Genomic DNA, 57,056 nt, shown 5'->3' on the forward strand with positions numbered 1-57,056 from the left:
TATTGTTAAAGAACGTTTGAGTTGCCTTAGCGACTCAAGGGAAGCGAATCTTACGCTTTCCTGTATTTTTGTCAACACTTAATTTTAAACTTTATAAAAATCTAAACTCAAGTTTTACTCGACTCACTAAGTGGTTTGCTTGCAGCTTAAGCGTTGCCTGCTCTGCCGTCTCAGTGGGGTCGCATTATAGGGAGCCGCGAATTTAACGCAAGCCTTTTTTAACTAAAAAAGTGATTTAAATTGCACCCAAAGCAAGCGCACACCCTAAACACAAGTTACCCACAAACACCTGTTGATAACTCTATTTTTATGGTCGTTTATTCTAAACACTTGGCCATTCCTATGGTAAGTTGCGGTCACTTTTTTAACGCATGTCTTTAGGTAGTATTTATGGCAGATATAATAAATAGTATAAGTGGTCTCTTATGGGGGCACGTCCTCGTATACTTATTAATAGCAGCGGGTTTATTTTTTACCTTTAAATTAGGTTTTATTCAATTTGTACAATTTCCACATATGTTCAAGGTTATGTTTGGATCTCGAAAATGTGGGAATAACGAAATCTCTTCTTTTCAAGCTTTTTGTACTTCATTAGCAGCTCGAGTTGGTACTGGAAATATGGCAGGTGTCGCTGTTGCATTGTATCTGGGTGGCCCGGGAGCTATTTTTTGGATGTGGTTAATTGCATTAATTGGTATGGCGACAAGCTTTGCCGAAAGTACACTTGCACAAGCTTATAAAACAAAAGATGCTGAAGGCAATTTTAGAGGTGGTCCAGCTTACTATATGCAAACCGGCCTAGGTAAGCGTTGGATGGGGGTTTTATTCTCACTGTGTTTAATTTTAGCTTTTGGTCTGGTATTTAATGCTGTACAGTCAAACTCTATTGCTGCCGCTTTTGAAGTAGCATTTGATATCCCAAAATATATTGTAGGTATTTGTTTAGTTATTGGTTCTGGGATCATCATATTTGGGGGCCTTAAAACAATATCTCGATTTGCTGAAATGGTTGTGCCTTTTATGGCTCTGGCCTATTTATGTGTTGCGCTTTATGTTTGTGCTATTAACTTTTCTGCACTTCCTGATGTATTCATGTTAGTAATTAACAGTGCTTTTGGAATAGAGCAAGCCGGTGCTGGCGCTATAGGTTATGGTGTAATACAAGCGATGATCCAAGGAATTAAACGTGGTTTGTTCTCTAACGAAGCAGGTATGGGTAGCGCCGCTAATGCTGCAGCAACAGCAACACCTTACCCTCCTCACCCTGCTTCACAGGGTTATGTGCAAATGCTTGGGGTTTTTATTGACACAATTGTAATTTGTACTGCGACTGCATCACTTATCCTTCTATCTCAGCAATTAATTCCTGAATCAGGAGTATTAGGTATAGAATTGACTCAAGCAGCATTATCAGAACATGTTGGTAGTTGGGGCACTTATTTTATCGCTATTGCAATTTTATTCTTTGCCTTTACCTCTATTGTTGCTAATTACTCGTATGCAGAAACTAATCTTATGTTTTTAGAACATAACTCCCAAAAAGGGATGTTTATATTCCGCTTGATTGTTTTAGGAATGGTTATGTTTGGGGCCGTAGGTGAGCTCGGATTAATTTGGACATTAGCCGATATATCTATGGGTTTAATGGCTATTGTTAATGTAATCGCGTTATTTATGCTTTCAGGTGTCGTTGTATGGCTTTCAAAAGACTATAACGAACAACGTAAAAAAGGCCTAATCCCCTCGTTTGATAAAAGTAAACATCCAAAACTAGATAAAGAAGTAGACCCTCTAGCTTGGAAATAAAAATAAAAAAGCGAGCTCCGGCTCGCTTTTTTAGTTCTAAAGTTTATTTACCCAACATTAAAACTTAGATTAATTTTTACCACTACTTTATATTTACTACGTATAGGAACAAAAAGAGATATCTAAAAAGGAGAGCAGATGAATGACATGACAAAAAAATACAGTATCGATACCACTGATTATCAAGTTGGACAAGATAATATTCAAAAATGGGGGTTTGATATACATAATCCTGTATTTGGAATAAGCGCTTTTTTAGTTGTTTTATTTGTATTGCTTAGCTTGGTTTTTGACCCTACCGTTACCCGCGACGCACTAACCTCCACTAAAGACGCTATCATAAATCAATTCGATAGTTACTTTATGTTACTTGCTAACGCCTTTGTAATTTTTTGTATTATCTTGGCATTCTCTCCCTTAGGTAAAATTCGTTTAGGCGGTGTCAAAGCTCGTCCAGATCATGGTTACATATCGTGGCTTGCCATGTTATTTGCTGCAGGAATGGGCATTGGATTACTATTTTGGGGTGTTGCAGAACCAACGGCTTATTATACAGGTTGGTATCATATGCCTATGGGGGTTGAACCAAATTCACCACAAGCACATTCATTAGCTTTAGGTGCGACTATGTACCACTGGGGTTTGCACGGATGGGCAATTTACGCAGTAGTTGGCTTAAGCTTGGCTTTTTTTGCATTTAATAAAGGCCTACCTTTATCTATACGTTCTGTTTTCTATCCCTTATTTGGTGATCGCGCATGGGGGTGGATGGGGCATATCATAGATATACTCGCGGTATTGTCGACTTTATTTGGTTTAGCAACATCACTTGGGCTTGGCGCACAACAAGCGACCAGTGGTATAAATTACCTATTAGGCACCGATTATGGCACTGCTTTTCAAATATCTGTTATTGGCTTAGTAACGTGTATTGCTATTTTCTCTGTTATTAGAGGTATTGAGGGCGGTGTAAAAGTACTAAGCAACGTTAATTTAATTTGTGCGTTTTTTTTGCTGTTAGTTGTTATCGTACTTACATTCTCTGATTCAATCCCTGCTGTTTGGTTTACCCTGGGAGCATACGTAGAACATTTTGTACCATTGAGTAATCCTTTTAATAGGCCCGATGAAGATTGGATGCATTCTTGGACTGTATTTTATTGGGCGTGGTGGATATCTTGGTCACCGTTTGTTGGTATGTTTATAGCGCGTGTTTCAAAAGGGCGCACTGTACGAGAGTTCTTACTTGTTGTTATAGGCCTACCAACTCTGCTTAGCCTTGTGTGGATGGGTGTATTTGGCAATATGGCAATAACACAAGTTATAGATAAAGTCGGGCCACTTGGACAAAATGGTTTGACTGATATTTCAGTTACTTTATTTCAGGTATATGAACAGCTACCGTTTTCTAGCTTTATTTCTATTATTTCTATTGCTTTAGTTTTAGTCTTTTTTATCACTTCATCTGATTCAGGATCACTGGTGATAGACGGCATAACTGCTGGCGGTAAAATTGATGCACCAGTGCCACAGCGTATATTTTGGGCTACTGTCGAAGGTATGATAGCAGCAGTGTTACTCTGGGTTGGCGGCTCGCAAGCCTTACAAGCACTTCAATCGGGTGTAGTAACTACTGCACTCCCATTTTCAATCATACTTATTTTAATGTGTGTTGCGCTTATACAAGGCTTGCTAAGCGAATACCCTACTTATAAGGTTCAAAGCAAACTGCACTAACAATTCATCCGGTATAAGTGGCTCTTAAGAGTCGCTTATACAAATCATATAAAACTTATTATAGCCACGTCACATTTTTCCTCAATCTAGCTCTAGTTACTACTTTTTTATTTTAAAAGCGCAAACCTTACTCTCATCGTGTTGAAAATACCCTGATTGACTAAAACATAGATAAAGGCGTAATTGAATTACTAATGTTCTGATTTGTTTATTTTGTTATGGACAAGTGCGTTACTCATACAGATTCACATAATTAAGTACTATTTCGGATTGGTATTAACTGAGCTGAGTGAAATAAAGTAATGACGATAAAATTAGGCCTTGCAAAGGCTACGTAATAAAATCTTTAAATAGTAAAGTTAAGGAGATATCAAAAATAGATTAGGTAAATGAGATTTGAATGTATATTAAAAAATTTGTGGTGTGAGTTTTTGTGATTTCGGATTTGGGATTTATATAGAGATGGTGCCCGAGGCCGGACTTGAACCGGCACGACTTGTTAGTCGAGGGATTTTAAATCCCTTGTGTCTACCAATTCCACCACTCGGGCATCGAGTTTGCTAATTAAAGCGCGTGGAGTAAATTATGTGGAGGCGGAACCCGGAGTCGAACCGGGGTAAACGGATTTGCAATCCGGTGCATGGCCACTCTGCCATTCCGCCTTAACGCTTCCATATAATTTGGAGCGGCACACGAGGCTCGAACTCGTGACCTCGACCTTGGCAAGGTCGCGCTCTACCAACTGAGCTAGTGCCGCATAAAACATTATCAGTAATTTGTTCGTTGGTGCGCGACCATGTCGCGGCAAAACGTTCTGGCAACTAAACTAACGCCAAAAATACTAATTTATCAACTTCAAATTACCTTGGTATGATAATTTAAAGTGGTGCCCGAGGCCGGACTTGAACCGGCACGACTTGTTAGTCGAGGGATTTTAAATCCCTTGTGTCTACCAATTCCACCACTCGGGCATCGAGTTTGCTACTTAAAGCAAGTGGATAAAACTAATATGGAGCGGCACACGAGGCTCGAACTCGTGACCTCGACCTTGGCAAGGTCGCGCTCTACCAACTGAGCTAGTGCCGCATCATATTAATTCTACTATTACATTTTAAAAGTTATATGTTGGTGCATATAACTAAACCACAAAGTGGTGCCCGAGGCCGGACTTGAACCGGCACACTCTAAGAGCGAGGGATTTTAAATCCCTTGTGTCTACCAATTCCACCACTCGGGCATCGAGTTTGCTATTTAAAGCGCGTGGAGTGTTGATTGGAGGCGGAACCCGGAGTCGAACCGGGGTAAACGGATTTGCAATCCGGTGCATGGCCACTCTGCCATTCCGCCCCAGCACTGGGGTTATAACCTTAGATAACTTGGAGCGGCACACGAGGCTCGAACTCGTGACCTCGACCTTGGCAAGGTCGCGCTCTACCAACTGAGCTAGTGCCGCATTTCGTTATCTTGGGGGCTATGCCCTCTCAACACGGACGCATTCTACAGAGATTATTAAACGCGTCAATACAAAAAATGCTAGTTTTGAACTGTTTGCTTGTTTTTTATCTAAAACGGTGCGTTATTATACATTTACAGTTAATTTTTGGTCAATTCACTCCATGCAGCGTTCAAATATTGCAGCATAGAACTCAGGGTCAAAAAGGTTGCTATATAGAGTAGCCCAAAACTTAAATAATTCATCCAGGTGTCATATTGCCAAATCAAACCAATGATGGCTAACATTTGCGCAGCAGTTTTAATTTTTCCCATATTAGATACAGCTACATTGCCACGCTTGCCCTGCTCAGCCATCCATTCCCTTAATGCTGATATAACTATTTCTCGACTAATAATAATAAGCGCAGGAATGGTCATATACATTGACTGATATTGATCAGAGAGAGCAACAAGTGCAGCACACACCATTACCTTGTCTGCAACAGGATCTAAAAAGGCTCCAAATGGCGTTGATTGTTCTAACTTTCTTGCAAGGTAGCCATCAAGTATATCGGTAATTGATGCTAGCCAAAAAATAAAAGCGGCAGCAAAAAAAGCCCAGCTATAAGGCAAATAAAATATCACCAAAAAAATGGGGATAAGAAAAAGTCTAAATGTTGTGAGTGTGTTTGGAATATTCCACATAACTACTTGGATATGTCTTTTCTTTTATATTCGCATGAAGGGCTAGCCCTTGTCATGTAAATGGTTAAATATCTTCTCAGCCATATCAGGGCTGATCCCGGGAACTTTCTTTAATTGTTCTATATTAGCAGCTTTTACCCCCTGCATGCCCCCTAAATATTTTAATAATGTTTGGCGACGCTTAGAACCTACTCCATTAATTTCTTCCAACAATGATTGTGTTCGCTGTTTTTGACGCTTATTACGATGCCCAGCTATTGCAAAACGGTGAGATTCATCTCGTATATGTTGTATTAGGTGAAGTGCAGGCGCATCAGAATCCATCGGAATTGTTTTACGCCCACCATCTATGAGCAATGTTTCTAGGCCAGGTTTACGGCTCGTCCCTTTTGCAACCCCGACTAGCAGAGGCTTTTTAGAATGAGACCAATTAGAAAAATATTGCTCTGCACGCCCTAACTGTCCTTTACCGCCATCTATAAATATTACATCGGGGATTTTGTCTTCATCCACTAATTTGTTGTAACGCTTATTTAAAGCAAACTCCATGGCTGCATAATCATCACCACCGGTTATACCGGTTACATTATAGCGCCTGTATTCTTTTGTATTTGGGCCTTGTGAATCGAAAACAACGCAACTTGCTACCGTGTTTTCTCCCATAGTATGGCTTATATCAAAACATTCCATTCGCGCTATATCATCTAGGCGTAATGTTGCTTTTAATTGGGCATAGCGTTTATTAATAGAGTCTTGTGTACTTTGTTTGACAGCAATACTGTTTAACGCATTTTTATTTGCTAGTTGAAGGTATTGCGCACGCTCTCCACGTGTAACCACTTTAAGCGCCACTTTACGATCGCTTATTTGCGTCAGTGCTTCGCTTAACGCACTGCTCTCTTCTATTTCAAACGGTAGAATAATTTCTTTAGCAATGCGTCCTGTTGCACCTGGTGCTAAATAATATTGACCTAAGAATGAAGTTAAAATTTCTTGCTCGCTTGAATCTTTAGGTACTTTTGGAAAGTACGTTTTACTGCCGAGCACTTTATGATCGCGGATCATTAATAAATGTATGCCGTTTAATCCATTTAAATGAGCAAAACCCACCACATCCATTTCTGCAAAGTTACCCGAAATAGATTGTTGTTCCTGCATTTTACGCAGTAGCATTATTTGATCACGTACTTTTGCGGCAAGCTCAAAGTTGAGCTCCGCACTGGCCGCTTCCATTTTTTTTATTAGTTCGGCAATCACTTCATCCGATTTACCCGTCAAAAATTTGCGAACATAGTCAACTTGTTCACTGTAGTCTTGCTCGGTAACTTTGTTAACGCATGGCGCAGAGCAACGCTTGAGCTGATACTGCAAACAAGGGCGACTTCGGGCACGATAATAAGCATCTTCGCATTGACGAACGGGAAATATTTTTTGCATTAAACGCAAACTTTCCGAGACCGCGCCTGCACTCGGAAATGGACCAAAATACTCACCTTTTATTTTGCGGCTACCTCTATGGAACGCTAACCGCGGATGCTTATGGTTCGTTAATAAAATATAGGGGTACGACTTATCATCTCGCAGTAGAATATTATAACGAGGCTGATATTTTTTTATGAGGTTATTTTCAAGCAGTAGCGCTTCGGTTTCGGTGTTGGTCAGTGTGACTTCTATATCATTAATGTTACTGACTAAAACACGGGTTTTGCTGTCGGTAATGTTGGATCTAAAGTAACTGCTTACGCGTTTTTTTAATTGTTTAGCTTTACCAACATAAATAACTTGGTTGTCACTATCAAGCATGCGGTAAACACCGGGCTCGCTTGATAGCGTTTTTAAAAAATGTACGTGATCAAATTCAGACATATAAAAGGGTTAGTACGATACGTCTATGTCAATCATCTTATGACGAATAGCTAAATGTGTAAGTTCAACATCGCCACCTACATTCAATTTTTCAAACATTCGGTAACGATAGCTATTAACTGTTTTAGAACTGAGGTTTAAGCGCTCTGCAATATCTTGTGCTTTTTCACCTTTGGTGATCATAAGCATTATTTGGAGTTCGCGCTCTGATAAGCTCTGGAACGGATTTTCGTCTGTACGACCAGTAACCTGTGCCAGTGCTATTTGTTGTGCAATTTCAGGCGCGATGTAGCGTTGACCTGCATGGACTGAACGAATGGCACGAACCATTTCATCAGAGCCAGCTCCTTTGGTAAGAAAGCCGTGTGCACCAATTTGCATTACTTTAGACGGAAATGGGTCTTCGCAATTAACAGTAAGAACGATAATTTTTACATCTGGGCAATAGCGACAGATCTTTTTAGTTGCCTCTAATCCACCCATGCCAGGCATATTCATATCCATAAGTACAATATTAGGTGTGTGCTGTCGGCAAAACTGAACAGCGGCTTCACCGTCTTTTGCTTCACCTACAACTTTAAACCCACGCACATCATCTAATATGCGTCTGATCCCAGTTCGTACTAGTTCATGATCATCAACTAAAAGTACATTAATCAATGCAATACCCTCATTAACTCAACTACACACGTCTAAATAATTCAATTTGTCACATTAACACAGTTAAAGCGAAACAATAACTAATATTATCGCTCTCACTCAGGCACGTTAACTAAAGTTAAAAGTACTGAAATCAATGTGCCCAGCGATTTAAGAGGCTGACTTTTCACTAAAACGGTCAACCCATAATGCAATAATACCATCACCGGTAACATTACATGCCGTACCAAAGCTGTCTTGTGCTAAGTACAGTGCAATCATTAATGCCACAGCCCCTTCATTAAAGCCAAGCATGCTTGTTAAAAGCCCAAGCGCCGACATTACCGCACCACCCGGTGCGCCTGGCGCTGCAATCATCACAACACCGAGCATAAATATAAATGGCAACATGCCCATTAACGATGGCACTTCCATACCTGGCGATAAAAACATAACGGCCATGGCACACGTAACAATAGTAATCGTTGAACCCGACAAATGAATGGTGGCACATAAAGGTACAGTAAAGTTTGCTACGTCTTCTTTAACATTATTTGCTTTACTTGATTGCAACGAAACAGGAATAGTTGCTGCACTCGACATAGTACCTAATGCAGTAAAATAAGCCGGTAGCATATTTTTAACTAACTCAAGTGGATTACGCTTCAATAAAATGCCTGTTGCAATATACAGAACACTTAACCATAGCCAATGCATTACAAGGGCTGCAATGAGCACCACGCCAAATGTTTGCAGCGTATCAACCACTGTGCCTGCTACAGTCATTTCAGCAAATACACCGGCAATATAAAACGGTAATGCCGGAATAATCACTTTTGACAATAACGCATCTATTACATCACGACCCTGATCCGATACTTTTTTTAATGTGTCTAATTCAAGCTGGCTCATACCAATACCAAATATGAAAGCCGTAGCAAGCGCAGTCATCACCCCCATTAATGGTGGGATTTCTATATCAATAAAACTGCCTATTTCAGTGGCTACTTCAGCTTCGAACGTAATACCCCCACTTAAAAATGGGATAACAGCACTGACTAATAAAAAAGCAAGCGTGCCGGCGATAATGGTAGAGCTATACGCAAATCCAACCGTTTTACCAAGTAAGTGGCCAGAACCTTTAGGAAGCCCTGCAATACCAGAAGCAATAAAAAATAGAATAATAAGAGGAATAGTGAAGGAAATAATTTGACCAATTAACTCTTTAACCGTAAATAAGAGTTCAACACCTGTCAAAGGCACATAAAAGCCTACCAATATACCAGCCACAATGCCGGCAATTAACTTCAAAATTAACTTCATTTTTATTACTCAATTATTGTTAGATAAACGTTTTTATCATGTTTTGATTGGCTTGTGTCATAAAACCGCTGAACTAAAGTTTGTTTGCATAAATAATCATCAATAAAAAGTACATTTGGTCTCGATAAAGTACCATATTCAAAAATCAGTCAATTTATTAGTCATTGGGCCGCATGAGCGTCTGCGCCTATTTAAATATTTAAGCGTCTCTTTAGTTTATTTACAGGTAAAAAGCCGACATAACAAACAAAAGCGTCTTATCATTAAATTTAATGTGCCAACCTAATAACAAAAGGCACAGCTAATATAGATTTTTATTTCACTTAGTTATAAGCTCAATAGATATATCTTATAGCCAAACTTTACTTTTATTTTTTTAAACTCTCAGTAAAGTGTCAACATATAGTTAGTAGCAAAGGCTATTAGCACGTTGATCAGATTGTATCCAAAGGAACATTATGTCTACTATTTTTGAAGATAACTCACTTAGTATCGGTAATACACCACTGGTAAAACTTAAACGTGTTACAGGTGGGAATGTATTCGCTAAAGTGGAAGCGCGTAACCCAAGCTTTAGTATAAAATGCCGCATTGGTGCATCGATGATTTGGGAGGCTGAAAAAGCAGGTCAGCTAACTGAGGGTAAAGAACTTATCGAGCCTACATCTGGTAATACAGGTATTGCATTGGCCTTCGTTGCCGCAGCACGTGGTTACAAACTAACGCTTACCATGCCTAACACTATGAGCTTAGAGCGTCGTAAACTTCTAAAAGCACTGGGCGCTAACCTTGTGCTTACAGACGGTGCTAAAGGTATGAATGGTGCAATCCAAAAAGCAAAAGAGATTCAAGCCACCGATCCTGAAAAGTATATCTTGCTACAGCAGTTTGAGAATCCAGCAAACCCAAAAATACACTTTGAGACTACAGGCCCAGAAATTTTTGATGCTCTTGACGGAAAAGTGGATTACTTTGTAGCAGGCGTAGGTACTGGCGGGACTATAACAGGTGTCAGTCGCTACCTTAAAACAGAAAAAGGTCTAAATGTTAAGTCTATTGCTGTTGAGCCAACTAACTCGCCAGTAATCAGCCAAACACTTGCCGGTGAAGAAGTAAAACCAGGGCCTCATAAAATTCAAGGTATTGGCGCAGGATTTATCCCTGGAAACCTAGACATGAGCCTAATAGATGCTGCAGAGCAAGTATCTAACGAAGATGCAATTGCAATGGCACATGAGCTAATGAAAAAAGAAGGTATACTAGTGGGTATTTCATCGGGCGCTGCTGTAGTGGCAGCAAAACGTATTGCTGAAAAACCAGAAAATGCCGACAAAAATATTGTTGTTATTTTACCAAGTGCCACTGAACGTTACTTATCAAGCCCGCTATTTGATGAGGAATTTAGTGACCAAGAGCTTGTTCAATAATCATAGCTAACCATTTTTTGAAAGGATGCCTAGGCATCCTTTTTTATTATTTACTCTGCAATATCTTTTTATTTACCTTCCATGTCTTTACATATTAGCTAATTCACCACACACTTAAATAAAACTAACCAACAAAAATTAACATGAAAAAAATAACCTATTTAGTCAGCCTTATTCTGTGTTTGTTTTTAGTTGCCTGTGGCGATGATGTAAAAAAACTTGGCGATTCACCCGGTGACACTGCAACAGCCTACTTTGATGCCTTGTACAATCAGCAAGACCTTCAAAAAGCAACAACCATGGCAACACCCAACCTTACGCGAATCATGAAGTCGTACGGTACAGCTAAACAATTTACTCGTAACTTAGTTAACATGCAGTACGATGAGGTTATTATTGAAGTTGATATGACCAATATGAGTGTACGCGAACAGTATGGTGACAATGCTAAAATAAATCTTATTTTCACCGGTTATTTAAACGGTAACAAAATAGATGACATGCGTAGCGTAAAAATGCTACGTAAAAAAGGTAAATGGTATATCGACAAAATAGTTGCAGACCCATACGCACGTTAATCATTATATTAAAAAAAGGCCTTACACATGTAAGGCCTTTTTTATTTACGGTTCAAATAATTAGCTACAACTCGCCTTGCTGAAAGTTATCAACCGCTATTGCTTGCTTACGTAGCTTATTAGCATGGTGCATAGCATCGGCATCGGTTTGCGTTACTAAATCATTGTCTAATGCAAAGTTAATCGCACCTTCAATATCGAGCGTTGCAGGAATATTACCCTTGCGCTGCCATTGTTTTAAATCTTTGAATTGAGCCTGCATATCGTGCATAGCTAAAAATGCATTTTCCATTACCCCTGTACCTGCGTTTTCATCTACATAACACAAATGAGTTAAGCGATTTCTAAACACACCTGGTTGTGTCATATGCTCGCAAATACGTTGTGCAATTTCATCGCTTGGTTTTTCGTAATGATTACCAATTGGAAATACAATACGCTTAAGCACAAAATTAATAATCGGGTTTGAGAAATTTTTGAAAAAACCATCAAACGCTTGGCCAATTTCAAATAACGATGTTTCTATCGCATATTTAACAAAAGGTAAGTCTGCTTGTTGACGACCTTCGTCTTCGTAGCGTTTTAAAACCGTAGAAGCTAAATACAACTGACTTAATACATCACCTAATCGGGCAGATATCATCTCTTTGCGTTTGAGCTCACCACCTAACATTAACATGGCTACGTCAGTACAAATAGCCAAGCCTCTGCTCATTCTGCTTAGGTGCTTGTAGTAAACTGCGGTTTCGCCGCCAACAGGCGCTTTTGCAAAGTAACTACGTGTTAAACCATGTATAAATGCCATGCTGGCATTACTTACAGCAAATAATATATGGTTCATTAATAAACCATCAAATTGATTCAAAGCAGCATCGTCGTCTTCAAGTGCAGCGGCCTCCATTTCTTTTAGAACAAAGGGATGACAACGGGTCGCTCCTTGGCCAAATATCATTAAATTTCGAGTTAAAATATTTGCGCCTTCTACCGTAATAGATACCGGTATTCCCATATAACCATGTGCCAAATAGTTATTTGGCCCCACCTGAATGCCTTTGCCTGAATGAATATCCATCGCATCATTCATTACTGTACGACCCATTTCAGTCATATGGTATTTGGCAATAGCGGTGACAACCGAAGGGCTAAGTTTTAAATCGATTGCGCCAGCCGTCATTAACCGACATGACTCTAGCGTGTAAGTCAAGCCACCAATGCGAGCAAGCGCTTCTTGCACACCTTCAAATTGCCCAATAGATACACCAAATTGCTGGCGAACTACGGCATATGCTGAAGTCATTTTAGCCGCTAAGTGACCGGTTGCAGCACTTAAAGCCGGCAGCGAAATACCACGCCCTGCACTTAAACACTCCACCAGCATGCGCCAGCCACGCCCCGCACACTCTTGCCCACCAATAATCCAGTCAAGCGGAATAAACACGTCTTTACCATAAGTTGTACCGTTCATAAATGCCATATTAAGTGGGTAATGACGCTCACCTGTTTTAACTCCTGGGTGATCGGTTGGAATAAGTGCGCACGTAATACCAAGCTCTTTTTCGTCTCCTAATAAACCATCGGGGTCATACATTTTAAAAGCAAGGCCTAATACTGTGGCAACGGGTGCAAGGGTAATGTAACGTTTTGACCAGTTTAAACGCAGGCCAATTACTTCTTCACCATTGTGCTCTCCTTTACATACAACGCCAGAGTCTGGAATGCTACCGGCATCAGAGCCTGCTTCTGGGCCTGTAAGTGCAAAGCATGGAACATCTTCACCATTGGCAAGCGTTGGTAACCAGCGGTCTTGTTGCTCTTTAGTACCGTAATGCAGCAATAGCTCACCCGGCCCTAAACTATTTGGCACCATTACGGTAACCGCCGCAGTTAAACTCTTGGTCGAAATTTTTGAAACAATGGTTGAATTAGCAATCGCCGAAAACTCTCGTCCACCAAACTTTTCAGGAATGATTAATGCAAAAAAACCTTCTTTTTTTAAGTAATCCCACACTTCTTTTGGCAAGTCTTTGTCTTTTTGCACTATTTGGTAATCATCTAGCATCGCCATTAGGGTCTCAACCTGATTAGCCATAAATGCGTTTTCTTTTTCGCTCAATTCTGGCTTTGGAAAATTGTGTAATTTTTTCCAATCAGGGTTACCACTAAATAGTTCTCCATCCCACCAAACATCGCCTGCTTCCATAGCCTCTCGCTCTGTTTGCGAAAGCGGTGGAAGTACTTTTTTAAACATTTTAAACGTGGGTCTACTGATCAGGTTTAAACGGATATCTTTAACGGCAAAAATAACCACTATAACAACCAGTAAAATGATAAATACCGACATGCCTACATTCCTTTAACATTAGAAATTAATAACCTAAGTATGACCCATCTTAGTTTAAATACAATCATTGCAAATACGCTGCCTACTAAGCCTGTAAATTGGGTAATAAAGAATAAACTAGTCTGTAATTATTAATTTTGATATGGGTAAAGCAACTAACAAATAAAACGTATAGGCCTTAATAATACAAAAGCCCGCTGCATGAGCGGGCTTATATTTTAATTAAGCTGAAAACTTAAATTGCGTTATTAATTAAAACTGAAAACGCATGTTTGCAAAGTAAGCATCATTATCAGAGTCATCGGCATTGTTCTCGTAACCTACTTTAAGGCCAATATTTTTGTTAATGAAGTGCTGAGCACCAAAGCTGTAGGTATCTTGTTTATCGTAGCTTGCAAATACAGAAGTCGCTTTTGAGAAATAGTAATTCGTTTCTGCCACCCATTGGTTTTCAGCATCATCAATGCTTTCGTATTTACCTTCAAATGTTAAGTAGTTACCTTGCTGTAAATCAATAAAGTATTTAGCAGCAACGGCGCGGTAATCAAAATCATCATCCGCAGTAACAGTTACACCAATGTAATCGGTACTGTTAAGCATATGGTTATACGCTAAATCGAATAAAGCGAAGTCTTCGCCATCTTTATTTTCAACTAGAGTCACTTTTGCAAGCAAATCTGGGTTAAAAAAGTAACCGCCTGAAATTGTATATGCTTCGTTATGATTGCCAACATCAAGGTTTGTGTATGATGCACCAATAACAAATTCATTAATAAAGTACTCACCACCAACTAACGTTGCATCGCTAAAGTCGTCATCAGCGTATGCGCCGTAAATGTTGCTTTGTTTATTAATGTATTCAAATTGGTCGTACGGGCCTAATGTTTTTTTAGGTGATAGGTAATAAATAGAATCTACAGCAACGGTATCGTTATTGTCGCTGTCTTTGTAACTTAAGTTACTGATTGAGTTATAGCTGTCTGCAGCAGCCGCAGTGCTAGATAATAAAATGCTTGAAATAATAACTGCTAATTTTTTCATTGTAAGACTTCCCTATGTACATTGCGTTTTATGCTTTAGCTAAATTACTAAAGTGGGCACATGCTAACGCCGGGAAACTGAATGAAAACTTAATTAAACCATTGTATTTGTTGAGTTAATTGTAAGGAGGTGTAAGAAACTGTAAAATTAAAGTAGTTGCAACATTTAGTCAACAACTACTTAAAGTAGTTGTACAATTATAGAGCGTGTTGGCTAATTACTCTATAAACCTCATTAATGTTATCGCCTGCTTTAAACTCTTTTGTAAGTGGCGTTGGGTCAGAGCCAATCCAAATTTTAAGTTCAGCATCCAAATCAAAGTGCCCTGCACTCTCTTTGCTAAACTTGGTAATTTTAGAGTAAGCAATACTCACCATTTCCATTTTAGAACCAGTTACACCTTGCTTATCAATTAAAATTAAGCGCTTATTAGTAAAAATGAACATATCGCGAATAACTTTATAGGCTTTTTCGACGTGCTCACCCTCAATTAATGTATTAGCGAGTACTTTTTCTAAATCAGAATCATCAACTTCGCTTGCGTTACCCATTAATCCGCTTAATAAACCCATTATACTTTCTCCTGTTTAAAAATTTGATTTTCTAATGTATGGCCATTAACCAATTGCCTGTATTGCCAATTATGTTGGTGGCAAAACTGTAATAGTGCAATATCAAGTGCCTGCTCAGATTGTGTGTATTCAATAACATACTCTTTGTGTTGGCTCATATAAACAGAGCTTACACCATTGAGTAACTGTAACTGTTGCTCAACGTTTTCATACATCTCGTTTAGCATTAATGTGTAAAAGTGTTTGTCGGTTTGATTTACTTTTGTTTGGTGCTCACTCAATACGCCTTTATCTAAATGCAGCACTTGGGAACATAACCGCTCAAGCTCAGTTAAATCGTGCGAACTTAAAATAAAGGTTGCTTCAGAGCTCAACGTTGACACCAACTCACGTACTTCTCTGGCATGAATAGGATCAAGTCCTGCGGTTGCCTCATCTAGCATAACAATTTGCGGCGAACCAATAAGAGCCTGAGCTATAGTTACACGTTTGCGCATACCATGAGATAAATCACCTGCACGGTTTTTAGCAATTTCACGCAGCCCAACTAAATCAAGCACGCGTAATGCTTCTGTTTGGCTTTGCTTGGTACTCATACCTTGTAATTTGGCATAAAAAGCAAGTTGTTTATCTATATTAAAACGCGGATCGAGCTGCGCATCTTGTGGTAAAGCACTGACCTTATTAAATAATGCGGCACTGCCGGGTTTATGGCCGAGTATTTCAAGCTCACCATTGCTGGGCGCTATATAGCCGCATAACAAACTAAATAATGTCGTTTTACCCGCACCATTTGGGCCAACTAGAGCAACAGGAGCACCTTGCTCAATTTCAAAGTTCACATTATTAAGCGCAAGTTTAGACCCATACGACTTACTTAAATTACGCCCTGTAATTAATGGATTCATAGTGAGCTCCTTGCAAAAATACGTTGAGCCACTGCCAGTAACACAGCAGTTTGTACAAGTGGTATTCCCACGGCACTTAATAATGGCAGGTTTTGACCGGCGAGTTGCTCTATTTGTACACCCGGGAATAAATAATCTAGCGCGCTTAATGCAGGTATTTGCCACTGTAGTAAACCCACTACAATTCCACCCGCTGTAAAATATAAAATAGCGAGTACAATTGATAACCGCGATGAACGTGCAAAAGTATTAATTAAAGTCATTAACGCCACAAACGGTGCAAATGTAACTATAAGAATTGAAAATATTGACACAGCGCGGCCAACACCCCCTACCAACAAACTCGGATCGCGATACCCTAATACCGCTAATGTGGCCACAAGAGTAATTGCGACCAAACACGTTAATACAGCTAATTGCCCTATAAACCGGCCAAACAAAATTTCAAATCGGGTTGAACGCAATGATAAAAACCTAAGTGTACCGCGCTCTCTGTCACCCACTGTTTGGTCACTACAAATAAATAAACTAAACACAGGAAAACTGTACAAAGCAATTAACCAATACATAGCAAACTCGGCTTCAGGCCAATCAAGAAGTTTACTCAAGCCAATTGAGCCTGAAATATCGCGGGCTATTTGCTCAAAGTTTGGGGAGCTAATAATGCTCACCGCTTGCCCTATCGGGTAGCGTAAAATAATTAACCAAACAAGTGCAAATGCCGCCAGGGCTATAAGCCCACGTTTAGTTAAAAACATACGTACAAGCTCAAATCCCGCTATTTGCGTTAATCGCCCTACGTTTATTGGTAATGGTGTTGCCATTGACTATCCTTAATGACGTTGCTAATGCTTTAGTTCAAAGCCTAATATAACTACCCTAAGTGTAAACACCTTGAATTACCAGCAAAAAAAAGCCCACTAAGAGTGAGCTTTGTAACAAACCATTTAAATGTAACAAGCGCAGAGTTATAAATGCTGCTTGTATACCTCAAGCGCTTGGCTTAAATCAGCTAATAAGTCGTCGATATCTTCAAGGCCAATATGCAATCTAATAACCGGTCCTAAATCCCACCCGGTGGTTGAACGCAGTCCTTTCATTGTTAAGTTAGCGGTAACTAAACTTTCAAAGCCACCCCACGAAAAACCCATTTTAAAATGCTGAAGGCTATCTAAAAATGCATCTATCGCTTTTTGATTCCCTGTTTTCATAACTATTGAAAACAACCCATTACTGCCATCAAAGTCGCGCTTAAAAAACGCATGCCCAGGGCAGCTTTCAAATGCAGGATGGCGAATATGATCAACTAACTCATGTTGCTCAAGCCATTTTGCCACCTCTATCGCCGCCTTTTCATGCTGATTTAAACGCACGCTCATCGTGCGTAAACCGCGCAGTGCTAAGTATGCATCGTCAGCACTTGTACACTGGCCTAATAAGTAAGAATGCTCGCGCAGCGTTGGCCAATATTTTTTATTAGCCACTGCAACCCCCATCATTACATCCGAATGACCAACAATGTACTTTGTTGCCGCCTGAATACTAATATCGACGCCATGCTCAAGCGGTCGGTAATGAAGACCGTTTCCATAGGTGTTATCCAGCATGGTCATCACATTATGTTCTTTGGCTACGTTTACCATGGCTGGGACGTCTTGAATTTCCATCGTTATGGAGCCAGGAGATTCTAAAAATAACACCTTGGTATTTGGCTTAATATAATCTTTTATACGTGCACCAATTGTTGGCGGATAATAAGTAGTGGTAATACCTAGGCCTGCTAAAATTTTATCGCAAAAATCGCGAGTAGGCTCATATGCATTATCAACCATTAAAATATGGTCGCCACTTTTTAAAAACGACAATAACGCTTGGCTAATTGCAGCAGCCCCACACGGATAAAGTGCACACCCTTCACCGCCTTCTAAATCGGTAATGGCTTCTTGTAATGCAAAGTGGGTGGTAGTGCCACGACGCCCATAAAAGAGGGTTTTATCGCCACGCTTCTTCGCTGCTTCTTTAAGTTCTGCAACCGAATCAAATACCACCGTTGATGCGCGCTGCACAACGGGGTTTACTACACCATGGGTGTAAGCTTTTTTGCGCCCAGATGACACAAGCTGAGTATTTTTATTACTGTTACTCGACATGGTTATTCCTTATGGATTAGTACGCCAATGTTCAATTAAATAGCGAGAAATAGAATCAGTACGAGGTAGTTTTAAATGCTCGCCTTCGTCATGCCAATTACCAAAGTTTGCCAAATCTTCACGGCTAAACCACTTAGCATCGTCAAGTTCGTCCTTATCTACGTTAATTTGCTCAGACGTTGCTTTAGCAAAAAAGCCAAGCATGATAGATGAAGGAAATGGCCATGGCTGAGACGCCACATAGGTTACGTCATCAACGTCAATCCCTGCCTCTTCTTTTACCTCACGGGCAACAGCTTGCTCTAAAGTTTCACCTGGGTCTACAAAGCCGGCTAATGACGAATACATTCCTGTAGGCCACACTGCTTGGCGGCCAAGCAAACATCGCTCAATGCCATCGGCAAACGTTTTAGTTACAACCATAATTACCGCAGGGTCGGTACGAGGAAAGGTGGGGTGTTTACAGCGCTCGTTTTCACATAAACGAGAATGTCCCGCTTCAACTAAGTGGTTTTTACTGCCGCAACGTCCACAAAAACGATGCGTTGCATGCCAATAGCACAACCCGCGTGCAAGCGCAGCAATAGACCCCTCTTTTATATCAACAAGCGGCCCCTGTTTACGAATATCCATAAACTCTGCGCCACTTATTATGGGGGTAAGTGTTGTGTCATCAATAGTAGATACATCGAGGGCAAACACCCCCTGCTGTGTGGTGTTGAAGCCTAAAAATAGCGCATTGGTTAAGTTTAGCTGTGCAATTTTCTCGTACGGTAAAAACTTTATTTGAGGCGTATTTTTAATAAATAATGTCTCGTTGTTTTTTACCAAAAGCCACACGCTTTGCGACGACAATTGACCTTTTAGCCATATTGGGTCTTTTCGCACATTGGAGCATCTATCAAGCGGCATATCACTGTAGTTGAGCATGTAAATCCTTAATTACTCGTCATCGCTTAAAATTAACATAACCACATAGTAAACCCAATTGATTACAACAATAAAAAAAGCCTATATTAGGTTTAAATGAACTATATGGGCTTTGTATTAAAAACTCTCATGTTGCAGGCACTTAGCCTCTGTTTTTTAAGCTTTAAAGTAATAAACTATCATCAATCAAATGAAACTGTTCTGCACTTTGCTTAAGTACTTCGGCGGTTAACTTATCTGCCCCGTATACATCACACGGCACATTATATTGATTTTTTAAATGAGCAAGTAACAGTGCAAAATCGCCATCGCCCGATAGCAAAATTACTTTGTCGAGATTTTTTCCATGCTCTAACATATCTATCGTTATGCCTACATCCCAGTCGCCTTTTGCACTGCCATCTCGGCGCTGAATAAACGGCTTTAGTTTTACCTCAAACCCAATCGCTCTCAAAATATTCTGAAACTGATTTTGCTTTTCATCTCCACGATAAATAGCGTAAGCAAACGCACAATCTATTTCGTACTGCTCCTGGATAACTCGCCAAAAAGCATTGTAATCAAAGTTTTTGCTATAGCTTTCTCTACACGTGTAATAAATATTTTGTACGTCAACAAATATACCTACACGCGGTTTGATGTTTTGCTGCGAGTTAAATGAAGTCATGTAATGCCCTAGTTAGAATAATAGCCATAGCCAAATAATTTAAACTCAGTGTACCTTGCTATTTGCTTTTAAGTAACCTAAATTAGTTACATAACGCTATGTAACCATTTTTGGTTACATTTTAAAAAGTAACTAATTTGGATTGTTATGATTGGTGTGATCAGCGGCGATATTATTAAATCGCAAACTATTCCTAAACAGCAATACGATGCCATGCTTTATGAGCTAGAGCAAAGTTTACGTTGTGTATCGGGCGAGAGTACACTTTGGAATATTTATCGAGGCGACTCTTTTCAATTACAAATAAATAACCCTGAGTATTTGTTTAAGCATGCCGTTTTAATTTATTTATATTTGAAGGCATCAGGGTACGAAGTCAGACAAAGTATGGCTATTGGGGAAATAGATAACCCGCGCAATGATATAAAAACAGCTACAGGTTCAGCATTTACTCTTTCGGGTCATGGCCTTGATAAAATAGCCAATCAACGGTTTTTATTTAATACGCCTCCTCAAAACATCCATGAAAGTTTAAACCTTAATTTAGCCTTTGCTGATGTACTCCTTACTAAAATAACACAAAAACAAGCCAATGCTTTGTACGCCTATTTAACCAGTACAGATAATAGCCATGCAGCTTTAGCAAAAGATCTTAAAACCAGCAGAGAAAACGTAACTAAGCTACTTAATTTAGCCCATTACCAACTTATCGAACGATTTTTAGAGCATGCGAGCAACATTATAAAAAATATAAATCAAGGGAGATGCTAATGGCTTTTTCGCTTTTACTCGTAGCCCTAATTATTGGCCATTTATTGGCTGATTTTTACTGGCAACCCATGAGCTGGGTTAACGACAGAAACTCCCGCCACTTCAAGGCAACTAAACTGTATTTTCATGTATTGGTTCATGGGGTCACTAGCGCAATAATTATTAGCGCGTGGGAATACACTTATGGCTGGCAACAAATTAGCAGTATTGTAATAGCAACCGCCGTTATTATGCTTAGTCATTACGCAATTGATATAGCCAAATCTTACTCAAGCAAAGGTGTCGTGCCCTTTTTAATGGATCAACTTGCCCACATAGCCGTAATAATCTACTTAAGCGTATGGCTGAGCGATAATACACACTTTTTAGACACCCTATATTCACTTGTCACTAACCCAAATGTGTTGTGGGTTGTGTGCGGTTATTTAATTATTTTAAGCCCAAGTGCAGTATTTATTAGAATGATGCTAGAGCGTTTAACGGGTAACTTTAGCAGTAAAGGCAGCTTAGTACTTGCAGGGCAAAGTATTGGCATGTTGGAGCGCGTGTTAATGCTGAGCTTTATTTTACTCGATCAATTTGCGGGTGTTGGATTTTTATTAGCGGCTAAGTCGGTCTTTAGGTTTGGCGATTTAAGCGCCAGTAAAGATAAAAAGCTCACCGAATACGTAATGTTAGGCACACTACTTAGCGTAAGTGTAACTTTGTTTGTAGGTTTAATGGTAAAGTATTTAATACATTAAAAAACGCGCTACCGTTTAAAGTAAGCGCGTTTTTATTAAAACTAACTAAACCTAGTTAGTCATTATTATTTGGACGGCGACGGCGCTGACCGTTTCCGCCTACCGACTGACGCTTTGCCCAAGGGTTTTGTGCGTTATCATCTTTTTTAGCGGCAGGCTTTTTAGAGCCACCACGGCGAGGGCCAGTACCGTTGCCGCCATTATTTGGCTTTTTACTATTTGGTTTACTGCTATCAGATTTAGGTTTGTTAAAAGGTTGCTTTTTCTTTGGCTTTTTAGCAGGTAATGGGCGTGCATCTAATGCGCGTTCTGCTACTGGGTTTACTGGTTCAAAGCCCTCTTCTTCAGCACGAGGAATAAGCTCACCAATAAAGCGTTCAATACCGTATAAATCGACTGCATCATCAACTGTAACAAACGAAATTGCATGGCCCGATGCACCCGCACGTCCTGTACGGCCAATACGGTGAACATAATCTTCATACACATTTGGTAAGTCGTAGTTAACAACATGCGGAAGCTCAACAATATCAAGGCCACGTGCCACAATATCAGTGGCTACAAGTACACGTACTTCGCCACTTTTAAAACCATCTAACGCTTTAACACGTGCGCCTTGTGATTTATTACCATGAATAGCTGCGCCTACGATATCGTCGCGCTCAAGTTGCTTAACCAAACGGTTTGCACCGTGTTTAGTGCGGCTAAATACTAAAACTTGCTGCCAATCGTTACTACGAATTAAATGACTTAGTAAAGCTGTTTTACGGCCTTTATCTACCGCGTAAACGCTTTGCGTTACACTTTTAGCTGTGGTGTTTTTTGCAGCGACTGAAATTTCAACCGGATCGTTTATTAATCCTTTAGCTAACGCTCGGATATCATCTGAAAACGTTGCCGAAAACATGAGGTTTTGGCGCTTAGCAGGCATTTTAGCAATAATGCGTTTAATGTCGTGAATAAACCCCATGTCGAGCATGCGGTCGGCTTCATCTAAAACGAGCACTTCTACGCTATCAAACTTAACGGCATTTTGATTATGTAAATCAATTAAACGCCCAGGCGTTGCCACTAAAATATCGACACCTTTACGAAGGCGCTGCATTTGCGGGTTAATTTTAACCCCACCATACACAACAAACGAACTCACGTTTGAATGCTTAGCGTACTCTTCAACGTTTTCGCTTACCTGAAGTGCAAGTTCACGTGTAGGCGCTAAAATAAGCGCACGTACATGGTTACTTTTTGCTTTTGGGCCCGTAGATAAACGTTCGATAAGTGGAAGCGTAAAACCCGCTGTTTTACCTGTGCCAGTTTGTGCTGCCGCCATTACATCGCGACGCTCTATAATTGCAGGAATTGCTTGAGCCTGAATTGGCGTTGGCGTTTCATAGCCCTTTTCTAAAACCGCATTAACTAAAGACTGTGATAAACCTAGACCTTCAAAACTCATATAAACTCTCTTTTAAATAAGGCCAAAGTGGCCAGTTGCGCGCATTATACCTGTCGTGGGCTAGAATGCATGCCATTATTTACTTTGCACTCAATTGAAGCCATGTATTACTAAGCTTAAAACGCAAAAAACGGCTAAAAGCCGTTTTTTGTTAATGCTTAAAAACCTAGAAGTAAGGCTTAATTAAGCTTAGGCATTACTTAACACCTAGCTCGCGTAAACGTTCTTGCAAGTAGCTATCTGCGGTGTAACGCTCTGAAAGTACAACATCTGGCCGCGGGTGTAAAAACAGCGGTAATGAAATACGCGACTTAGTAGACGCTTTGCCCGTTGGATTAATAACTCGGTGAATAGTAGACGGGAAATAACCGCCTGATGCTTCTTGCAGCATATCGCCAATGTTAATAATTAAGCTACCAAAATCACATGGTACATCTAACCAACCGCCGTCTGTTTTTTGAACTTGTAAGCCCGGCTCGTTTGACGCTGGTAATACAGTTAGTAAGTTGATGTCGCCATGTGCAGCTGCGCGAATTGCGCCTGGCTCTTCATCACCTGTCATTGGTGGGTAATGTAGAATACGTAGCAATGTTTGATCAGAGTCTGCAATCATGTCTTTTAGATCAATCGAAAACTTAGCACGCACATCGGCAGGCGCCTCAGCTTGAACCCAGCTTAAAAGTGTTGCAGCAAACTCGTTTGCTAAGCGGTAGTACTCACGCACGTCAGCTTCAAGTTCGGCAGGTACACGCCCTTTTGGATAAACATGAAAGTACTCTTTTATGTCTTTAACGGTAAAGCCTTTAGCTACTTCAGACACTGAAGGCGGAAAGTAACCGTCTTGTGTTTCTTTAGAGTATAAAAAGTCGTGCTTTTGCTCTGAGTTAAAAAAGTCTTGCCAGTTTTTGTAAATAGACTCAACTAAAGACTGTGGAATTGGGTGATTTTTTAAAACACCAAATCCAGTATTTCTTAACGATTCAACAAATTGTGCAGCCGCATCGGGAGCTTTATAATCAACAGTAGGTAATTGCATTGTACGTTCCAGTGAATAGGTTATTTGAAGTTAGGTACTTCAAGTACTTTTATGTATATAAAGTAGCAAGGACTTCATTATAGCGCCATGCGAGGATAGACAAACAGCCCCAAAAACATAAGGACATATGTCCGCAAAGCGCCCCCATCAAAGGGTGCGTTGATCAAGATCAATAAATAAAAGCGATTGAATTTGCACACATTGATGCATATGTATGGTCTAGTATTACAACGTATTTTATTTGTTCAAAAAGGCGACCCATGCGACAAAAAGTATCTTTTAAAAGTGGTAATTTAGAACTTGCCGGACAACTTGAATTCCCCGATGGTGAAGTAAAATTTTATGCCCTCTTTGCCCATTGTTTTACCTGCGGTAAAGACATTGCAGCAGCAACACGTATTAGTCGTGCTTTAACACAGCAAGGAATCTCTGTACTTCGTTTCGATTTTACCGGCCTAGGCAACAGCGATGGCGACTTTGCAAACAGTAACTTTTCATCGAACATTCAAGACTTAGTATCTGCTGCTGATCATTTGCGAGCGCACTTTAAAGCACCGCAATTACTCATTGGTCACAGTTTAGGGGGTGCCGCAGTGCTTGCTGCTGCACAATATATTCCTGAGGTGACAGCTATTACAACCATTGGCGCACCGTCAGATGCACAACATGTAGCACATAATTTTGAAGCCCATTTAGATGAAATAAACGCAGCTGGCGAAGCAAAAGTGAGTTTAGCTGGCCGTGAATTTACCATTAAAAAGCAATTTATAGACGATATAGCTAAATACGATAAAAGCCACATAAGTAAACTTAAACGCGCTTTATTAGTCATGCACTCACCGGTTGATACAACCGTAAATATTACTGAAGCTGAAAAAATTTACGCATCCGCTAAGCATCCAAAAAGCTTTATAAGTCTAGATAACGCTGATCATTTACTTACTAATAAAAACGATGCCAACTACGCGGCAACAATTATTGCACATTGGGCAAACCGCTACGTAAATTACGCATAAGGAAAACTTACCATTACGCGCTGCTAAAACGGCGCGTTAACCTGCTAATTTATAAACTTAGCAACTTCTTTACTCATTCTATCAACCAACCAGTTAGGACCACTATCATACATATCGTTATGGCGCGATTTTTCTATACGTAATTGAGTAACCGGAAACTCACTCAACTCTTTTTCGCTTAAGAGCACACCGGCATCTGCCGGGTAATCACTACCTCTAAGGGTAAGTACACGAATATCTTTATTACGAGGCAGTAACATGCGGCGATGATCAAGCGTAATTAAATCACTGACTTCATCAGGATACATTGCAGCATACAAGGCTGAAATATCTCCACCATTAGAATGACCAAATAAAGTGAGCTTTGAAAAATCATACTCTGTGTATTTGGCTGCTAATTTATTGACTAAAAACTTAAGGGTGACCACACCGCGGTGCCAGTTCTCCATGCGAGTTGCCATATAAGGTGGATGCACATTTAACATAGGATCTGTTTTTAATTCATGGCCCACTGCAATGGCTACATAGCCTTGTTTGTTAAATTCATCACTGGCAAAAGTATAGCTATTGTGACCCATACCATACCCTGCATTAATAAAGGCAACTGGGCATTTATTTTGTTTGCTGCATTTAACGTTATTTGTTGGCAACGAAATGCTAACTGGGATCTCACGATCACGGCTAATGTCTGTAATATATGTTTCGCTGGCATAGGAGCTTACACTTGTGAAAAGAAGTGTGAGGTAAAAAAGTGTTTTATGCATATTACTTAACGTATTGTTTATTATAATTAATGCGGGTTAGTTTAGGCGTTTTATACTATTAATGACAGCCTTAAAAGTAATAGTAGTCTGTGTGGTTATACCAAATTTATTTACATTTAAATTGCAGGTTAATAAATGTTGAAAAAGACTAACAGCCGCAAACGCAAAATTGTGCGATAATAGAGGCAATTGTTCCAATATACTCAGTAAAAGATCCAATACATGAAATCATACAGCACCATTGAACAGCGCATTGAAATTCTAGAAGAAAAGTTAGCCTTAATTAATGATGAAATTAGCACATTAAAGACACCCGCTAAAAACAACAATGAACGCATTATATTTAAGTTTATTGAAACCGGCAGTACAGGTAAAACAAAGGACTTTGTTCGTGAATTAGGAATTAAATCGCCGCGTGATGGACTGTTTTCATCAGGTGATGTTACTGCTTTAATTAAAAATGGCGCTGACGATATTTCGCCGGCGTTACTAGCAATTGCTAGGCAACTAGCCAGTGCACGCAATAAAAATGGCCCTAGCCGATAATTAAACAACGCATGTAACGTTTAGAAGCTTAGGCATCGTCTTTGCTTCTAATGTTTTAGTTACACTTTTTACTTAACGCTTTCCTCTTCACAATTATCAATGGCTGTAGTCGCCTCTCTCTGGCAAATCTTTTCTTAGCGCAAGCACTGCAATATAAATAAGCCCAAATAATGGAAATAATGCTAAGCACCCGCCTACAAAAGCTAAAACACCTGGGCTGGTGCTTTTTCGCTTGCCAATTTTGTAGCTAATAAGCGCAAAAATAGGAATACAAAATAAGATGAAAAATGTTAAAAACTCGCCAAATAAAGTGAGATTAATTGACATGGGAATTCCTTTTCATAGTGGTTAAATTATAGTCTGCGCTAAATTTAACCACAAAAAAACCCTTAAGCAAACAACTTAAGGGTTTTAAATTCAATGCTGTAAACTCAGCTCAAATTACTCTTCGCTAGCGGCTGATTTTTCTACCACACTTATTGCAAGCTCAGTTAACGAATCATTATTCGCTTTGCTTGGTGCGTCGGTTAATAAACAAGATGCTTGTGTAGTTTTAGGGAAAGCAATAACGTCACGAATGTTATCTGTTCCGCATAAAAGCATAACTAAACGGTCTAGACCAAATGCTAAACCTGCATGTGGCGGTGTACCGTATTTAAGGGCATCAAGTAAAAAGCCAAATTTGTCTTGTTGCTCTTGTTCATCAATTCCTAAAATTCTAAATGCTGCTTCTTGCATATCTGCATTATGTATACGTACCGAGCCACCGCCCACTTCGTAGCCGTTTAATACCATATCGTAGGCATCTGAGATAGCCGCTGCAGGGTTTGCTTCAAGTTCACTTGCACTAATATCTTTTGGTGCAGTGAACGGATGGTGCACAGCATGTAATGTGCCTTCGTCATCTTCTTCAAACATTGGGAAGTCTACAACCCAAAGTGGTGCCCAGCTATCTAAATTAGTGATTTCTAGATCTACACCAATTTTAAGGCGTAGTGCACCCATAGCTTCATTTACTGTGTTGCGCTTATCTGCACCAAATAAAATGATATCGCCCGTTTGTGCATTAGTACGCTCAAGTAACTGTGTGATCACATCTTCGTTTAAGAATTTAGCGATTGGCGATTGCACGCCTTCAACGCCTGCATCACGGTCGTTTACTTTCATCCATGCTAAGCCTTTAGCACCGTAAATACCAATAAACTTAGTGTAATCATCAAGTTGCTTACGCGAAAGCTTAGCGCCACCCGGTACTGTTAATACAGCAACACGGCCTTTTTCGTCGTTTGCAGGGCCTGAGAATACTTTAAACTCAACATCTTTCACTAAATCAGCAACGTCTACTAATTTCATTGGGTTACGTAAGTCTGGCTTATCAGAACCGTATAAACTCATCGCTTCGCTGTAAGGCATAATTGGGAAGTCGCCTAAGTCAACGTTGAGTAACGATTGCCACATTTCACGGATCATTTTTTCAGTCATACCACGTACTTGATCCGAGCTCATGAACGAGGTTTCTAAATCTATTTGAGTAAATTCAGGTTGGCGATCGGCACGTAAATCTTCATCACGGAAACATTTAACAATTTGGTAGTAACGATCAAAGCCTGACATCATCAACAATTGTTTAAATAATTGTGGCGATTGCGGTAATGCGTAAAAGCTGCCTTTATGCACACGGCTTGGTACTAAGTAATCGCGTGCACCTTCTGGCGTTGCTTTTGTAAGTACCGGTGTTTCGATGTCTAAAAAGCCGTTTTCATCTAAAAAGCGACGAACAAAGCTGCTTGCTTTAGCGCGTAATTTAATGCGGTCGCTCATTTCTAAGCGACGAAGGTCTAAGTAGCGGTACTTTAAGCGGCGCTCTTCAGAGTTTGTTTGGTTAAAATCAAGCGGCAATGGCTCTGAGCGGTTGATAATTGTAAGCTCGGTGCCTAAAATTTCCACTTCGCCTGTTGCCATATCTTTATTTACTTGGCTTTCTGGGCGAGCACGTACAACCCCTTTTAACTGAACACAAAATTCTTGGCGAAGCTTGTTCGCTGTATCCATAAGTCCTTCAACTTCTGGATCGAATACAACTTGTACTAAACCTTCTCTATCGCGTAAATCGACAAAGATAAGTCCACCAAGGTCACGTCGTTTGTTGATCCAGCCACATAGTTCAACTTCTTGATCTACGTGAGTTTTATTTAGCTGTCCGCAGTATATAGAGCGCATAGTTTTCCTGTCAGATAAAAGGCTTCAACGGTAAAAATTATTTGTTTTTATAGGCGCATAATTTAAAAAAGAGCTACCACACTTCAAATAAAGCCGTAAGCAATCTAAAAATATTCAAATTAAGCCCTGCATTATACCCAAGTAGGTTGAAGATGCTAGGCGTGTTTGGTGTGTTGGTGTTAATTTAAAGCAGGCGCTGTTGGTATTTGCTACACTGGCGCCACGATGTAATTTATCAGCTATTTCTTATGTTATATATTGGATGCCCTCAGTGGTCTAGCAGTGCATGGAAAGGCAATTTATTTTCAAGCCAATGTAAAAACGCCGACATGCTAAGCCAATACGCACAGCATTTTAATTCGGTAGAAGGTAACACCAGTTTTTACGCCGACCCATCACCTAGTACTGTTTTGCGCTGGGCACAAAGCGTACCTGACGATTTTAGATTTACCTTTAAATTTCATCGCCGTTTTAGCCATGAGCTAGCGCTTAGCAACGTACAAATAGAGCTTACCGACTGGCTTACATTATTTGCCCCTTTACTCGAAAAAACAGGGCAAATAATGCTGCAACTACCCAAAGCATTTGGCCCAAACGATTTACCCAAATTGGCGCAATTTATTAGCTTGCTCCCCAAAGAGCTTACTTACGGTGTAGAGGTTCGTCATATTGAATTTTTCAAAAAAGGCGAAGCCGAGGTAGCACTTAATCAGTTATTAATAGCAAATAACATAAATCGTATTTCAATGGATACACGGGCGCTTTTTGCAGTAAAGCCAACCACCGAAGCGCTAATAGACGCCCAACAAAAAAAACCTCACTTACCAGTACATGCAATAGCTACTGGCTCGCAGCCTATGGCGCGGTTTGTAATCGCTGATTTACAAAACGACTATCAAGCCTTTTATAAACCGTGGCTGAGTAAAGTAAAACAATGGCTTGATGAGGGTAAATCCCCTTATGTGTTTTTTCATACAGCCGATAATCGTGAGTCGCCACTACTTGCACGTCAATTTTGTAAAGATCTTGGGTATAATCACCCAGTACTCAACCCGTTCAGCGGCGAAAAAGAAGCGCAGCAGCACGCCCTGTTTTAAAAATTAAAACAAAAATATAGAGACATAAAAATGAGTGAATACGCCCGTTACTTTACAGGCTACCCTGCAAACATTGTTGAGCAAGTATTAAGCCTAATTAGTAACAACAAGGTTTGTGACTACTTACTTAAAAAGTACCCGCACGCGCACACCATAACCACCGATAAACTACTTTATAGCTACGCCACCGAGCTTAAAAAGCAGTATTTAAAAAACGCTCCACCATTTGGCCGTGCGGCGTTTAAAAAACAAGGTGATATGGTTACCAACGCATTGGGTACGCACACCTATCGTATGCAAGGCAAAACCCGTAAACACGATTTAGCCATAAACAGCGATTTACTGCGCGCCCCCGAGCCTTTATTAAAAGCGCTGGTTGTGCACGAGCTCGCCCATTTTAAAGAAAAAGACCACAACAAAAGCTTTTATAAGCTGTGTTGCCACATGGAGCCACAATACCACCAGCTAGAGTTAGATTTAAGAATTTTTTGTGTGGTGGTGGCGATGGGAGAGAATCCGTACATATAAGCTTTTTTGCACAGAACCTCTTATTAGTAAATAAAACCCCATAAACAATAAAAACGCGATCTAAATCGCGCTTTTATTGTTAATACTTTTTCAATTCTGAAAGCTTTAGACTGACAACTTTGGGTGTTAAAGCCCTAACTCAGCCATAAAGTCGTCATCGGCATCATCTTGCACGGGCTCTTTTTTAGCCTGCGCTTTTTCAGCTTTTTGCTTTGCTTCGTTTTCAATAATGTCGTCAGGGTCAATGGCTTCAATAATGTCAAAATCGTGTAGTTTAATAAACTCTGTTTTATCCATTGCCAGTTCTAGGTAAAAAATATTTTGATTACGTGTAGTAAAAGTAACACGTCGTGCTTGTGGGCGATCCATTGTGGTATCTACCGAAATTTGCACTTGTTTATTAATCGCCATCATTTTTGGCTGATTTTGCGTAATAGAGGTATGTAATTGCTCGCGAACCTTAGAAGTAAAGTCACCTACTATTTGGTTCATTAACTCGCCCATTACGTTTGAAACATCGTCTGACAAGTGACTATGTGCAATTTCTTCTTCTGGCATACCCATGTTGCGCATGTAGTCGCCGTAGATTTCCATTGCAGCCTGCGATGTAAAGTTGGTTACAACAAGCCCTGTAAAGCCGCCATCAAACAATACAAAGCAACCAATGTCTGGTCGCATGCAGGTGCGTGTTATTTTTTGAACCATGGCCGAGTAACTTATTTCGTTACCGCTTGCTGATGAAAGTACCCCTGTCACAGAGTGACAAAGCGTTGCTAGTATATCGTCGGTGCTAATAACTTTACTTTTGCTCATTTAACGTTCTCTTTTGTACTTATTATTCATAATTCTAGCCAACCTACTGAATTTATCACTGACTATCCAGCATAAAATGTTAAAATAACCTTATTATTTTTAAAGAGACTGCCTTCGTGACCATAAAAGACAGTATTTACGCCTCTGAGCAACAAGTAAAAGATTTCAGCTTTGACCAAAATGTGGTTGAAGTATTCCCTGATATGATTCAGCGATCAGTGCCTGGTTATGCCACCATTGTAAGCACTATGGGTAAATTAGCGGGCCAATACGCTCAAAGTAATTCTAACTTGTATGACCTAGGCTGCTCATTGGGCGCGGTTACGCTGAGCATGCGCCGTAATATTCGCACCGATAATTGCAACATTATTGCAGTAGATAACTCACAAGCCATGGTTGAGCGTTGTAAGGTGCATTTACATGGGTTTAAATCGGACGTGCCGGTTACTGTTACCCTTGGCGATATTAACGAGCTTGAAATTCAAAGCGCATCGGTTGTAGCAATGAACTTTACACTGCAGTTTATACCCCATGCACAGCGCCAAGCCGTGCTTGAAAAAATTTACGCTAACTTAAAGCCCGGTGGTGTATTACTACTTAGTGAAAAAATTAAAGCCGAAAACGAGCAGTGCGATAATTTACTGATTGACTTGCATCATGATTTTAAGCGTCATAATGGCTACTCTGAGCTTGAAATAAGCCAAAAGCGCACAGCAATAGAAAACGTTATGCGCCCCGATACACTCAGCACACATATTAATAGGTTAAGTGATATTGGCTTTAGCCAAACACAAGTGTGGTATCAATGTTTTAATTTTTGCTCAATGGTAGCAATTAAATAAAAAGAGTAATTTATGTCTCAATGGTTTAACCAATTTTACGCTGCAATTGCACAAAGCCCACTTAGCCACTGGCTAGAAACGCTACCTGCCCAATTAAAACATTGGCAGTTAGAGGCAAGCCATGGTGATTTACCACAATGGCAAAAAGTGCTTAAAAATTTACCTGAAATAAACACAACTCACGTTGATATAGCCACTAAAGTAGAAATTGGCGCACCAGGGGAAATGAGTGAAGGCCAACAAAAGCAAACTACACACTTATTAAAGCGCATGATGCCTTGGCGAAAAGGCCCATTCAGTGTGCACGGTATTGAAATAAACACCGAATGGCGCAGTGATTGGAAATGGGATCGCCTCCTTCCACATATTGAGCCATTAAAAGGCCGTACAGTGTTAGATATTGGTTGTGGCTCTGGCTATCATTTATGGCGCATGCGCGGAGAAGGCGCCGAGTTTGTAGTGGGTATTGATCCTTCTGACTTATTTTTGTGCCAGTTTCAGGCAATTAAACACTTCAACCCCGACGAAAACGTGCATTTATTACCATTAGGTGTAGAAGCCCTGCCAGAGCTTAAAGCCTTTGATACGGTATTTTCAATGGGGGTGCTTTATCATCGTCGTTCACCAATTGATTTTTTAGCGCAGTTAAAAGCGCAGCTTCGCCCGGGCGGCGAGTTAGTGCTTGAAACCTTAGTTATTGAAGGCGATGAAAACACAGTACTCGTGCCTACCGACCGCTACGCAAAAATGCGCAATGTGTGGTTTATTCCAAGTACTGCTGCATTAAAACTGTGGATGGAGCGCGTTGGCTTTAAAGATGTGCAAATAAAAGATTGCGCAATTACCACGCTTGATGAACAACGCAAAACCGATTGGATGGAAAACGAATCGTTAGTTGATTTTTTAGACCCAACCGACACCAGTAAAACCATTGAAGGCTACCCTGCTCCACTTAGAGCGATACTAACCGCCAAAGCATAGCGGTTAATTTAACGCTTTTAATACTAAAAAAACGCCAACGGGCGTTTTTTTTGTTTATTTAAACAACAAGCAGCGGACAAGTGTCCTTGTTAATTATTTCAAACCTATATTTACGCTAGCCGCGCAGATGCAATTGTTGTAAAATACGCGCGTTTCTAAGCAACCCAAAACAACTATTTTGAGGAAAACCTGTGAGCGAACAAAAACAGTCTCTTAGCTATAAAGACGCGGGCGTAGATATCGACGCTGGTAATGCACTTGTTGAGCGTATTAAAGGCGTAGTTAAAAAAACCCGTCGTCCTGAAGTGATGGGCGGAATTGGTGGTTTTGGCGCACTTTGCGAAATTCCTGAAGGTTATAAACAACCTGTATTAGTAGCGGGTACTGATGGCGTGGGTACTAAATTGCGTATGGCAATTGACCTTAAAAAGCACGATACCGTAGGTATTGACCTAGTAGCTATGTGTGTAAACGATTTAATTGTTCAAGGTGCTGAACCCCTGTTTTTTCTAGATTACTACGCAACGGGTAAACTAGACATAGACACAGCAGCCGACGTAGTAACAGGTATTGGTAAAGGGTGTGAAATTTCAGGTTGTGCCCTAATTGGTGGCGAAACAGCAGAAATGCCAGGTATGTATGATGGTGAAGACTACGACATGGCAGGCTTTTGTACCGGTGTGGTTGAAAAATCAAAAATCATTGATGGTACTAAAGTAGCTGCAGGCGATCAGCTTATTGCCCTTGCCTCTAGTGGCCCACACTCAAATGGTTTTTCTTTAATTCGTAAAGTACTTGAGGTATCTAACGCCGACACCAATCAAGTAATTGATGGTAAAACATTAGGCGAGCATTTATTAGAGCCTACACGTATTTACGTTAAACCTTTACTTGAGTTATTTAAGCACGTTGACGTGCATGCCCTTTCGCACATTACCGGCGGTGGCTTTTGGGAAAATATTCCACGCGTATTACCTGCATCAGCTAAAGCTGTGGTTAAAGGCGATAGCTGGCAGTGGCCAAGTGTTTTTAACTGGTTACAAGAAAACGGTAATATTACTACACATGAAATGTACCGTACATTTAACTGTGGTGTAGGCATGGTTTTGGTTGTTCCTGCCGACAAACTTGAGCAAAGCTTAACTATGCTTAAAGATTTAGGTGAAAACGCTTGGCACCTTGGCGAAATCCAAGATGCAGCACCAGGCGAAGAGCAAGTAGACATTGTAGGTGGTGCTAAGTAATGGCACCTACTCGTCTAGTAGTTTTAATTTCAGGCAGTGGCTCTAATTTACAAGCCATCATTGATGCCTGTGAACGTGGCGAGATAAACGGACATATTGCGGCTGTTATTAGCAATAAAGCAGACGCATATGGCCTAGAACGAGCTAAAAATGCAGGCATTGCAACGCAAGTACTCAGTCATAAAGATTTTGACTCGCGCGAGGCCTACGACGCGCAGTTAATGAACGTTATTGACTCTTTTGAACCAAATCTAGTTGTATTAGCTGGGTTTATGCGTATTCTTACACCTAGCTTAGTGCAAAAATATATTGGAAAAATGTTGAACATTCATCCATCTTTGTTGCCTAAGTACCAGGGGCTGAATACCCACCAAAGAGCAATTGATGCAAAAGACGATGTTCATGGCGTAAGTGTTCACTTTGTAACTGAAGAATTAGACGGTGGTCCGGTCATTCTTCAAGCGCAAATACCTGTACTCAAGGATGATACAGCAGACACATTAGCAAAACGCGTGCACGAACAAGAGCATATAATTTATCCTTTGGTGGTCAAATGGTTCAGTGAACAAAGACTTACTATGGAAGCAGATTATGCGGTTCTTGACAAAAAACAACTTCCTGCACACGGCGCGCACTACCCACAATAAAAAAATAAGCGCCCTAATGCTATGTGCGGGCGCTTTACTTCCAACAAGCCTTATTGCAGGCGAATTGACTCAATACGAAGCCAAGTATGATATTTTGCGTAAAGGCAGCAATCACGGCACGGCAGTTCGTTCTCTTAAAAAGCTTGATGATGAAAATTATGAATTAACCTACCACAGTGACATTGAGTGGATGATTTTTTCTGACTCGCGTAAAGAAACCTCTAAATTTACGTTTAAAGACGGTAAGGTGTCTCCTGATCATTATTCAATGGTACGTAAAGGAACAGGTCCTGATAAAAACTATAAAATTGATTTTGACAAAGAGAATGAAATTGTTACCAGCAGTAACAGTGAGTACCCGCTAAAATGCGAGTGGACTGATGATTTTCAAGATGCCATTTCGTATCAAGTTCAGGTTCGTGAAGGGTTAAAAAAAGGCGAAACCAACTTCTCGTTTCCGCTTGTTGATAAAAAAGGTAACCGTCGGGATTATAACTTTGAAGTGGTAGGCACAGAGATGATTTCTTTGCCTATAGGTAACATAGAGGCAATTAAAGTAAAACGTTTATACGATACCGACAAGCGACAAGCCCTCGCTTGGTTTGCACCTGAAATGGATTACATGCTTGTGCGCATGTGGAAAGGTGAAAAAGGGACTGAGCAGTTTGAAGTTCAAATGAACTCCTTTACTGTGACTGCACCAACCGCAACAGCTGAGCACACTAAAAACCTTCAAGCAAACTAGCTAACGATTTATTTGCAAAATGGGTGAACTATATACGCTCACCCATTTTAAATAACGAAAACTCGCCTGGCTCCATTGTTTGCCAACGCTCATCATTAGTAAGCGGCCTTGTTGCAATGACAGTTACCACATCGTTTGGGGTTGTCTCTTTTTGAAAATCAACAACCATATCGGCATCTATTAATGTAGCTTTACCAAAAGGCGCACGGCGCGTTATGTAATGTAAGTTATTTGTGCAGTACGCTAAAACAAATACGCCATCGGTCAACAACATATTAAATACGCCCTTTTCACGCAGCGTGTGAGAAAGCTTGGCAGCGTATCTAAAAACAGACGCCATATTAGAAGGTCGTTTAGGGTATTTTTCACGAATTTTATCAAGCAACCAACAAAAAGCGAGTTCACTGTCAGTATTACCCACTGGACGATAATATTCGGGTTTTAAATCGTGATAGTTTGAAAGCTGCCCATTGTGTGCATAGGTTATTTCTCGCCCCCACAGCTCACGCGTAAACGGATGGGTATTTTCAAGGCATACTCGCCCGCGATTACCTTGGCGTATATGGCTGATAACCGACACGCTTTTTATAGGATAAGCTTTAACAAGCTTAGCAATTTCTGATTGGTAGCTTGGTTCTGGGTCTTTAAAAGTTCGACACCCTTTTCCCTCATAAAACGTAATGCCCCATCCATCTTTGTGTGGCCCCGTATTACCACCACGCTCTAATAGCCCTGCAAAACTGAAACATATATCAGTAGGCACATTGGCAGACATACCAAGTAATTCACACATTTATAAAAAAACCCTTAAAAAGTACGGATAAATAGCAGTACATTTTACAAAAAAAAATTTCTAAATTAGTTGCATATTTACTTAAAAAAATCATTATGGCTACCTGAATTATAAATTTTTAACGCTCTGAATTAATAAAAAACATAATGTGTATGGCAAAAAGCACTATCCGTCCCCTTAAAAGGTATTCTGTAAAGCAAAACTTCTGACTTTTTACTATAATTTTACACGCTAATTTACTTGAAACTTGAGCTGACTAGCGCTACTCTAAATGAGGTGGTCTGACCTCTATTAAGGAATTAAAATGACACTCATATTTACACTCGGTTTAATCGTGCTGCTGTGCACTGCGATTTACCACAGAGCGAGTTGGAACACAGCACTTGGTGTTTCTGCTGCAACATTATTAATCGGTACCTTCGCAGGTGCTTTTGGTTTAATTAGCTGGTTGATCTTTTTGATCATCGCAGTGCCTCTTTCAGTTACTGGTATTCGCCAGCAATACATCATCAAACCTATCTTTACGGTATTCAAAAAAGTAACACCGAGCATGTCTGACACTGAAAAGTCAGCTATCGATGCGGGTACAACTTGGTGGGAAGCTGATTTATTTTGCGGTAACCCTGATTGGAAAAAGCTACACCAATACCCTGTGCCTAAACTTACTATTGAAGAGCAAGCCTTTATAGATGGCCCTGTTGAAGTAGTATGTAGCATGCTAGATGATTGGGAAGCAACACACGAGCTAACTGATTTACCGCAAGATGTATGGCAATACCTTAAAGACAATAAATTCTTTGCCATGATCATTAAAAAAGAATACGGCGGTTTAGAGTTTTCTGCGTTTGCTCAGTCTTGTGTACTTCAAAAACTAACGAGTAAATCAACATTACTTTCGTCAATTGTTGGTGTTCCAAACTCGTTAGGTCCAGGTGAATTATTACAACACTATGGTACAAAAGAGCAAAAAGACCATTACTTACCGCGCTTAGCTAGCGGTCAAGAAATTCCATGTTTTGCATTAACATCACCAGAAGCTGGCTCTGACGCAAGTTCAATCCCTGATTACGGTGTTGTATGTAAAGGACAATGGAACGGTGAAGAAGTTGTCGGTATAAGCCTAACGTGGAACAAGCGCTATATCACGCTTGCGCCCGTGGCAACGGTACTTGGTCTTGCATTTAAATTACAAGATCCAGATGGCTTATTAAGTGATGTAAAAGAGCCAGGTATTACCTGTGCATTGATCCCAACAGATACTCCTGGAGTAGAAATTGGTCGTCGTCACTTCCCGCTTAACGTACCATTCCAAAATGGTCCTACTCGCGGTAAAGACATTTTTGTACCTCTTGATTACATTATTGGTGGGCCAGATATGGCTGGCCAAGGCTGGCGAATGCTAGTTGAGTGTTTATCGGTAGGCCGTGCAATTACTTTGCCGTCAAATTCTGCCGGTGGCATTAAAATGATTGCAACCGCTACGGGTGCATACAGCCGTATTCGTCGTCAATTCCGTTTACCGATTGGTAAAATGGAAGGTGTTGAAGAATCAATGGCTAAACTTGCCGGTTACGCATACAGCTCAGATGCTGCAGTAAGTATGTCGACTGGTGCGGTTGACTTAGGTGAAAAACCATCTGTTGTATCAGCGATTATTAAATATCACTTAACCGAACAAATGCGCGATGCAACAATCCATGCAATGGACGTTCTTGGCGGTAAAGGGATCATGCTTGGTCCAAATAACTATTTAGGTCGTGGCTATCAAGGTGCACCTATTGCCATAACCGTTGAAGGTGCAAACATCCTGACCCGTAATATGATCATTTACGGCCAGGGTGCGATTCGCTGTCATCCGTTTGTACTAACCGAGCTAGGTGCGTGTGAAATTGAGGACCGCGAAGAAGCGCTTAACGTATTTGATAAAGCGCTAATGGGTCACATAGGCTTTACTATGTCAAACCTAGTGCGTACTAAATGGCTAGCCCTTACAGGTGCTCGCTTTACAAGTGTGCCTTACCATGACGAAACAGCTGAGTTTTACCGTATAGCGTCGCGCTTTAGTGCTTCTTTAGCACTTATGTCAGATATTAGCATGGCTGTATTTGGCGGCTCTCTTAAACGTAAAGAGCGTATTTCTGCACGTTTAGGTGACTTACTTAGCTACCTTTACTTAGTATCTGCAACGCTTAAGCGTTACAACGACGAAGGCCGTAAAAAAGAAGATTTTGCGCTTGTTCAATGGAGCTGTCAGGATCACCTTTACCACTGTCAACGTGCGCTTGCTGACTTAATTAACAATATGCCTTCTGCACCACTTCGTGGCGTATTAAAAGTGTTATTGTTCCCGTTTGGTCGCCCGGTACGTAAACCGACTGATAAGTTAGAGCATAAACTAGCTCAAATTTTACAAGTACCTAGCGAAACACGTAACCGTTTAGCAAGTTATGTATACTTAACAAATGAGCCTCTTAACCTTGTAGGTCGTCAGGAGCAAACGCTTAAAGACGTGCTAGAAGTTGAGCCATTATTTGAAAGAGTATGTAAAGAGAAAGGTGTTAAACTACCGTTCTTCCAACTTGATAAAGTAGCGCAAATGGGTCTTGAAGCAGGTATTTTAAGCCAAGCTGAGGCCGATAAGCTAGCCGCTGTAGAGCAAGCTCGTTTAGACGTAATCAACGTAGACGATTTTGACCCTGCTGATTTGCTTGCAGGTAAAGCATCGCGTGATAGCGTTATTACAAAAGTTGATGCCGCTTAACTAGTTTAGTAAAGCAAGCAACCCAACGTTAGAAATAATCCAAACCAGCGCATAATGCGCTGGTTTTTTTTGTGCAAAATAAACCTGCAATAAACACCACACAAACCCCAGGTTTAGCAAAGTGCTGTGTAATCTCTCAAACGTAATGCTATAGGCTATAAAGGCTCCTAAAAACAAAAGCATACTGGGCATAAACTGGCTAATATAAAACGCTCGCGTCTTTTGATTCATTTTAAAAAACAACCGATGTTGTCCATGAACTTTAGTACAATCAAATTGTAATGAGCTGCTAAAAAGTACAATAAAAGCAACCGCCACACCGCCTATTATATTCACAAGATCTGGCCGCTTTTCTAATAACTCAGCCGATGCCATAAATACACACAAAAGCAACGATATACGCCATACTAATGTCCAACTATGGTTTATGAAGTAACAAAACCAAAAGCTAAATAAAGACCGAACACTCGTCATTCCATTTATATTAATGACAGGTATAGATGCGCTTAAAAGAAAGATAATTGCAAAACCCAAATGATAAATTAGCGGCGATAACTCAAAAGGAGTAAACAAAAATAAAGTACTTAAAGTAAATCCATAAACGAGCGCGCTAGGTTTGTATAAACAAACAATGCCTAAACCTAACTGTATAAACATAAAAACAAAAAAATGCGGTACTTTTATCCACTGAGCCCAGGTTAAATCAAGCGCTATCAACAGACTCGCTATAAGCCAGCCATTACTAATAAGTAATAATTTAATATCTGCTATGTTCAGCCAGCTAGGACAAGCTATTGTGTGTTGAAATAGCCGTTGCTTGCTATTTTTAATTGCCGGCTTAATCGCGCTTAACATCACACTTTGCAATAACAAATAAAACAAGGCCATTTGGGCACCATATGCAGGTGCATCTGTACTATCTATAATTTTCCCTAGGCCCAAAAAGAGCAACAACACCAAGCCTAAAATGGATGAACCCAACACTACTAAAAATATCAAACCAAAGCTTTTTAACTGCAGTAGCAGCTGCTTAAGCTCAAACGTGTATGCTAGGTACCGATAACTCATAAATGCACGATACTGCTCAAGCTTGCCTTTTACGCTCGCGAAACTCATAGCGAAACACACTTAAAGCCATGCTCAATAAATACAGCCGGCTCATGGCAAGTAATAATAATTTGCCCATTAGGCTTATCATTTAAATACACATCGAGTAATTTTAAAAGATGCTCAATGCTTATTTGATCAAGCGCAGCACTTGGCTCATCAAGTAGTAAATACGGTGACTTTCGCATTAGCGCTAATATTAGCTGACACTTTTTTTGGTTACCCGAGGACAAGGCACTAAATCGAGTATTTAAAAATTCAGTAAAGCCAAACCCTTTAACCAGCTCATGTGGCCACGGGCAGTCGATAGCACTAACAGACAAGTCAATAATTTGATGGGCTGTTAAAAAATCAGGTAACGTAATACGGTCACTGGCTATGGCCACTGTTTTTGTGGGCTCATTCAGCTCCCTCCCCGCAAACAAAAGTGAGCCACTTTGCGGTTTATCAAGTCCTGCTAGCATCATAAGTAAGGTGGTTTTACCGTGGCCATTAGGTGCTTCTATGCAGAATTTTTGATCTGAAAAAACCTGGTTATAATTTTTAAAAACTACATTGTTGGAAAATTGCTTATTTAAACCAATAACTTCAATCATAAAATATCCTTATAAACTAAGGTTTTATTATAAGCCTACAAAGTAAAGAGGCAAACTTATTGATTTGATTACTGCGTTAGCTAAAAGTACTTACTCATTTTTATAAATAAACTAATACCAACTCGCTTAATTAAATGAGCTATTTTGAGGCTGGGAAAACGTGTTAATAGCTAGGTAAAAAATTCACTATTTAATTGTTCTAAATGAGAATTTTTTAACGCAGGTACCGACACGTTTAGCCCCGCGAAATGATTAAGTATTATTGCGGATTGGTATAAAACAACTTAATTAGCTCTGAGGCAATTTTTGGCGGTAAAAAAATTAAATAGAGGATTTTATCTGCTAACGAAAAATAGCATCAACAGTGGCGTTATAAGCCTATTTAAGGCAAATACATGTTTATATTTAAAAGTATTATTTAAGATACAAAAAATAAATAAAAGTGATTATTTATTAATTTTTATTTAATAGTTTGATAAGTATCGGTGATTATAAAATTTATAAATGATTTTATGATAAGAAAATTAATCTTTAAAACCTTGTTATTGAGGAAATAACAAGTGGCGGAGTGGACGGGACTCGAACCCGCGACCCCCGGCGTGACAGGCCGGTATTCTAACCAACTGAACTACCACTCCGCAGTGGTATGTGCATGGGGTAATGCACTTACTAATTTTGTTATGATATCAAATGGCGGAGTGGACGGGACTCGAACCCGCGACCCCCGGCGTGACAGGCCGGTATTCTAACCAACTGAACTACCACTCCGCAGAGATATCTTTTTTACTTGTCATTACTTAATTTGTTGGCGGAGTGGACGGGACTCGAACCCGCGACCCCCGGCGTGACAGGCCGGTATTCTAACCAACTGAACTACCACTCCAGCATACAAATTTTGTAATATAACGTTGTTTAAATAGTTGGCGGAGTGGACGGGACTCGAACCCGCGACCCCCGGCGTGACAGGCCGGTATTCTAACCAACTGAACTACCACTCCAGCGCGTATTTAAACTGTTACTTTTTCTTATTGGCGGAGTGGACGGGACTCGAACCCGCGACCCCCGGCGTGACAGGCCGGTATTCTAACCAACTGAACTACCACTCCATAATAAGAATATGTTTTACAACCATATGTTGTGCAAGTGTTGGCGGAGTGGACGGGACTCGAACCCGCGACCCCCGGCGTGACAGGCCGGTATTCTAACCAACTGAACTACCACTCCAGCGCATACTTACAAATTGTCGAAAATTGGCGGAGTGGACGGGACTCGAACCCGCGACCCCCGGCGTGACAGGCCGGTATTCTAACCAACTGAACTACCACTCCGCATTTTCGTTGCTGTTTAGGTCTCCCTGACAGCGGCGTGAATAATACGAACCAGCCCCTATTTCGTCAAGGGCTTTTTTGTTTTTTTACAGGTTTTTTAGTCATCTGACATCGAAAGGTTTAAAATTTCACCTGATTTGTCATTTTTTGAACCATTTTTGTCTACTTGATTTTTTTCTGTGTCGTCCGCATCTTGATTCGCGTGTTTCTTTTTATTTAAAAAAGGTAACGATAGTTTAATTTTAATCGGTTTTTTTTGCACAAATATTCGAATAGCTAACCAGCCAAGCAGTGTAATTAAAATATTACCGCCGATTATTAAGCCCACAATGGTGGATGTGGCCATTTTTTCTTCTTCCGGCTCAATGGGGGTGGCTTGCTCGGCTTCAACTATTGTTGCAGGGTCAACTTCTGGTACCGCTTCTATTGGCCGGGCTATTTCAAATTTATAGGTTGGTAAAGTGGCCATAAATTCACGGCCGTTGTTATTAGTACCAAATACAGAGAGTTCTACACTGTAGCGCCCCCAGTCATAGTTTTTAATTATTAACTCTCTTGTCTCACCTGGCGCAGCGTTTATAGTAAACATTTGCTCTTCGTTGTTAGGGTAATAAATCTTACCCTGAAAAATAACGGTCTCTGGTTTAACTATTTTGTTGTCTGTTGTGATCGTTAATTTATGTTCATCAATATTTTCATCTGCAAGCGCGATATTAAAGCCAAAGGGGGGTTCGTGAACAATAATGGTGTCTTGCACGATTCTGCGTTGCAGTAAAGGAGTAGAAATGTAAAGTTCTGGGGTCCACTCACCTTCAGGGAACACAAGTTTAAACTCACCGGTAAATACACCGTCTTTTGGACGTTCATCAAATCCACGCCCGTCGTCTTTAAATTCGGCGACTTCTTGTGTACCTGCGCCAAAGTTTGCAAAGCTATCGTTATTCGTACTTACAAAGTCAACATTAAGACTAACCACATCTCTAAATAGATTAGCGTTAATCGGTTCACCGTCATTTAAAATTTGGCCAGTTACTTTTATCGTTTCGCCTCTAAAAAGCATGGGAGGTAATGGCTCTGCCTGTAGTGATATTTCACCCAGTACAACAATTCTGCTATCTGGTAAAATACTCCCTATAACTTGCCAAGGACCTGGCATTGGTTTTTTTATGGTGACAAGGTCATAACTAAGTTCGTCAAACCATTCAATATTAGTATCCCTAACTGCGTTGGTGGCAAAATACTTACTACCATCAGGCCTAACTAAAATAACGGCAGGTGTCCCTGGTTTTCTGAAAAAGAGTAATGTGATTTCGTCTATTTGGCTGTCAATCCGAAAGCGGTTGTCGAGTAAGGGGATTTCATTTTGTAGGCCATCCCGTTTTAAAACTTCAACTTGCTCTGCGCTATATGCGTTACCTGATAACAAACTGAGTGCACATAACACGGTTACAAAATACATTATTCTCATTATAAGGCCTTATTCAGCGCGCCATAGGCATTGGCCGCCTTCTTTATTTACAAGATCCAATCTGGCTTCGTGTGCGCTTTGCTCTTCATCTGTAGCGCGTAATACTACCAATGGCGCTCTTTCACTGTTTAAACGTCTTATGCCGCCTTGCTGTTGCTCACTACCATCATCTTTATTTTGATTTAAGTTTAACTTTGTTTGTCCGCCTGTCATGGCAAGATAAACATCAGCTAAAATTTCAGAATCCAGTAACGCCCCGTGCAAGGTACGTTTAGCGTTATCTATGTCGTAACGTCGGCATAACGCATCAAGGTTATTCTTTTGTCCTGGATGCAAGTCACGCGCCATTTTAAGCGTGTCGAGAACTTGACAGTAATCATGCGTATTTGGAAAACCTTGATTAAGCAATGCAAATTCATTATCCATGTGGCCCACATCGAACGGGGCATTATGAATTACAAGTTCAGCACCTTTTATATAATCAAAAAACTCTTGTGCAATATCGCGGTAAAGCGGTTTGTCGCGTAAAAACTCATTGGTAATACCGTGAACGTCAATCGCTTCTTCTTCTATGCTACGTTGCGGATTAATATAAACATGAAAGTTATTACCCGTTAAACGGCGATTTACTAACTCTACACAACCAATCTCTATAATTCGGTGCCCTTGTTTAGGGTCGATGCCGGTTGTTTCTGTATCTAAAACTATTTGTCTGCGTGCCATATCGAATTAAGCCTGACTCTGGTATCTTTCTATAATCACTTTATTGTACATAAGATCAAGGTAAAACAGTGCAAAAAACCGTAGAGATTTACACCGATGGCTCATGTTTAGGTAATCCAGGCCCCGGTGGTTATGGTATTTTTATGATTTATGACGCCCATGAAAAAAAATTAAGCCAAGGCTATAAGCTCACTACAAACAATCGCATGGAAATGCTTGCGGCTATAGTGGCACTTGAATCACTTAACCGTGCTTGTGTTGTAAACCTTACTACCGATAGTCAATACGTAAAACAAGGTATCGAGTCATGGATATCAAACTGGAAAAAACGCGGCTGGATAACGTCAGCTAAAAAGCCAGTTAAAAATGTGGACTTATGGAAACGCCTAGATGCAGCTTGCAGCAAACACACAGTAAATTGGAAGTGGGTTAAAGGTCATAGCGGCCATAAGTACAACGAAATTGTCGACGATTTAGCTCGTGATGCAGCTGGCAGCACAGATTTACTCGAAGATGTGGGCTACCAGCCTTAATTTACTTGATACTAATGGTTGTCATTTTTTTGGTCGCACGTTTTGTAATGCTGCTTTGAAGTTTGCCTAAGCCCCGCTCCTTTAACAGGCACAAATTGTGGCCGTGCGTGCCACTTAGGCTTTATAGGTGTAAGGGGCGCAACGCGTTTTCGAGCCACCAGCATATAAACACTACCCATAGGTTTTAAATACTGCTTGGCAAATGCTCGCCAAAATTCAAACCGTGATAACCTGTTTCCCCTAGCAAGTGATGAGTAAATAAACCGCTCGTCACTTACAATTTCAAAACCCAATAAATTCAGCCAATCCTTTACCCTTGCTGGGGTAAAAAATCGTCCTGTCCACGGTAATTTTTGCCCGCTAAACGGCAACATTTGAGCCAACCCACACAAGCTCAGCGGATTAAACCCGGTAATTAAAACGTAGCCGCCAGGTATGAGTGTTCGATGAGCTTCGCGTAAAATGTGATGTGGGTCAGAGTGGTACTCTAAACAATGGCTTAAAATACACGCGTCAACACTATGTTCGTAAAAAGGTAATTCATCTATATCTGCCACTACCCCTGTATATGGTCCGGGCTCAGCGACACACACCTGGTGCTTAATAGTACTTAAACTTGTATTTAACTCACCGCTTAAGTTACCTAACTTAAGCATATGGTAACCAAACATGCGTGGTAGCCAATATTGCATTTTACGTTCAATATCAGCTTGCAAGTAATCCCCGTGAGGAAACTGCTGCCACGACAGTGGTTTGGGTCCTTCTTGAAAACTAAGGGCTGGTTTCATTTTATGAGCTCGTTATACTATGCGTTAAATGTCACTTTATAGAGCAATTTAACATGGTGCAAGTCAAAGCAATTAAAGCCTTTTCAGATAATTACATTTGGTGTTTAACCACTGAAGGCAACGCTGAAGCATGGGTCGTTGATCCTGGTCAGGCTGAGCCTGTGCTAGCTCATCTCGCAGCAGAAAACTTAACACTGGGTGGCATTTTAATTACCCATCATCATTACGATCATACCGATGGTGTTGCGCAGCTAGTAAAAGATGACCCAACAATAAAAGTTTATGGACCTAAAAATAGCCCCTTTAAAGGAGTGACGCATCCACTGGTTGATAGCGATAGTATTGATGTTTTAGGCATCAACTTTAAAGTGCTCACAACTCCAGGGCATACACTTGATCACATTTGTTTTGTAAATGACAACATGGCATTTACTGGTGATACATTATTCAGTGGTGGCTGTGGACGTTTATTTGAAGGTACTAGTGAACAAATGTGGCATTCTCTAAACAAATTAAAAACGCTACCAGCAGGGTGTAAAGTGTTTTGCACCCACGAATATACACAAGCTAATTTAACTTTTGCTAAAGCTGTTGAGCCTCGTAATCCATCGTTACTTGCACACAGTGAGCTGGTAGATGAGTTAAGGAAAGAAGATAAAACTTCACTGCCAACCACTATAAGCCAAGAGCTTAAAATAAACCCGTTTATGCGCAGCGACATTCCAACCATCATAGATGAAGTACCTGAAGAATTTATTTCGGTTACAAAAAACAATGAACCTTGGCATAACTTTGCTGCTCTGAGAAAGTTCAAAGATAATTTTTAGCGCATATAAGTTTATTATTTTAAATCATTAACTTGAAATACATGAACACTTTCTACTAACTGCTGTAATTGTCATAAAGTGGTAATGTTAGTTTATTAAAGGTAACATTTGCCGAGTTTTTTACCCGATGTATTGGTATTTATGAATAAATCTCCTCTTATATTAACCTTGGCGCTTGCGCTAAGTGGTTGTCAAACATTGACTACCTTAGAATCAGACCCTCAGGTCGCAAATCAAGCTAATAATAAGCTTGAAGGTGCAAGCCCAAATGATATTAACAATGCATTAATGGTAAACGCGCAATATCAACAACTAGATAGCGATGAACAAGATGCGCCGGTATTTGACGATGTATGGGAGCGTATTCGTTACCAATTGTCGATTAATGTTCCTCAAAACCGCCCGGTTGTGACCGAGCGAAATTATTATGCGAAGCATCAACGTTATTTAGACCGTATTTCAAAGCGTGCAGAGCCGTACCTTCACTTTATTGTTGAAGAAGTGGAAAAACGCGAGATGCCAATCGAAATTGCGCTCCTTCCTATTGTAGAAAGCGCTTTTGATCCCTTTGGCTACTCTCACAGAACCGCCTCGGGTATTTGGCAATTTATGCCACAAACGGGTGAGCGCTTTGATTTAAAACAAAACTGGTGGTACGACGGCCGCCGAGATATTGTGCAATCTACCCGTGCAGCGCTAGATTACTTATCTTATCTTCACAAAACACTTGAAGGTGATTGGCTCAATGCCATAGCCGCCTATAACTCCGGTGAAGGGCGGCTGATGCGCGCAATTAAAAAAAATCGTAAAAAGCATTTGCCCACCGATTTTTGGTCATTAGATTTACCAAGAGAAACCACAGCTTACGTACCAAAGCTACTGGCACTAGCTGACTTATTAAAACGTTCGGATGAATTTAATGTATCGTGGAAACCCATTATCAACGCCCAAGTAGTAGAAGTAGTTGATGTAGGCTCACAAATAGACCTAGCACTTGCCGCCGAAATGGCCGACATGACATTAACAGAGCTTTACAGATTAAACCCTGGGTTTAACCGTTGGGCTACAGATCCAAATGGCCCCCACTCTTTGCTTTTACCTATTGATAAAGCGCAGCAGTTTTCTGAAAAGCTTGCCAATACTGATATTAAAAATAGGCTTCGCTGGCAACGATACGTGGTAAAAAGCGGCGACAGCTTATCTGTAATTGCTAAAAAGTTTACCACTAGCACCAGCGCAATTAGATCTTTGAACAAGCTTAATTCAAATACGATACGCATTGGACAAGAGCTACTAGTCCCGTTAACCGATGGTGCAATAAATAGCGAGCACTTACCAAAGCAAATGCGTATGGCTGCAAATAAAACATCACGCACTAAGCTTTCGCATACCGTAAAAAGTGGCGATACCTTATGGGATATCAGCCGCGAATACGATGTGACTATGGATGAATTGGCAAAGTGGAATAAACTTAAAAAAAGCGCTGTGCTACGCTTAAATCAAAAGCTCACAGTGTATAAATCACAAAATAAAACGACCAGCGCACCAAAAAGCACTAATCGCACGATTACGTACAAAGTACGAAGAGGCGATTCACTTGCGCGTATTGCGTCTAAGTTTAATTTAACGGTAAGCGAAATTATCAAATGGAATAATTTAGCAGGTCAAAAGTACTTGCAACCGGGGCAAAAATTAAAGCTTAAAGTGGACGTAAGAAGTAGTTAATTTCAGCTAACAAAAAAGGAGCGCATGCGCTCCTTTTTATTGGTATATAAAAATTAACCTGGGAGCTTTTCAAGCCATGTTTTTAACCAAGGCTCTGTCACTGGCCAAGGCTCAAAATCTTCACACGCGTCAATTTCTAAACGGTTACCGACAGGCTTTGCTTGTAAATCACGTAATAGTTCATCAAAGCTTCGACCTGCACCGCAAAAAGTATCACCATAGCTTCTGTCACCCATAGCCACCACTCCAAATGGCTTGTCTGTAAGCATAGGGAAACTACTATTAAGTGCATAATATAAGCCAGCTAGGTTACTTGGCACGTCACCCTGTCCTGTCGTTGAGGTAACAATTAATATGTTTGATGCGTTTTTAATATCGTCAAGCGAAGCCTCTGTGATGACCGCTGCGCTATGACCCGCCTGCTTAATAGTTGCAGCTATATCATCACTTAAACGTTCAGCACCACCATTTACAGTGCCCACAAAAATACTAATATGTGCCATTAATAATCCTTCTCTTCGTTTGGCCAACCAAGTTGCTCACAAATCTGTAGCATATCATGTCCTAGTGGCGCTTTAATCGTTATTGCTTTGTTGGTGTAAGGGTGCACAAAACTCAGCTCAGTTGCAAACAGCATTAAGCGTCGTAATTCAAAATACTCCCTAAAAAATTGGTTATGTTGATTGTCGCCATGATTAACATCACCAATTATTGGTAATGATAAATGTTTTAAATGCCGGCGAATCTGATGCTTGCGCCCTGTCTTAGGAAAACACTCAACTAATGAGTACCTAACCGTTGGGTATTTGCCTATTGGAATGGGTAATGCAGCTTGGTACAAACAATTAAACTGAGTTTGCGCCTCCTGTGGTGCTTTATTCTGATCTGCAAATTTATCGGCAATTTTATCAAGCTCTTCTTTTAAAGGCTTATCTAAAAAAACCGAATCAGGGGCAAATCCGCGTACTAGAGCTAAATATCGCTTAGCAATAGTACCTTCAATGAATAACTGATTCATATCGCGCGCGGCTTCAGAGCTTAAAGCAAATAGCAGCACACCCGACGTAGGTCTATCTAGCCTGTGAACTGGAAACACATGTTGCCCTAACTGATCGCGCAACATTTGCATCGCAAATTGAGTTTCATGTTTATCTAAAAAGGAACGATGTACCAATAGCCCTGACGGTTTATTAATGGCTACAAAGTTTTCGTCTTGATACAAAATGTCGAGTTCGCCGTATTCAATAGGCGCTAGGCGCTCACTCATGCGGTTTTCCTAATAGTGCATCTAGCTGTGTCAGCACCTCTATAATTTCATTTCCACCTGATTTATTAATCAAGGTCATTTGCGCCATGGGGGCAATTGCAAAGTTTCGCGGTAATGGTTGCTTATAAGTAATCAAATGCTGCATTTTTTCAATAAAGACAAACTGTAGCCACTGCTCAAACGCCATCGAATCGTGACAAAAGGGAACACTAGAATTTAGTGCCTCTGCTGAAATTGGCTCACATTGCCAAAGTTGATGCTTTTGTAATAGCGCTTTTAATTGCACTAAATAAGCTTGGGTCTGTTGGAACATAACCACCCTCTTTATAAGTTATGCAGCAATTATACCCTGTTCCCACAAAGCTCGCTATGGCGTATAATTAGTGCAATTTTGCAGTTAAAAACAATCGGGAAAACAATGAGTGATCAAATAGCAACCTTAGGCCAACTTTTAGATGGTGCTGGCACGCAATGGCGGGCTTTTGATATTGGCAGGCACATTACTAAACTCGATAAACAACAGTTTTTAGCTATTGAACAAGCCCAAGTACCTTACCCTTATCCGCTTGCTGGTCATGCGTGGCTAGCAATTCAGTTCTGGGATGCCAAAGCGAGCAAAGAACCCTATGTGTGGTTTTTAAAATTTCCGCTAGATGAGCAAAGTAAACTAGTTAGTGCAAGTCGTGATCACTTTGCCGATATGGTTGTTCAAGCTCTTGGCACTGAAATTACAGGTGAAAAAGCAGATGGTAAGCTTGATAACAATCCTTATGTGTTTACGCCTAATGCAAATAAACTGGCTGCATTTAACGCGCAAGTTAAAGTGTTACTAAAGCAACCTGCTTCACAATATTACGAATACGCTCAGCTATACTTTAGTGCAAAGTTAGGCTTTGATAATTGGCAAAGTGTGGCACTACAAGGCATTGCTGATTTTGCGCTGCGCCTAGATAACGATCAAAACTTAAGTAACTTACAAAAAGCCTGGGCACATTTACCCCTTGAAGTATTGCAGCCACTAAGTGCAATGCTTGAACATGTTGCAATACCATCAACACTGAGTGAGCTTTTACTCGCGCAGGGTCAAACAGCTATTAATAATAGTGATACTATAGTTTTAACCGCTGCACTACGCTCAATGTCTAAGGGTCAGGCACAAGGTTTATGCGCGCAGCTTGTTGATGCAACATTGAATTCAGCTCTTAAAAGCGACTCTGACGTACTTTTAACAATTGCTGGGCGTTGTTTTGTTCAGTTAGAAGACCCTGAACGATTGCATATATTTATGGATAATTGTGCTCAACATCAAAAAATAGAGGCGCTTTTTCCAAGTATTTTTGCTGACTTAGTTGCAATACCGACCATTCGACCTCACCTATTAGGTTTATTACGAAAAGAAGATCGAAGCGAAGCCCTCGCTCGTGCAATTGGAAGGTTATTCTCTTAAATGGCAAGTTTATGGACGTTTATATTAATTGGTAGTGTTATTTATTTGTTTTGGCTAAATAGAAAAGTCGCCGAAGCGGCTAATGTTCATGCTAAACGTCAATGTGAGCAATTAAATGTGCAACTTATGAGTGTTGCGTGCACTAAGCGCCGTTTTGGTTTTCTAAAAAGTGGTAAACCGGGAATAAAAAGTGAGTTTTCATTTGAGTTTTCAAGTGACGGTGAAAATGCGTATCAGGGAATGCTTATTATGGAAAATGAGTTTTTAAAAAGTGTTGTCGTTCCACCACACAAAATCTAAGTGTTCTTATGCTTTTAATGTATAAAATTATTGCAATTGTGTAGTACAAAAAACTAAGGCGTAACTAAAGTTACGCCCCAATTGGACTGCTTCCTGCTAGATATCCACTATCTATAATCCGTTTTTTCATCCCCTGAACGAGTAAACAACCTTGTTTACCCTCACATTGCCTCATGCAATATCCATCGCCACCTTGGCAAACCCGCGTAAACTAACGCTTGGCTAAATCTATAGCATCATCCATGTTAATCCTTTGAAGTAGCGCCCTGCCACTTTGTGCTTCCTGCGTTGTCCCTTTGCTTTCCAAGCATTCACGTGCAACCTAGTACGTGGCTGCGTCCTGCAGCTTTAATCCTTTATATCCTTGAAGTAGCTCCTGCCACTTAGTGCGTCTTGCACTTCCTATTCATCCTTGCTGTCCTTGTTAACTTGTCCTTTTTGCATCCTGCTAGCATCTGCTATTTTGCCTATTCCTTATCCATGGCAGTAGCTTATTCATTAAGCTATGTCTTCTTGACAAGTTAAAGTTTAGAGTAAACGAGAGGAGGAAGTAGTATGTGAGACAAAATAATTCTTTGTCATAAAAATTAAAAAATCAATAAATTAATATTAAACATGCACTTAAATAAAAAAAGGCGACCAATTGGCCACCTTTAACTGATTACTCTCACGTTAATGTAAGATATATCGCACGGACACATGTCCGTTTGGGCGCATTAACTTACACACTAAGGGTTACGCTTTTAACCCGATGCACTTTTAAACAGTAACTCACCAGCAACTTGGTTAAACGTGAGCTGTTTAAAAGTCAAAAATCCTTCAGATTTAAAAAGTTCTGTATGCTCACTACGCGTTACAAATACTGCCAATCCAGAAGACTCACTATTTGCCTTTACCAGCTCATCAAGCCCTCTGAGTAAATACCGACCAAACCCTTGACCATGAAAATGCGGATCCACTGCAATAAAAGCTAAAAAGTAATAACGGCCTTTTTCTTTTAGTGTATCTCTAATAGTTTGTTCTTTTTCTATTAACTGGTTAGTTTGTAAGTAACCCGCACTCAGCATTAATTTTAAGCGCCAATGCCAATAACGCTGAGCTTGAAGTTGACTTAAAGAATCAAACATACAGGCCACTGCTTTTAATTTGCCACTGCGATAAAGCCCTATTAGTGGTTGCTTTTCTTGCCAAAAACTACTGAGTTCTTCACGTATTAATGCTCGTAACTTTTTCTCGTAAACGGCTTTATTTTTTCCATCATAACCTAGCATTGTTTTTAGTACAGGGTCATCATGGTATGCCTGATAAATTAAACTTGCGGCAGTGCTTATATCTTCTGCTTCAATGTATTGTACGCTGAACGTTTCTTCTTGTGCGGTTATACTCATTGTATGTCCTTTATTGTTTTAGCCGTAAATATAATCAGAGCTCAAATACTAAAGCTATACGCGAATAACTGCATTTACGAGTATATTTAATCTAAGAACTGGATATTACGCCGTATTGCCCGCTTAAAGAGAGAAATAATATCAAAGTGTTATTTATTTTTACTATCCTTTATAAAGTGCTTAACAGCGGTTTAGGCAATTTATTATTCAGAACTTAACTTTACTATATACCTAAAGTAATTAACCGACAATTCAGCTTGAGTTTAGCTAGTACATTGTATTGTTGGGCCTTAAGGTAATTTATTGTTTATTTAAAGGAGTCGTAACATGGATACTACTAAACACGATATTCATACATTATTTGCACAACTTGGTTTACCAAATTCAGAATCTCAAATAGATCAATTTATTGCTTCACATGAGTTAAAAGACACAACACTGCTTCAAGATGCAGCATTTTGGGATGAAGCACAGCAACACTTTTTAGCGGAATCGCTTGCTGAAGATGGCGCATGGAGTGAAGTGATTGATGAGTTAGATGTTCGTCTTCGCCAAGGCAAATAGCATTATTTAGCTAGATAGCTATGATAAAGCCTTCAAAATTACTAATCCATGACGATTTTTAATGGGATCAAGGCCAATTTACTGCTCGATTTTTAACTTGTCTCACGCATATTTACGAAAGTTAGCGTTGAGGTAAGTTACTATAAATAAGTTTTTAGCCTAAGTATTAGGTTATTTAATGTAGCATACCCGTTTTATTGCTACCATAGCACCCGCGCAGCATGTGTATGCTGCGCTTTATTTAATTTAAGAGTTATAAATATAATGAATTCAGTTGTATTTGATGCAATTCAAGTCCTTTTAGATGAAGGCAAAACACCCACAGTCGCATTAACGAAAAGTCGCTTAGCGCAACCGGTTCCAATGCCAATGATTATTGCAGCTGTGAGCCAATACAAAAATAACCCGGATTCTATAAATAACTTTATTAAAACTTCCCAGCAGCCAGAAAACGCTGAGCTAAAAGCAAGCCAACTAGACAGAATTGAGCAAAAACTTGATCAATTACTTGCACTGCTAGAACAAAAATAATTTGAGACTGTAAATGTTTGTTGTTGATTTAACATTTGATTGCTACCAAGACACCACCCTAGAACAAGCCGAACAAGCCATAAACCGCTTAGTAAATGCGCTTCGCTTTAATGGCCAAATAATGGGGGAAGAGTTCCCCACCGTTTTAAAAGACGGCTTTTTCATAACCCGTGTTATGTGCCCAACTGAAGACGCTATGCATCCACTAAATAATAGCCCTTTTGTTAAACACAGCATTGAAAAACTCCATAACGCTGGTTTATTGGCTCCCAAAGTAAAAGTGATTGGCCAAGATATTCACTCTAATGGAGCGGATTGCTGCACTGAGCCGTCAAGTTACATCTTATATACTACTTATGTGCATACCTGTAGCCCTCTTTATTGTGGCGACGACTTTTTACCTGTGCCTCTATTTCGCATCCCTGCTATTGCCAATGGTGATTACAAAACGCTAATTAAGTGGCAAGAAGATTGGCAAGCATGCGATCAAATACAAATTAATGGCGCAACACGCTGTGAGTTTCCTGCCCTTGAGGAAATATCCAGTACTAAAAGTGATTTATATCGCCGCGGAAAAGACATCACCAAACGCATTAGTTTTTTAACTAAAAAGCCGGTTTACTATTACTTATATCGAGTTGGTGGTGTGGATAAAGCCTCTGAGCTTGAGCGTAAATGTCCAAGCTGTAATGGCGATTGGAAACTAGATGAGCCTTGGTTTGGGCTATTTGATTTTAGGTGTGAACCGTGTGGTTTAGTCTCTAATGTGTCGTGGGACTTTCAATAGCTTCTATAATGACGTTTTATACTTCAAGCGCTTTTAAAAACGACTCTATATTTGGTGCAAGTACATGGTGCGTTTTTTTACCGACGTGCTCTAGACACACCTCTCCAGAATGAATTAACACACTGACCAGTAAATCTTCTTTATCTGTTAAACCAATAAACACAGTTTCGGGTTGTTTTAGCTTTCGTTTCATTAAAACATGACCAGTGATGTTTTGTTGAAGCATATCGAAGTCGTCTCTATTCCATGCTTGCAACAGTTCAATTTGATGTCCGTCAATAATTGCCAATACGCTACCACCGTACATGTGCCCATAAAGTTCGCTTAACGCTGTTGGAAACTCAAGCTCTAATGCCTTAGCTAAATTGTTTAATGAGCCTGCTGGCTGCTGACGTACGCCTTGCCATTGAATATTTCCTTGCTCGTCAACCTCGCCTAGCTCACACGGACTCGGCCATTGTTCATCGTGTGCTATAAGTGGGTACTTAGCAGTGTTTTTGAGGGTGTTTTCGCTAAATTGATGGTGAAGTTGTTCTAAAAGCAATGCTACAGACATACTGTGAAACTCATTTAAATTAGATATAATGCGCACATTGTAACTATTTAAGAGCAAACATGACAGATTACAGCAACTCTCCAGACCTTAAAGGCAGTGTATTAGGACAATCTACTGAGTATGTAGACGACTATACGCCAAGCTTGCTTTTCCCAATTGCGCGCAAGCTAAATCGTGATGCTTTAAATATTGATGAAGCCGAACTGCCATTTAAAGGCCAAGATATTTGGACAGGTTACGAACTTTCGTGGTTAAACGCCAAAGGTAAACCGCAAGTGGCTGTCGCCTTATTTACTTTTGCATGCCAAAGCAGCCACATTATTGAGTCTAAATCGTTTAAGCTTTATTTGAACAGCTTTAATCAAACTCGTTTTGAGAGCATAAACACAGTTAAGCAACATTTAATCGATGACTTATCAGGCGCAGTTAATAGTCCGGTACAAGTAACCCTATACAAAGCGGACGATTTTAACTGTTTACCCTGTACTGCGCTGCCTGGGGAATGCATTGATGATTTAGATATTGAAATAGATAACTATGATATTGATGCCTATTCACTTAAAGCTCATAGCGATGAAATAGTGACCGAAACACTCAATAGCCATTTGCTAAAATCTAATTGCTTAATAACGTCTCAACCAGATTGGGCGAGCATTATTATAAGATACACAGGCGAGAAGATATGTCGTGAATCGCTGCTACGTTATTTAATATCGTTTAGAACACATAACGAGTTTCATGAGCAATGTGTAGAGCGCATTTATAGTGACTTAACCACGCAACTCAACATTAAAGAGCTTGAAGTGTATGCACGTTATACACGCCGAGGCGGATTAGACATAAACCCATACCGTTCTACGCATTATAACGAAACACCGTTTGCCGTTAAGATTAATCGTCAGTAAATACGTTAAACACCAAAACATAAATATTAAAAAAGGAGCCTCAGCTCCTTTTTTTATATTTAAATAACACGCTTTGTTGGGATAGGCATACCACATACATCAACGTAATTATACGATTGGACAAACCAGGGTTCCGTTCGGCTTTTACGTGCATCTATCAGTTGCTTGAACGATGCTGAGTTTGTCTTCATTACCTTGAATACTGTTACATCGCTATTAACATCAGCCAACACTTCAATATTTGTTATTGGATTAAACGCCAGTCCCTCAGTGGGTAAACGCTGCAAACGATTAAAGTGTTCCATACCTTCAAGCACTCTTCCAAACACGGTAATGTTTTTATCAAGGTAACGAGGGCCTTGCCCAATAGTGACAAAAAACTCAGTACTTGCGCTGTTTATATCATTAGCGCGTGCCATTGCAAATACACCATTGCAATGCACTTGCCATGTTTGAGTCTGTGTTTGATTTTGCGCAACAGCAAAACCATTTAAAAACCCCGTAACAGGCGCGTATCCATCGCCTTTTAACTCGGTAATTTTTAGTGGTTGCGATGTTGGTAAATAAAACTCTGCAGGTACGGTTTTATTCGCTGTTTTTATTTCTTTTTTACCCGAGCTGTCGCCACCTTGTGCTACAAACCCTTCTACAAAACGATAAACACGGGTGTTTTTATAAAAGCCTTCTTGCGCCAACGTTTTAATATGTTGCGTGTGTTTTGGAGCTAGTTGCGGATTTAATGCTATGTAAGCCGAACCAGTAGGTAAGGTTATTTTTAAAATATTTTGAGGATCGACTACTTGCCACTCATCTGCAGTTGCATTTTTTATTACATCATTGGCACTAAGTGGTGTTTGTATATTTATAACGGATTTATTGTTAGCTGTTGTAGCGCAGCCGCTCAGCAAAAGAGCCATTACATAAATTGAAAAACGTGTTTTCATATTCAACCTTTTATTTTTATTATTTAAAAGTAGCTTTAAGCAATCTAACTTACCTAGGGTCTGTTTGACATTAATGCGAGGTTATCGCCAATTTATAGGTGATAACCATAATACATAGGCTCTTCCTTGCCCAAATATCAAACAGGCT

General features: G+C 40.2%; 54 protein-coding genes, 15 tRNA genes and 1 pseudogene. 25 read left to right on the forward strand and 45 right to left on the reverse strand.

Going from position 1 to position 57,056, the window contains the following annotated elements; all coding sequences use genetic code 11:
• Positions 1-390 precede the first annotated feature (390 nt).
• Positions 391-1,806 (forward strand): alanine/glycine:cation symporter family protein, encoded by a 1,416-nt coding sequence (locus tag PMAN_RS08870; RefSeq protein ID WP_010557091.1) that lies wholly within the window; start codon positions 391-393, stop codon positions 1,804-1,806.
• 138 nt (positions 1,807-1,944) lie between these two features.
• Entirely contained in the window at positions 1,945-3,543 is a 1,599-nt protein-coding gene (locus PMAN_RS08875; protein ID WP_010557092.1) for a BCCT family transporter, read from the forward strand.
• Positions 3,544-4,006: 463 nt separating this feature from the next.
• Here the strand turns inward: PMAN_RS08875 and PMAN_RS08880 are convergent.
• The 12 genes from PMAN_RS08880 to PMAN_RS08935 form a co-directional block, all read right to left on the reverse strand.
• Positions 4,007-4,093: transfer RNA gene (locus PMAN_RS08880), tRNA-Leu, on the reverse strand.
• 38 nt (positions 4,094-4,131) lie between these two features.
• Positions 4,132-4,205 (reverse strand) — tRNA-Cys (locus PMAN_RS08885).
• 19 nt (positions 4,206-4,224) lie between these two features.
• Positions 4,225-4,300 (reverse strand) — tRNA-Gly (locus tag PMAN_RS08890).
• A gap of 127 nt (positions 4,301-4,427) precedes the next feature.
• Positions 4,428-4,514, reverse strand: a tRNA-Leu gene (locus tag PMAN_RS08895).
• A 39-nt stretch (positions 4,515-4,553) separates the two neighbouring features.
• A tRNA-Gly gene (locus PMAN_RS08900) sits at positions 4,554-4,629 on the reverse strand.
• A gap of 65 nt (positions 4,630-4,694) precedes the next feature.
• Positions 4,695-4,780: transfer RNA gene (locus PMAN_RS08905), tRNA-Leu, on the reverse strand.
• A 36-nt stretch (positions 4,781-4,816) separates the two neighbouring features.
• Positions 4,817-4,890 (reverse strand) — tRNA-Cys (locus PMAN_RS08910).
• 30 nt (positions 4,891-4,920) lie between these two features.
• Positions 4,921-4,996, reverse strand: a tRNA-Gly gene (locus PMAN_RS08915).
• A gap of 140 nt (positions 4,997-5,136) precedes the next feature.
• A complete protein-coding gene (gene pgsA, locus PMAN_RS08920; protein ID WP_006794013.1) occupies positions 5,137-5,682 on the reverse strand; it encodes a CDP-diacylglycerol--glycerol-3-phosphate 3-phosphatidyltransferase in 546 nt (181 codons plus the stop codon).
• Between the two features lie 42 nt (positions 5,683-5,724).
• Positions 5,725-7,548 (reverse strand): excinuclease ABC subunit UvrC, encoded by a 1,824-nt coding sequence (gene uvrC / locus PMAN_RS08925; RefSeq protein ID WP_010557093.1) that lies wholly within the window; start codon positions 7,546-7,548, stop codon positions 5,725-5,727.
• A gap of 9 nt (positions 7,549-7,557) precedes the next feature.
• Positions 7,558-8,208, reverse strand: a complete 651-nt coding sequence (gene uvrY / locus PMAN_RS08930) for a UvrY/SirA/GacA family response regulator transcription factor (protein WP_006794015.1) — start codon at positions 8,206-8,208, stop codon at positions 7,558-7,560.
• 150 nt (positions 8,209-8,358) lie between these two features.
• Positions 8,359-9,510 (reverse strand): dicarboxylate/amino acid:cation symporter, encoded by a 1,152-nt coding sequence (locus PMAN_RS08935; RefSeq protein WP_010557094.1) that lies wholly within the window; start codon positions 9,508-9,510, stop codon positions 8,359-8,361.
• A gap of 458 nt (positions 9,511-9,968) precedes the next feature.
• Here PMAN_RS08935 and cysK point away from each other — a divergent pair, with 458 nt between their 5' ends.
• Complete coding sequence (cysK, locus tag PMAN_RS08940) at positions 9,969-10,937, forward strand: cysteine synthase A (RefSeq protein WP_006794017.1); 969 nt, start codon at positions 9,969-9,971, stop codon at positions 10,935-10,937.
• A 143-nt stretch (positions 10,938-11,080) separates the two neighbouring features.
• Positions 11,081-11,515, forward strand: a complete 435-nt coding sequence (locus tag PMAN_RS08945; protein WP_006794018.1) for a hypothetical protein — start codon at positions 11,081-11,083, stop codon at positions 11,513-11,515.
• A 64-nt stretch (positions 11,516-11,579) separates the two neighbouring features.
• Here PMAN_RS08945 and PMAN_RS08950 read toward each other — a convergent pair whose 3' ends face one another.
• From PMAN_RS08950 to PMAN_RS08985, 8 genes are all read right to left on the reverse strand, one after another.
• Entirely contained in the window at positions 11,580-13,856 is a 2,277-nt protein-coding gene (locus PMAN_RS08950) for an acyl-CoA dehydrogenase (RefSeq protein ID WP_010557095.1), read from the reverse strand.
• A 252-nt stretch (positions 13,857-14,108) separates the two neighbouring features.
• Positions 14,109-14,897: a putative porin gene (locus PMAN_RS08955; protein WP_010557096.1), complete on the reverse strand. Its 789-nt coding sequence runs from the start codon at positions 14,895-14,897 to the stop codon at positions 14,109-14,111.
• A gap of 197 nt (positions 14,898-15,094) precedes the next feature.
• The gene (locus PMAN_RS08960; RefSeq protein WP_006794021.1) at positions 15,095-15,469 is read right to left on the reverse strand and encodes a PH domain-containing protein; all 375 of its coding nucleotides are present in this window, start codon (positions 15,467-15,469) and stop codon (positions 15,095-15,097) included.
• Positions 15,469-16,377 (reverse strand): ABC transporter ATP-binding protein, encoded by a 909-nt coding sequence (locus PMAN_RS08965; protein ID WP_010557097.1) that lies wholly within the window; start codon positions 16,375-16,377, stop codon positions 15,469-15,471. The genes PMAN_RS08960 and PMAN_RS08965 overlap by 1 nt, the downstream gene beginning before the upstream one ends.
• Entirely contained in the window at positions 16,374-17,201 is an 828-nt protein-coding gene (locus PMAN_RS08970) for an ABC transporter permease subunit (protein ID WP_010557098.1), read from the reverse strand. The genes PMAN_RS08965 and PMAN_RS08970 overlap by 4 nt, the downstream gene beginning before the upstream one ends.
• 144 nt (positions 17,202-17,345) lie before the next feature.
• A complete protein-coding gene (locus PMAN_RS08975; protein WP_010557099.1) occupies positions 17,346-18,527 on the reverse strand; it encodes a cystathionine beta-lyase in 1,182 nt (393 codons plus the stop codon).
• Between the two features lie 9 nt (positions 18,528-18,536).
• Positions 18,537-19,457 (reverse strand): NAD(+) diphosphatase, encoded by a 921-nt coding sequence (gene nudC / locus PMAN_RS08980; protein WP_010557100.1) that lies wholly within the window; start codon positions 19,455-19,457, stop codon positions 18,537-18,539.
• 163 nt (positions 19,458-19,620) lie between these two features.
• A complete protein-coding gene (locus PMAN_RS08985) occupies positions 19,621-20,124 on the reverse strand; it encodes a LabA-like NYN domain-containing protein (RefSeq protein ID WP_010557101.1) in 504 nt (167 codons plus the stop codon).
• Between the two features lie 147 nt (positions 20,125-20,271).
• Here PMAN_RS08985 and PMAN_RS08990 point away from each other — a divergent pair, with 147 nt between their 5' ends.
• Both PMAN_RS08990 and PMAN_RS08995 read left to right on the forward strand, forming a co-directional pair.
• Entirely contained in the window at positions 20,272-20,895 is a 624-nt protein-coding gene (locus PMAN_RS08990) for a hypothetical protein (protein WP_010557102.1), read from the forward strand.
• Positions 20,895-21,638, forward strand: a complete 744-nt coding sequence (locus PMAN_RS08995; protein ID WP_010557103.1) for a DUF3307 domain-containing protein — start codon at positions 20,895-20,897, stop codon at positions 21,636-21,638. The genes PMAN_RS08990 and PMAN_RS08995 overlap by 1 nt, the downstream gene beginning before the upstream one ends.
• A 55-nt stretch (positions 21,639-21,693) precedes the next feature.
• On the opposite strand, the gene PMAN_RS09000 is transcribed toward PMAN_RS08995, so the two are convergent.
• Together PMAN_RS09000 and PMAN_RS09005 are read right to left on the reverse strand one after the other, a co-directional pair.
• On the reverse strand, positions 21,694-23,091 hold the full coding sequence (locus PMAN_RS09000; RefSeq protein WP_010557104.1) for a DEAD/DEAH box helicase: 1,398 nt from the start codon (positions 23,089-23,091) through the stop codon (positions 21,694-21,696).
• Positions 23,092-23,287: 196 nt separating this feature from the next.
• Complete coding sequence (locus tag PMAN_RS09005; RefSeq protein ID WP_006794030.1) at positions 23,288-24,127, reverse strand: isopenicillin N synthase family dioxygenase; 840 nt, start codon at positions 24,125-24,127, stop codon at positions 23,288-23,290.
• 260 nt (positions 24,128-24,387) lie between these two features.
• Between PMAN_RS09005 and PMAN_RS09010 the strand changes: the two are divergent.
• Positions 24,388-25,137: pseudogene (locus PMAN_RS09010) on the forward strand (alpha/beta hydrolase family protein); the annotation flags it as partial.
• 50 nt (positions 25,138-25,187) lie between these two features.
• Here the strand turns inward: PMAN_RS09010 and PMAN_RS09015 are convergent.
• The gene (locus PMAN_RS09015; RefSeq protein WP_010557106.1) at positions 25,188-25,907 is read right to left on the reverse strand and encodes an alpha/beta fold hydrolase; all 720 of its coding nucleotides are present in this window, start codon (positions 25,905-25,907) and stop codon (positions 25,188-25,190) included.
• A gap of 222 nt (positions 25,908-26,129) precedes the next feature.
• On the opposite strand from PMAN_RS09015, the gene PMAN_RS09020 reads away from it, so the two are divergent.
• Positions 26,130-26,453, forward strand: coding sequence for a hypothetical protein (locus PMAN_RS09020; RefSeq protein WP_006794033.1), 324 nt, complete (start codon positions 26,130-26,132; stop codon positions 26,451-26,453).
• A 96-nt stretch (positions 26,454-26,549) separates the two neighbouring features.
• On the opposite strand, the gene PMAN_RS09025 is transcribed toward PMAN_RS09020, so the two are convergent.
• Positions 26,550-26,780 (reverse strand): hypothetical protein, encoded by a 231-nt coding sequence (locus PMAN_RS09025; protein ID WP_010557107.1) that lies wholly within the window; start codon positions 26,778-26,780, stop codon positions 26,550-26,552.
• 114 nt (positions 26,781-26,894) lie between these two features.
• On the reverse strand, positions 26,895-28,673 hold the full coding sequence (aspS, locus tag PMAN_RS09030; RefSeq protein ID WP_010557108.1) for an aspartate--tRNA ligase: 1,779 nt from the start codon (positions 28,671-28,673) through the stop codon (positions 26,895-26,897).
• Positions 28,674-28,921: 248 nt separating this feature from the next.
• Here aspS and PMAN_RS09035 point away from each other — a divergent pair, with 248 nt between their 5' ends.
• Both PMAN_RS09035 and PMAN_RS09040 read left to right on the forward strand, forming a co-directional pair.
• Positions 28,922-29,770, forward strand: coding sequence for a DUF72 domain-containing protein (locus tag PMAN_RS09035; RefSeq protein WP_033035797.1), 849 nt, complete (start codon positions 28,922-28,924; stop codon positions 29,768-29,770).
• Between the two features lie 30 nt (positions 29,771-29,800).
• Positions 29,801-30,298 carry a M48 metallopeptidase family protein gene (locus tag PMAN_RS09040; protein ID WP_010557110.1) on the forward strand — a complete coding sequence of 166 codons (498 nt, stop codon included), beginning with the start codon at positions 29,801-29,803 and terminating at the stop codon, positions 30,296-30,298.
• A 126-nt stretch (positions 30,299-30,424) separates the two neighbouring features.
• On the opposite strand, the gene PMAN_RS09045 is transcribed toward PMAN_RS09040, so the two are convergent.
• Complete coding sequence (locus PMAN_RS09045; RefSeq protein WP_006794039.1) at positions 30,425-31,111, reverse strand: DUF3334 family protein; 687 nt, start codon at positions 31,109-31,111, stop codon at positions 30,425-30,427.
• 116 nt (positions 31,112-31,227) lie between these two features.
• Between PMAN_RS09045 and cmoA the strand changes: the two genes are divergently transcribed.
• The 5 genes from cmoA (at position 31,228) to PMAN_RS09070 (ending at position 35,570) form a co-directional block, all read left to right on the forward strand.
• Positions 31,228-31,953 (forward strand): carboxy-S-adenosyl-L-methionine synthase CmoA, encoded by a 726-nt coding sequence (cmoA, locus tag PMAN_RS09050; protein WP_010557111.1) that lies wholly within the window; start codon positions 31,228-31,230, stop codon positions 31,951-31,953.
• 12 nt (positions 31,954-31,965) lie between these two features.
• The gene (cmoB, locus tag PMAN_RS09055) at positions 31,966-32,934 is read left to right on the forward strand and encodes a tRNA 5-methoxyuridine(34)/uridine 5-oxyacetic acid(34) synthase CmoB (RefSeq protein WP_010557112.1); all 969 of its coding nucleotides are present in this window, start codon (positions 31,966-31,968) and stop codon (positions 32,932-32,934) included.
• Positions 32,935-33,125: 191 nt separating this feature from the next.
• Positions 33,126-34,178, forward strand: coding sequence for a phosphoribosylformylglycinamidine cyclo-ligase (gene purM, locus PMAN_RS09060; RefSeq protein WP_006794042.1), 1,053 nt, complete (start codon positions 33,126-33,128; stop codon positions 34,176-34,178).
• On the forward strand, positions 34,178-34,825 hold the full coding sequence (gene purN / locus PMAN_RS09065; protein ID WP_006794043.1) for a phosphoribosylglycinamide formyltransferase: 648 nt from the start codon (positions 34,178-34,180) through the stop codon (positions 34,823-34,825). The genes purM and purN overlap by 1 nt, the downstream gene beginning before the upstream one ends.
• Before the next feature lie 16 nt (positions 34,826-34,841).
• Entirely contained in the window at positions 34,842-35,570 is a 729-nt protein-coding gene (locus PMAN_RS09070) for a DUF3108 domain-containing protein (protein WP_010557113.1), read from the forward strand.
• A 28-nt stretch (positions 35,571-35,598) separates the two neighbouring features.
• Here the strand turns inward: PMAN_RS09070 and PMAN_RS09075 are convergent, their stop codons facing one another.
• Positions 35,599-36,363 carry a class II glutamine amidotransferase gene (locus PMAN_RS09075; protein WP_010557114.1) on the reverse strand — a complete coding sequence of 255 codons (765 nt, stop codon included), beginning with the start codon at positions 36,361-36,363 and terminating at the stop codon, positions 35,599-35,601.
• A gap of 304 nt (positions 36,364-36,667) precedes the next feature.
• Here PMAN_RS09075 and fadE point away from each other — a divergent pair, with 304 nt between their 5' ends.
• The gene (gene fadE, locus PMAN_RS09080) at positions 36,668-39,124 is read left to right on the forward strand and encodes an acyl-CoA dehydrogenase FadE (RefSeq protein WP_010557115.1); all 2,457 of its coding nucleotides are present in this window, start codon (positions 36,668-36,670) and stop codon (positions 39,122-39,124) included.
• On the opposite strand, the gene PMAN_RS09085 is transcribed toward fadE, so the two are convergent.
• The 11 genes from PMAN_RS09085 to dnaQ all read right to left on the reverse strand — a co-directional run bounded on the left by PMAN_RS09085 (position 39,125) and on the right by dnaQ (position 44,346).
• Entirely contained in the window at positions 39,125-40,240 is a 1,116-nt protein-coding gene (locus tag PMAN_RS09085) for a DUF6136 family protein (RefSeq protein ID WP_010557116.1), read from the reverse strand. It abuts the gene before it with no gap.
• Positions 40,237-40,827 (reverse strand): ABC transporter ATP-binding protein, encoded by a 591-nt coding sequence (locus PMAN_RS09090; protein ID WP_010557117.1) that lies wholly within the window; start codon positions 40,825-40,827, stop codon positions 40,237-40,239. The genes PMAN_RS09085 and PMAN_RS09090 overlap by 4 nt, the downstream gene beginning before the upstream one ends.
• Before the next feature lie 561 nt (positions 40,828-41,388).
• Positions 41,389-41,465, reverse strand: a tRNA-Asp gene (locus PMAN_RS09095).
• A gap of 53 nt (positions 41,466-41,518) precedes the next feature.
• Positions 41,519-41,595 (reverse strand) — tRNA-Asp (locus PMAN_RS09100).
• A 38-nt stretch (positions 41,596-41,633) separates the two neighbouring features.
• Positions 41,634-41,710, reverse strand: a tRNA-Asp gene (locus PMAN_RS09105).
• 38 nt (positions 41,711-41,748) lie between these two features.
• Positions 41,749-41,825, reverse strand: a tRNA-Asp gene (locus tag PMAN_RS09110).
• A gap of 31 nt (positions 41,826-41,856) precedes the next feature.
• Positions 41,857-41,933, reverse strand: a tRNA-Asp gene (locus tag PMAN_RS09115).
• 41 nt (positions 41,934-41,974) lie between these two features.
• Positions 41,975-42,051: transfer RNA gene (locus tag PMAN_RS09120), tRNA-Asp, on the reverse strand.
• A gap of 27 nt (positions 42,052-42,078) precedes the next feature.
• A tRNA-Asp gene (locus tag PMAN_RS09125) sits at positions 42,079-42,155 on the reverse strand.
• A 97-nt stretch (positions 42,156-42,252) separates the two neighbouring features.
• On the reverse strand, positions 42,253-43,623 hold the full coding sequence (locus tag PMAN_RS09130) for a TIGR03503 family protein (protein ID WP_033035803.1): 1,371 nt from the start codon (positions 43,621-43,623) through the stop codon (positions 42,253-42,255).
• A gap of 9 nt (positions 43,624-43,632) precedes the next feature.
• Positions 43,633-44,346, reverse strand: a complete 714-nt coding sequence (dnaQ, locus tag PMAN_RS09135) for a DNA polymerase III subunit epsilon (protein ID WP_006794050.1) — start codon at positions 44,344-44,346, stop codon at positions 43,633-43,635.
• A 68-nt stretch (positions 44,347-44,414) separates the two neighbouring features.
• Between dnaQ and rnhA the strand changes: the two genes are divergently transcribed.
• Entirely contained in the window at positions 44,415-44,879 is a 465-nt protein-coding gene (gene rnhA / locus PMAN_RS09140) for a ribonuclease HI (RefSeq protein ID WP_006794051.1), read from the forward strand.
• Positions 44,880-44,890: 11 nt separating this feature from the next.
• Here the strand turns inward: rnhA and PMAN_RS09145 are convergent, their stop codons facing one another.
• On the reverse strand, positions 44,891-45,667 hold the full coding sequence (locus PMAN_RS09145; protein WP_008132180.1) for a class I SAM-dependent methyltransferase: 777 nt from the start codon (positions 45,665-45,667) through the stop codon (positions 44,891-44,893).
• A 53-nt stretch (positions 45,668-45,720) separates the two neighbouring features.
• On the opposite strand from PMAN_RS09145, the gene gloB reads away from it, so the two are divergent.
• Together gloB and PMAN_RS09155 are read left to right on the forward strand one after the other, a co-directional pair.
• Positions 45,721-46,494: a hydroxyacylglutathione hydrolase gene (gene gloB / locus PMAN_RS09150; protein ID WP_010557119.1), complete on the forward strand. Its 774-nt coding sequence runs from the start codon at positions 45,721-45,723 to the stop codon at positions 46,492-46,494.
• Positions 46,495-46,635: 141 nt separating this feature from the next.
• Positions 46,636-48,219 carry a LysM peptidoglycan-binding domain-containing protein gene (locus PMAN_RS09155; RefSeq protein WP_021032451.1) on the forward strand — a complete coding sequence of 528 codons (1,584 nt, stop codon included), beginning with the start codon at positions 46,636-46,638 and terminating at the stop codon, positions 48,217-48,219.
• A 53-nt stretch (positions 48,220-48,272) separates the two neighbouring features.
• Here PMAN_RS09155 and PMAN_RS09160 read toward each other — a convergent pair whose 3' ends face one another.
• Genes PMAN_RS09160 through PMAN_RS09170 form a run of 3 tightly spaced genes read right to left on the reverse strand, consistent with a single transcriptional unit; the run spans position 48,273 to position 49,799 of the window.
• Positions 48,273-48,722, reverse strand: a complete 450-nt coding sequence (locus PMAN_RS09160) for a flavodoxin (protein WP_010557121.1) — start codon at positions 48,720-48,722, stop codon at positions 48,273-48,275.
• Positions 48,722-49,486, reverse strand: a complete 765-nt coding sequence (gene truC / locus PMAN_RS09165) for a tRNA pseudouridine(65) synthase TruC (RefSeq protein WP_010557122.1) — start codon at positions 49,484-49,486, stop codon at positions 48,722-48,724. The genes PMAN_RS09160 and truC overlap by 1 nt, the downstream gene beginning before the upstream one ends.
• Positions 49,479-49,799: a YqcC family protein gene (locus PMAN_RS09170; RefSeq protein WP_010557123.1), complete on the reverse strand. Its 321-nt coding sequence runs from the start codon at positions 49,797-49,799 to the stop codon at positions 49,479-49,481. Before PMAN_RS09170 ends, truC begins: the two co-directional genes overlap by 8 nt.
• A 105-nt stretch (positions 49,800-49,904) precedes the next feature.
• Here PMAN_RS09170 and PMAN_RS09175 point away from each other — a divergent pair, with 105 nt between their 5' ends.
• A complete protein-coding gene (locus PMAN_RS09175) occupies positions 49,905-50,933 on the forward strand; it encodes a DUF3549 family protein (RefSeq protein ID WP_010557124.1) in 1,029 nt (342 codons plus the stop codon).
• Entirely contained in the window at positions 50,934-51,233 is a 300-nt protein-coding gene (locus tag PMAN_RS09180) for a DUF3301 domain-containing protein (protein WP_010557125.1), read from the forward strand.
• A gap of 743 nt (positions 51,234-51,976) precedes the next feature.
• Here the strand turns inward: PMAN_RS09180 and PMAN_RS09185 are convergent.
• Entirely contained in the window at positions 51,977-52,621 is a 645-nt protein-coding gene (locus tag PMAN_RS09185; protein ID WP_010557126.1) for a GNAT family N-acetyltransferase, read from the reverse strand.
• A 327-nt stretch (positions 52,622-52,948) separates the two neighbouring features.
• On the opposite strand from PMAN_RS09185, the gene PMAN_RS09190 reads away from it, so the two are divergent.
• The 3 genes from PMAN_RS09190 (at position 52,949) to PMAN_RS09200 (ending at position 54,503) form a co-directional block, all read left to right on the forward strand.
• On the forward strand, positions 52,949-53,185 hold the full coding sequence (locus PMAN_RS09190) for a DUF2789 domain-containing protein (protein WP_006794061.1): 237 nt from the start codon (positions 52,949-52,951) through the stop codon (positions 53,183-53,185).
• 264 nt (positions 53,186-53,449) lie between these two features.
• On the forward strand, positions 53,450-53,716 hold the full coding sequence (locus tag PMAN_RS09195; RefSeq protein ID WP_006794062.1) for a hypothetical protein: 267 nt from the start codon (positions 53,450-53,452) through the stop codon (positions 53,714-53,716).
• Positions 53,717-53,729: 13 nt separating this feature from the next.
• A complete protein-coding gene (locus PMAN_RS09200; RefSeq protein ID WP_010557127.1) occupies positions 53,730-54,503 on the forward strand; it encodes a Zn-ribbon-containing protein in 774 nt (257 codons plus the stop codon).
• Positions 54,504-54,519: 16 nt separating this feature from the next.
• Here PMAN_RS09200 and syd read toward each other — a convergent pair whose 3' ends face one another.
• Positions 54,520-55,059 carry a SecY-interacting protein gene (syd, locus tag PMAN_RS09205; RefSeq protein WP_010557128.1) on the reverse strand — a complete coding sequence of 180 codons (540 nt, stop codon included), beginning with the start codon at positions 55,057-55,059 and terminating at the stop codon, positions 54,520-54,522.
• Between the two features lie 59 nt (positions 55,060-55,118).
• Between syd and queF the strand changes: the two genes are divergently transcribed.
• The gene (gene queF, locus PMAN_RS09210; protein WP_006794065.1) at positions 55,119-55,964 is read left to right on the forward strand and encodes an NADPH-dependent 7-cyano-7-deazaguanine reductase QueF; all 846 of its coding nucleotides are present in this window, start codon (positions 55,119-55,121) and stop codon (positions 55,962-55,964) included.
• A gap of 59 nt (positions 55,965-56,023) precedes the next feature.
• Here queF and PMAN_RS09215 read toward each other — a convergent pair whose 3' ends face one another.
• A complete protein-coding gene (locus PMAN_RS09215) occupies positions 56,024-56,908 on the reverse strand; it encodes a peptidylprolyl isomerase (protein ID WP_010557129.1) in 885 nt (294 codons plus the stop codon).
• Between the last annotated feature and the right edge of the window lie 148 nt (positions 56,909-57,056).

The organism is Pseudoalteromonas marina (genome assembly GCF_000238335.3).
Taxonomy (GTDB): domain Bacteria; phylum Pseudomonadota; class Gammaproteobacteria; order Enterobacterales; family Alteromonadaceae; genus Pseudoalteromonas; species Pseudoalteromonas marina.

Bases quoted from the DNA above. Each gene is read 5' to 3' on its own strand.
- PMAN_RS08870 (WP_010557091.1), top strand. From the start codon at position 391: ATGGCAGATATAATAAATAGTATAAGTGGTCTCTTATGGGGGCACGTC.
- PMAN_RS08875 (WP_010557092.1), top strand. From the start codon at position 1,945: ATGAATGACATGACAAAAAAATACAGTATCGATACCACTGATTATCAA.
- pgsA (WP_006794013.1), bottom strand. From the start codon at position 5,682: ATGTGGAATATTCCAAACACACTCACAACATTTAGACTTTTTCTTATC.
- uvrC (WP_010557093.1), bottom strand. From the start codon at position 7,548: ATGTCTGAATTTGATCACGTACATTTTTTAAAAACGCTATCAAGCGAG.
- PMAN_RS08935 (WP_010557094.1), bottom strand. From the start codon at position 9,510: ATGAAGTTAATTTTGAAGTTAATTGCCGGCATTGTGGCTGGTATATTG.
- cysK (WP_006794017.1), top strand. From the start codon at position 9,969: ATGTCTACTATTTTTGAAGATAACTCACTTAGTATCGGTAATACACCA.
- PMAN_RS08945 (WP_006794018.1), top strand. From the start codon at position 11,081: ATGAAAAAAATAACCTATTTAGTCAGCCTTATTCTGTGTTTGTTTTTA.
- PMAN_RS08950 (WP_010557095.1), bottom strand. From the start codon at position 13,856: ATGTCGGTATTTATCATTTTACTGGTTGTTATAGTGGTTATTTTTGCC.
- PMAN_RS08955 (WP_010557096.1), bottom strand. From the start codon at position 14,897: ATGAAAAAATTAGCAGTTATTATTTCAAGCATTTTATTATCTAGCACT.
- PMAN_RS08960 (WP_006794021.1), bottom strand. From the start codon at position 15,469: ATGGGTTTATTAAGCGGATTAATGGGTAACGCAAGCGAAGTTGATGAT.
- PMAN_RS08965 (WP_010557097.1), bottom strand. From the start codon at position 16,377: ATGAATCCATTAATTACAGGGCGTAATTTAAGTAAGTCGTATGGGTCT.
- PMAN_RS08970 (WP_010557098.1), bottom strand. From the start codon at position 17,201: ATGGCAACACCATTACCAATAAACGTAGGGCGATTAACGCAAATAGCG.
- PMAN_RS08975 (WP_010557099.1), bottom strand. From the start codon at position 18,527: ATGTCGAGTAACAGTAATAAAAATACTCAGCTTGTGTCATCTGGGCGC.
- nudC (WP_010557100.1), bottom strand. From the start codon at position 19,457: ATGCTCAACTACAGTGATATGCCGCTTGATAGATGCTCCAATGTGCGA.
- PMAN_RS08985 (WP_010557101.1), bottom strand. From the start codon at position 20,124: ATGACTTCATTTAACTCGCAGCAAAACATCAAACCGCGTGTAGGTATA.
- PMAN_RS08990 (WP_010557102.1), top strand. From the start codon at position 20,272: ATGATTGGTGTGATCAGCGGCGATATTATTAAATCGCAAACTATTCCT.
- PMAN_RS08995 (WP_010557103.1), top strand. From the start codon at position 20,895: ATGGCTTTTTCGCTTTTACTCGTAGCCCTAATTATTGGCCATTTATTG.
- PMAN_RS09000 (WP_010557104.1), bottom strand. From the start codon at position 23,091: ATGAGTTTTGAAGGTCTAGGTTTATCACAGTCTTTAGTTAATGCGGTT.
- PMAN_RS09005 (WP_006794030.1), bottom strand. From the start codon at position 24,127: ATGCAATTACCTACTGTTGATTATAAAGCTCCCGATGCGGCTGCACAA.
- PMAN_RS09015 (WP_010557106.1), bottom strand. From the start codon at position 25,907: ATGCATAAAACACTTTTTTACCTCACACTTCTTTTCACAAGTGTAAGC.
- PMAN_RS09020 (WP_006794033.1), top strand. From the start codon at position 26,130: ATGAAATCATACAGCACCATTGAACAGCGCATTGAAATTCTAGAAGAA.
- PMAN_RS09025 (WP_010557107.1), bottom strand. From the start codon at position 26,780: ATGTCAATTAATCTCACTTTATTTGGCGAGTTTTTAACATTTTTCATC.
- aspS (WP_010557108.1), bottom strand. From the start codon at position 28,673: ATGCGCTCTATATACTGCGGACAGCTAAATAAAACTCACGTAGATCAA.
- PMAN_RS09035 (WP_033035797.1), top strand. From the start codon at position 28,922: ATGTTATATATTGGATGCCCTCAGTGGTCTAGCAGTGCATGGAAAGGC.
- PMAN_RS09040 (WP_010557110.1), top strand. From the start codon at position 29,801: ATGAGTGAATACGCCCGTTACTTTACAGGCTACCCTGCAAACATTGTT.
- PMAN_RS09045 (WP_006794039.1), bottom strand. From the start codon at position 31,111: ATGAGCAAAAGTAAAGTTATTAGCACCGACGATATACTAGCAACGCTT.
- cmoB (WP_010557112.1), top strand. From the start codon at position 31,966: ATGTCTCAATGGTTTAACCAATTTTACGCTGCAATTGCACAAAGCCCA.
- purN (WP_006794043.1), top strand. From the start codon at position 34,178: ATGGCACCTACTCGTCTAGTAGTTTTAATTTCAGGCAGTGGCTCTAAT.
- PMAN_RS09070 (WP_010557113.1), top strand. From the start codon at position 34,842: ATGCTATGTGCGGGCGCTTTACTTCCAACAAGCCTTATTGCAGGCGAA.
- PMAN_RS09075 (WP_010557114.1), bottom strand. From the start codon at position 36,363: ATGTGTGAATTACTTGGTATGTCTGCCAATGTGCCTACTGATATATGT.
- fadE (WP_010557115.1), top strand. From the start codon at position 36,668: ATGACACTCATATTTACACTCGGTTTAATCGTGCTGCTGTGCACTGCG.
- PMAN_RS09085 (WP_010557116.1), bottom strand. From the start codon at position 40,240: ATGAGTTTCGCGAGCGTAAAAGGCAAGCTTGAGCAGTATCGTGCATTT.
- PMAN_RS09090 (WP_010557117.1), bottom strand. From the start codon at position 40,827: ATGATTGAAGTTATTGGTTTAAATAAGCAATTTTCCAACAATGTAGTT.
- PMAN_RS09130 (WP_033035803.1), bottom strand. From the start codon at position 43,623: ATGAGAATAATGTATTTTGTAACCGTGTTATGTGCACTCAGTTTGTTA.
- dnaQ (WP_006794050.1), bottom strand. From the start codon at position 44,346: ATGGCACGCAGACAAATAGTTTTAGATACAGAAACAACCGGCATCGAC.
- PMAN_RS09145 (WP_008132180.1), bottom strand. From the start codon at position 45,667: ATGAAACCAGCCCTTAGTTTTCAAGAAGGACCCAAACCACTGTCGTGG.
- gloB (WP_010557119.1), top strand. From the start codon at position 45,721: ATGGTGCAAGTCAAAGCAATTAAAGCCTTTTCAGATAATTACATTTGG.
- PMAN_RS09155 (WP_021032451.1), top strand. From the start codon at position 46,636: ATGAATAAATCTCCTCTTATATTAACCTTGGCGCTTGCGCTAAGTGGT.
- PMAN_RS09160 (WP_010557121.1), bottom strand. From the start codon at position 48,722: ATGGCACATATTAGTATTTTTGTGGGCACTGTAAATGGTGGTGCTGAA.
- truC (WP_010557122.1), bottom strand. From the start codon at position 49,486: ATGAGTGAGCGCCTAGCGCCTATTGAATACGGCGAACTCGACATTTTG.
- PMAN_RS09170 (WP_010557123.1), bottom strand. From the start codon at position 49,799: ATGTTCCAACAGACCCAAGCTTATTTAGTGCAATTAAAAGCGCTATTA.
- PMAN_RS09175 (WP_010557124.1), top strand. From the start codon at position 49,905: ATGAGTGATCAAATAGCAACCTTAGGCCAACTTTTAGATGGTGCTGGC.
- PMAN_RS09180 (WP_010557125.1), top strand. From the start codon at position 50,934: ATGGCAAGTTTATGGACGTTTATATTAATTGGTAGTGTTATTTATTTG.
- PMAN_RS09185 (WP_010557126.1), bottom strand. From the start codon at position 52,621: ATGAGTATAACCGCACAAGAAGAAACGTTCAGCGTACAATACATTGAA.
- PMAN_RS09190 (WP_006794061.1), top strand. From the start codon at position 52,949: ATGGATACTACTAAACACGATATTCATACATTATTTGCACAACTTGGT.
- PMAN_RS09195 (WP_006794062.1), top strand. From the start codon at position 53,450: ATGAATTCAGTTGTATTTGATGCAATTCAAGTCCTTTTAGATGAAGGC.
- PMAN_RS09200 (WP_010557127.1), top strand. From the start codon at position 53,730: ATGTTTGTTGTTGATTTAACATTTGATTGCTACCAAGACACCACCCTA.
- syd (WP_010557128.1), bottom strand. From the start codon at position 55,059: ATGTCTGTAGCATTGCTTTTAGAACAACTTCACCATCAATTTAGCGAA.
- queF (WP_006794065.1), top strand. From the start codon at position 55,119: ATGACAGATTACAGCAACTCTCCAGACCTTAAAGGCAGTGTATTAGGA.
- PMAN_RS09215 (WP_010557129.1), bottom strand. From the start codon at position 56,908: ATGAAAACACGTTTTTCAATTTATGTAATGGCTCTTTTGCTGAGCGGC.